Raw genomic sequence first — 56960 nt, forward strand, 5'->3', positions numbered from 1 at the left:
GATCGTGAGCTCGAACACGCGGTCGGTGCCGAGGTCGCTGACCAGCAGCGTGCCCCACGGGGTGAACGTGATCTGGTGCGCGTGCGGGTGATCCTGCCGGTCGAGGACCGGGCCGTGGCCGACCGGCAGAGCGAGCACGCGCGTGACGCGAGCCGGGTCGGACGGATCGTCCGAGAGCACCCCGATGGTGCCGGCGCCGTAGTTCGCCACGACGAGAGCGCCGCTCGCGGGGTCGCGGAGCACGTGGCACGGCGCCATGCCGCCCGAGGCCGCCGCCGACGCCGCAGTCAGGACACCCGCCCCGATCGTGTACGACAGGACGCGCCCCGCGGTCGTCTCGGACGCGGCGTGAAGCGCGCCCTCGGTCAGGGCCAGGAAGGTCGGGTCGTCGGCCTCGACGGTCTGCACCAGGCGCCAGGGCTCGTCGGCCGGGCCCCGGTCGAACACCGAGATCCCGGTGCCGTGACCGCCGCTCGAGGCTGTGTACCCGCCGACGTACAGGCGGGTCGCCGCGGCACCCGAGGGCGCCGCGCCCGGAGTCACTCGACGACCTCGTCGCCCGCCGCGATGCGCTCGTGGTGGTGGATGACTTCGGAGACGATGAAGTTCAAGAACTTCTCGGTGAAGTCGGGGTCGAGCCGCGACTCGACGGCCAGAGCCCTGAGGCGCCGGATCTGCACCTTCTCACGCTCGGGGTCGCTCGGCGGCATCCCCGCCTCGGCCTTGAGGACCCCGACGGACTGCGTGAACTTGAAGCGCTCGGCGAGCAGGTGCACCAGGGCCGCGTCGATGTTGTCGATGCTCTGGCGGATCGAGTTCAGCCGGTCGACGGCGGCCTGCGGGGGTGCGTCAGTCATGCATCGACTGTATCGGGTCGTCCGACGCGTGACGCCGTTGTCCACAGGCCCCGACCCACACCCGTCAGCGCGTGTGAAACCCCATAAGAGGGGAATGGTCCCCGCCCCCCACCGCCCCTACTGTCGGAGGAGCACGATGCTCACCACCCCGCCACGGAAGGCGATCGCTCCATGACCCAGCTCCTCCCCGGTCACCCGGTTCCACCCCCGGAGGCTCCCTCGATGCCGAGTGCCGACGCGGCGCTCCCGCTCCGCTTCCACAGCCCTGCGGGCTGGCCCGAGCCGTCGGCGTGGTGGGTGGCGACGCACCAGGGGGAGGTGCCCGAGCGCGGGTGGGTGCCCGACGGGGTGTCGACGGGAGGCGTGCGGCCCGATCCTGCGCCCGAAGACTGGGTGTGGTGGTCGCGTCACCCCGACGCCTGGCGCACTCTGACCCGCCGTGTCGTCTCGCAGTACCGCCGCGGCATGATCGCCGGCGCGCTGCTCTTCGTGGTCGCCCTCGGCCTGCTCTTCGCGCCGTTCGCCGCGCACTCGGGCCTGCGGGTCCTTCTCTGGGGCGCTCTTCTCTACGGCCCGGCCGAGGTGGCGCGCGACCTCATGGGTCTCACGACGCTCGGCGACCGCTACGACGCCTACGCCCGCAGGGTCTCGGCCCGGCTGGCGGCCGACCCTCACGGCGTGGCACCGACGACGGCGCAGGAGCTCGAGAACCTCTTCGTGCCGAAGTCCGGGCCGGGCAACGACGCACCCCTGCACACGCGGGGGCGGCTGCTGACGATGGTCGTGGCCGGGGCGCTCGCCGCCGTGCTCATCGTGCTCCTCGCTGACGCCTTCGTGCACAGCACGATGGGCTCCGGCGCGCACTGACGCCGATGGGCCCCGGCGCGCGTGGAGCACGGCGCCGAAGCCCATCGAAGCCCGCTGCCCGCGGGCAGCTGTGGTCATCAGTCGACGATCGTGATCGTCACCTCGACGTTGCCGCGGGTGGCGTTCGAGTACGGGCACACCGAGTGCGCGCCCTGGGCGAGCTCGTCGCGCTTCTCGGGCGCGACGTTCGGCGTGTAGACGTCGAGCTCGACGGCGAGGCCGTAGCCGCCCTCGCCGTTCGGGCCGATGCCGACGCTCGCCGAGACCGACGCGTCGGTCGTGTCGAGGCCCATCGACTTGCCGACGCCGTGGAGAGCGCTGAGGAAGCACGCGGAGTAGCCGGCCGCGAACAGCTGCTCGGGGTTCGTGCCCTCGCCTGATCCGCCCATCTCCTTCGGCGGACGCGTGTCGAAGTCGAGCCGGTCGTCTTCGCTGCGGACGTGGCCGTCGCGACCCCCGCCGGTGGCGTGGGCGATGGCGGTGTAGGCGATCTCAAGTGTCATGGGACCAGCCTGCCCGCCGGGTCTGAACGGTTCCTGGAGCGCAGGAGCCCGGCTCCCGCCGCCCGCCTGAACGCGTTCCGCCCGACGGACTCAGCCGAGCAGGTCGTGCCGCACGACGACCTCGTCGCGGCCCGGGCCGACGCCGATCACCGAGATGCGCGAACCCGACATCGCCTCGACGGCGAGGACGTAGTCCTGGGCGTTCTTCGGGAGGTCGTCGAAGGTGCGGGCGCCCGAGATGTCCTCCGACCAGCCGGGGAACTCCTCGTAGATCGGCACCGCGTGGTGGAAGTCGCTCTGCGACACCGGCATCTCGTCGAAGCGGACGCCGTCGACGTCGTAGGCGACGCAGACGGGGATCGTCTCGAGGCCGGTGAGTACGTCGAGCTTCGTGAGCACGAAGTCGGTCACGCCGTTGATGCGCGCCGAGTAGCGCGCGATCGGCGCGTCGTACCAGCCGCAGCGGCGCGGGCGGCCCGTGGTCGTGCCGAACTCGAAGCCGTTGGCGCGGAGGAACTCGCCCGAGGCGTCGAACAGCTCGGTCGGGAACGGGCCCGCGCCCACGCGGGTCGTGTACGCCTTGACGATCCCGATCACGCGCTCGATGCGCCCCGGGCCGATGCCGGAGCCGGTGGCCGCGCCGCCGGCCGTGGCCGACGACGACGTGACGAACGGGTAGGTGCCGTGGTCGACGTCGAGCATGGTCGCCTGACCTGCCTCGAATAGCACGTTCTTGCCGTCTTCGAGGGCCTCGTAGAGCTCCAGTGCGGTGTCCGCCATCATCGGGCGGAGCCGGTCGGCGTACGACAGCAGCGACTCGACGACCTCGTCGGCGCTGATGGCGCGGCGGTTGTAGATCTTCACCAGCAGGTGGTTCTTCTGGTCGAGGGCCGCCTCGACCTTCTGGCGCAGGATGTTCTCGTCGAAGATGTCCTGCACGCGGATTCCCACGCGGTTGATCTTGTCGGCGTAGGTCGGCCCGATGCCCCGGCCCGTCGTCCCGATCGAACGCGACCCGAGAAAGCGCTCCGTCACCTTGTCGAGAGTGCGGTGGTAGTGCGTGATGAGGTGCGCGTTGGCGCTGACCTTGAGCTTCGAGACGTCGACGCCGCGGGCGATGAGCGCGTCGAGCTCGTCGAACAGCACCTCGAGGTCGACGACGACGCCGTTGCCGATCACGGGCGTGACGCCCTCGGTGAGGATGCCCGACGGCAGCAGGTGCAGCGCGTACTTCTGGTTGCCGATCACCACGGTGTGGCCGGCGTTGTTGCCGCCGTTGAACTTCACGACGTAGTCGATGCGGCTGCCGAGCAGGTCGGTCGCCTTGCCTTTGCCCTCGTCGCCCCACTGGGCGCCGATGATGACGATTGCGGGCACGGAATCTCCTCGCGGTCGGGGACGCACCCGATGCCAGGTGCACCTAAGTCTACAGACGGCGACCGGGTGTGCTCGAAGAGGCCCGAGGGCGCAGGAGCAGCGTCAGCCCCGCACCGCCCGCCGCCGCCGCGCGACCAGCACCAGCACGACCCCCGTCAGCACCAGCGCGCCGCCGCCGAGGCCTGCGGGCCATGCCGCCTCCGACCCCGTGAAGGCGAGCTCGGGCGCCGCGCCGTTCTGCGCCGGAGCCACCGTCGCCGGCGGAGGCGTCGACCCCGGCGGCGTCGACCCGGGCGGCGTGGTCGTCGTCGGAGGAGCGGGCTGCACGAGCGGATCGATCGCGCCGGACGTCGTGCCGGTCGTGAACGTGATCGGCTGGTCGGTCGCCCCGTCGAGGATCGCGGTGTAGGTCTGCGACGGCAGGAGGTCGGCGGTCAGCTCGCCGGAATCGCCCGTCGTGGTCGTCACGGCGGGCGCATCGTCGCCGTCGCGAGTGATGACGATCGGCTCGTCGGCGGCGGGCTGCCCGTCCGCGCCGGCGACCGTGGTCGTCACGGTGATCGGCGGGATGTCGTAGTTCACGTTCAGCCCGGGCGTGTCGGCGTCGAGCGTGTCGAAGGCGAGGGGAGGTTGATCCTGCGCCCCCGGTGGTGTCTCGACCGAGACGTGGTAGCCGTCGGTGGAGACGAGTGCCGGGACGCTCCACGTGCCGTCGCCCGCCGACGTCGTGGTGGCGACGACCGCCCCGCTCGCGTCGGTGATCGTCACTGTCGCGCCGCCGTAGGGATCGCCGTTCACGGTGACCGTGCCGGAGGCCGCCTGGGTCTTTGTGACGAACCAGGTCTGGTAGACGGGGAAGCCCGAGCGCTGCGTGTACGTGATCGTCAACGACTTCAGCGCCACGTTCGGGCTGAACCAGCCCGAGGCGCCCTCGGTGTCGGTCGCGCCCGTGTTGCCGACGAGCGTGCCCGACGTCGTGCCCGGCTGCCAGGCTGGCACGTCGTGGAGATTCGCCGAGTCGCAGGATGGGCCGCCCGTCTGGTGGCAGTAGTTGAAGACGCTCTGGAATCCGAGACCACCCACCGGCACGGGCTGGCCGTTCACGTCGGTTGCGCTGATCGTGGCGGAGTCGGCGTCGATGTCGCCGAGCACGAACGACCAGCCGCTCGCCGGCGTGGGCGTCGCGAAGGTGTACGTGGTGACCGCCGGCGACGTGGGATTGTCGGCCTTCGGGCGCTGATTGAGGTACGGGCGGTTGCGGCTCGACCCGTAGACCGCGCCGACGGGAGTGCTGGGCGCGAGCCAGGTCGACGCGCCGCTCACGACGGTCGCCTGGCGCGACGTGCTCGTGAAGCTCGTGGCCGGGAAGCCGCCGGCGAGCGTAACAGTGCCGGAGTACGCGGTCGTCGTGCCGGACAGCGAGAACGTGCCGTACACGTTCTGCTGAGCGGCCTCGGCCGCGCCGCCCTGGGCGACGACGAGTGCTGCTGCGGCGACGACCCCGAGCGCGGCCGCGAGGCCCACCCGGGTGCGTCGTGTCGTGGTCGTGCGCATGTCGGCTCCTGATCCCCTGATTTCTCGAATCTAGTTCACAGGAGTCACATGCGTCACGGACTATTCGGCGACGACCTCGCCGAAGCGCGCGGGGAGCGTGCCGCGGTGGACAGCCCGGAGCTCGTCGATCGAGACGGTGAAGCGGTCCTGCACCTCGAGCGTGCCCGAGGCCCCGTCGGTGACGCCGATGCGCGCGACGGGGTAGCCGCGACCCTCGCAGAGCCCGCGGAACTTCACGTCGTCCTCGCGCGGCACCGACACGATCACGCGGCCGGTCGATTCGGAGAACAGGGCCGTGGCGGCGTCGACGCCGTCGCGCTCCATGACCTCGTCGAGCCAGACGCGGGCGCCGACGCCGAAGCGGAGAACCGCCTCGGCGAGGGCCTGGCCGAGGCCGCCGTCGCTGAGGTCGTGCGCTGCGCCGATGAGCGACTGCTCGCCTCCTGCGCTGATGAGGGCCGCGAGCTGGCGCTCGGCGTCGAGCGAGACCGCAGGAGGCAGACCGCCCAGGTGTCCGTGCACGGTGCCCGCCCAGGCGGAGCCGTCGAGCTCGACCGAGGTGGTGCCGAGCAGGTAGATGTTGTCGCCTTCGTCCTGCCAGCCGGAGGGGATCCGCTTGGCGACGTCGTCGATCACGCCGAGCACGCCGACGACGGGGGTCGGGTGGATCGGCTGGGTGCCGGTCTGGTTGTAGAACGACACGTTGCCGCCGGTGACCGGGATCTCCATCTCGAGACAGGCGTCCGACAGGGCCTCGACGGTCTGCGAGAACTGCCACATGACCTCGGGGTTCTCCGGCGAGCCGAAGTTGAGGCAGTCGGTGACGGCGACCGGGGTCGCGCCGGTGACGGCCACGTTGCGGTACGCCTCGGCGAGGGCCAGGCGTGCCCCCTGCGCCGGGTCGAGCTGGCAGTAGCGGCCGTTCGCGTCGGTCGCGATGGCGAAGCCGAGCCCCGACTCTTCGTCGACGCGGACCATGCCGCCGTCGTCGGGGAACGAGAGCGCCGTGTTGCCGAGCACGTAGGTGTCGTACTGGTTCGTGATCCACGACTTGTCGGCGAGGTTGGGGGAGCCCAGGATCGCCAGGAAGTCCGCGCGCAGAGCGTCACCGGTCTCCGGGCGCTCCAGCTGCGCGGCGCTGTCGGCCTGCAGCTCGTCGATCCAGGTCGGGTACGCCACCGGGCGCTCGTAGACCGGGCCGTCGACGGCCACGGTGCGCGGCTCGACGTTGACGATCTCCTCGCCGTGCCAGTGGATGATGAGCCGGCCGGTGTCGGTGACCTCGCCGAGCACGCTGGTCTCGACCTCCCACTTGCCGACGACGGCCATGAACGCGTCGAGCTTCTCGGGGCGCACGACGGCCATCATGCGCTCCTGCGACTCGCTCATGAGGATCTCCTCGGCGGTGAGCGAGGGATCGCGCAGCAGCACCTTGTCGAGCTCGATGAACATGCCGCCGTCGCCGTTCGAGGCCAGTTCGCTCGTCGCACACGAGATGCCGGCCGCACCGAGGTCTTGGATGCCCTCGACGAGCTCGTCGCGGAACAGCTCGAGGCAGCACTCGATGAGCACCTTCTCGGCGAACGGGTCGCCGACCTGCACGGCGGGCCGCTTGGTCGGGCCGCCCGACGAGAAGGTGTCGGAGGCCAGGATCGACGCGCCGCCGATGCCGTCGCCGCCGGTGCGCGCACCGAACAGCACCACCTTGTTGCCGGCGCCCTTCGCGTTGGCGAGGTGGAGGTCTTCGTGCCGCAGGACCCCGACGCTGGTGACGTTGACCAGCGGGTTGCCCTGGTACACCGGGTCGAAGATCGTCTCGCCGCCGATGTTCGGCAGGCCGAGGCAGTTGGCGTAGAAGCTGATGCCCGAGACGACGCCGTTGACGACGCGCTGGGTGTCGGGGGCGTCGATCGCGCCGAAGCGCAGCTGGTCCATGACCGCGACCGGGCGGGCGCCCATCGAGATGATGTCGCGGACGATGCCGCCGACGCCGGTCGCCGCGCCCTGGAACGGCTCGATGTAGCTGGGGTGGTTGTGGCTCTCGCCCTTGAAGGTCACGGCCCAGCCGTTGCCGATGTCGACGACGCCGGCGTTCTCGCCCATGCCGACCATGAGGTTCTTCTTCATCGACTCGGAGACCTTCTGGCCGAACTGGCGCAGGTAGATCTTCGAGGACTTGTACGAGCAGTGCTCGCTCCACATGACCGAGTACATCGCGAGCTCGCCCGAGGTGGGGCGGCGGCCCAGGATCTCGCGGATCTTCGCGTACTCGTCGTCCTTCAAGCCGAGCGCGCCATAGGGCTGCTCGCGGTCGGGCGTGGCTTCCGCGTTCGCGACGGTGTCGGGGACGTGGCCACCGGGGGCCTCGGTGAGCTGTGCGTCGGTCACTTGACCAGAGCCCTTTCGATGACGGAGGTGAAGAAGGTGAGGCCGTCGACGCCCGACGACATGGCCGCCGGGGTGTCGGGGCCGAAGCCGGGCTCGGTCGCGTGCTCGGGGTGCGGCATGAGGCCCACCACGTTGCCGCGCTCGTTCGAGACGCCGGCGATGTCGTCGAACGAGCCGTTCGGGTTGACGCCGATGTAGCGGAAGGCGACCTGCCCCTGGCCCTCGATGCGCTTGATCGTCTCGTCGTCGGCGATGAAGCGGCCGTCGGCGTTCTTGAGGGGGATCGTGATCTCCTGGCCCTCGGTGAAGCCGTTCGTCCAGTCGGTCGACGCGTTCTCGACGCGGAGGCGCTGGTCGCGGCGGATGAACTGCTGGTGCGCATTGCGCGTGTGAGCGCCCGGGATCAGGCGGGCCTCGGCGAGCATCTGGAAGCCGTTGCAGATGCCGAGGACGGGCATGCCCTTGTTCGCCGCGTCGACGACCTCGGTCATGATCGGGCTGAGGCTCGCGATCGCGCCGGCGCGCAGGTAGTCGCCGTAGCTGAAGCCACCGGGGAGGATGATCGCCTCGACGCCCTCGAGATCGTGGGCGCCGTGCCACAGGGCGACCGGCTCCCCTCCTGCCAGCCTCACAGCCCTCTGGGCGTCGCGGTCGTCGAGCGAGCCCGGGAAGGTGATGACGCCGATGCGCATCAGGCGCCGACCGAGTCGAGCACGCTGATGCTGACGACGTCTTCGATCACCGAGTTCGAGAACATGTCGTCGGCGAGCGTCTTGACCTCGGCGAGCACCTCGTCGGTGACCTCGTCGACGGTGACCTCGAAGCGCTTGCCGATGCGCACCTCCGAGGCGAAGGACTTGCCCATGCGGGCGAGAGCGAAGGTGACGGCCTTGCCCTGGGGGTCGAGCAGTTCTGCCTTCGGCATGACTTCGACGACGATCGTGGGCATGGGCTTCTCCGTAAGGGGCAGGGGAGCAAAGACCCGGCAAGTCTACAAGTCCGCGGGCGGCGCCGAGTTCGAGCATTGGCGGCTGGCGCCAAGAGTCCTACCAGCCCGCTCTTATGCCCGACCCGCAGAGTTATGTGTGTCGAAGCGGATGGGCCTTGTGATCGGGCCCGCTGAACGCCGAGACACCGCCCCGGGGCAATCTGATCCGCCCTGGTGGCCCGTAGAGGCCCGGCCGTTTCCCCCGACGACCGGGCCTCTCCTCTGTGCGCTGTGCCTGTGGCTCGGCCTTCGGCCGACGCGTCGGTTCTCGGCGAATGTCGGGACGTCGCGTCCCGAGCGTGACGGCTACCGGCCGAAGCTGCGCAGGTGCTCCTGCGTGAGGCGCTCCATCTCCTCGTCGCTCATCTCGTCGAGCACCTTGGCCTCCTTCTTGTCGGTCCGGCTCCAGCGGACGAACAGGAAGATCAGCACCGGGATGTCCGCCAGCTCGGCGATGAACCAGAGCAGGTCGCCCGACAGCTGCTGGTCGCGCAGCTGCGTCGGGTACCACGGCTGCACGACGGCGGCGATCGAGTGCCCGTGGTCGAGCACGTGGCCGGTGATGCGCAGGACGATGCCGGGGATCGCGTCGAGGATCAGCTCGACGAACGCGAGCATGAACTCGACCGTGATGTAGAAGCTCGTGTGGTGCAGCGAGCTGTCGAACACCGGCAGGATCATCAGCAGGCCGATGAGCGGCACCAGCAGCGTCACCAGGATCTGGCCCGTCTCGCTCGCCCGCCAGGGGAACGCCAGCGGCGTGATGAAGACGGTGAACAGCGCCAGGCCGAACAGCGGCGAGAAGATCGCGCTGCCGACGACCTTCATGAAGACAGAGCGGAAGAACCCCTCGAGCAGCTCGAGCCGCCGCCCCGTCAGGGCCTGCCGCGCGAGGTCGACGGGTCTGCCGAGCGCCATGAGCGCCGGCACCGCGAAGAGCAGCAGCGCGATCCTGGTGGTGAAAGCGAAGCGCAGGTCGTGGCTGTACGTGCCCAGGAACCCGAACTGGATCGCCGCGAACGATCCGAGGCCCAGGAGCACGAACGCGAGCGTCGGCAGGACCCTCCAGCGCCCGCCTCGCCGCACGACCGTGACGATGCCGACGATGTACAGGGCGAGCGCCACCGCGATCGCGGCGGCCGACACGGGGTCGAACCGGAACGTGAAGAGGATGACGGAGACGGGAGGCGTGATGGGTCCAATCGTTCGATGCCTGAACAAGTATGCGCTTCCCGCGAGGCTCTCTCAGTAATTGTGAATCATTCAGAAGAACGTGCTTGACTGGGGCGATGACGACCACCGAGGCGAGCGAGCGCGAGCAGGACGCCGCGCAGAGCCTGCGCGACGCCGGCCTGCGCGTCACCGCGCCGCGACTGGCCGCGATCGCTGCCCTCGGCGAGCACTCGCACGCCACGGCCGACGAGGTGTTCGAGCGCGTCGTCCGTGCGCTGCCCGGCACCTCGCTTCAGGCCACGTACGTCGTGCTGGCGGCGCTGACCGGCGCCGGCATCGTGCGTCGCATCGAGCCCGCCGGCAGCTCCGCCCGGTACGAGCTCCGCATCGGCGACAACCACCACCACGTCGTGTGCACTCTCTGCGGCGCCGTCGACGACGTCGACTGCGTGGTCGGCGAGGCGCCCTGCCTGACGCCGTCCGACGCCGCCGGATTCCTCGTGCAGACCGCCGAGGTGACCTTCTGGGGCCTGTGCCCCGCCTGCCGCGCCCTCGAGGCCGCGACCCAGTGACCACAACCCGTCCGATCCACCCACAAGGAGAGACAGTGACCGAAGAGAACATCACGACCACCGGAGCCGGTGCTCCCGTCGCCAGCGATCAGCACTCGCAGTCCGTGGGCGCCGACGGCGTCATCCCCCTGCACGACGCGTACCTCGTCGAGAAGCTCGCCCAGTTCAACCGCGAGAAGGTGCCCGAGCGCATCGTCCACGCGAAGGGCGGCGGCGCGTTCGGCACGCTGACCGTGACCGGCGACGTCTCGAAGTACACCCGCGCCTCGCTGTTCCAGCCCGGCGCCGTGACCGACATGCTCGCCCGCTTCTCGACGGTGGCCGGCGAGCAGGGCTCGCCCGACACCTGGCGCGACCCCCGCGGCTTCGCGCTGAAGTTCTACACCGACGAGGGCAACTACGACCTCGTGGGCAACAACACGCCCGTGTTCTTCATCCGCGACGGCATCAAGTTCCCCGACTTCATCCACTCGCAGAAGCGCCTCCCCGGCACGCACCTGCGCGACCACGACATGCAGTGGGACTTCTGGACCCTGCAGCCCGAGACCGCCCACCAGGTCACCTGGCTCATGGGCGACCGCGGCCTCCCGGCCTCCTGGCGGATGATGGACGGCTTCGGCTCGCACACGTACCAGTGGATCGCGGCCGACGGCTCGAAGTACTGGGTGAAGTACCACTTCAAGACCCAGCAGGGCAACGAGATCCTCACCCAGGCCGACGCCGACCGCATCGCCGGCGAGGACGCCGACTTCCACATCCGCGACCTCTCCGAGGCGATCGAGCGCGGCGACTTCCCGACGTGGAAGCTGTCGGTGCAGGTCATGCCGTACGACGACGCCGCGACCTACCGCTTCAACCCGTTCGACCTCACCAAGGTGTGGCCGCACAGCGACTACCCGCTGATCGAGGTCGGCACCATGGAGCTCAACCGCAACCCGGAGAACTACTTCGCGCAGATCGAGCAGGCGACGTTCGCCCCCTCGAACTTCGTGCCGGGCATCGCGGCCAGCCCCGACAAGATGCTGCTCGCCCGCATCTTCAGCTACGCCGACGCCCACCGCTACCGCGTGGGCACGAACCACGCACAGCTGCCGGTCAACATGCCGAAGAACCCGGTGCACTCGTACTCGAAGGACGGCGCTGCGCGCTACCACTTCGACTCGGCCTCGACGCCCGTCTACGCGCCCAACACCGTCGGCGGCCCCGCCGGGTCGGCGGAGGCGCACGGCGACGACTCGGGCTGGCAGTCCGACGGTGTCCTGGTCCGCTCGGCCGCCACGCTCCACCCCGAAGACGACGACTTCGGCCAGGCGGGCACGCTCGTCCGCGAGGTCATGGACGACGAGCAGCGCGACCGCCTGGTCGGCAACATCGTCGGCCACGTCTCGAAGGTGACCCGGCCCGACCTCCTCGAGCGCGTCTTCGAGTACTGGACCAACGTCGACGCCGATCTCGGCGCCCGCGTGCGTGCCGGGGTCACCCCGTCGGCTCCTGGCTCGAACGAGGACCCCGCGTCGGTCGGCATCCTGCAGTAGCAGCCCGCTCGCACGAACGGCCCCGCCCCGGTCTCCGGGCGCGGGGCCGTTCCGCGTCTGCTCGCGTGCGGAGAGCCGAGGCGCTAGACGATCTGCCCGTTGACGTGCAGCGCGCCCTCCGGCCAGGCGGCGATCGTGGTGTGCACGGGCTTCACGAGCCAGCCGCCCTGAGACGTCACCAGGGTCGCGCCGCCGTCGGCCGAGAAGTCGTTGTACGTGCCGGTCAGCTCCGGCAGCAGCTGCCAGCCGTGCCGCGCGTAGAACGGCACGGTCTGCTCGCCCGTCTCGAGCAGCCCGAAGGGCACCTGGAGGTCGCTCATCGCCCGGTCGACGAGGGCGAGAAGCTGGGCGCCGAGACCCGTCCCCTGCAGGATCGGCGACACGGCGACCATCCCCACGCTCGCCACGACGACCTCTGTCTCGCCCACCGTGACGAACTGCCGGCGGAGCCCCGCGTGAGCGACCACGACGTCGCCCGAGCGGGCGATGACACGCTTCTCGGGCTGCATTCCGGCCCAGCTCCTGGCGCCCTGATACCAGTGGGAGTACGTCGGGAACGCCCGCGAGAGCATCGCGGTGACGGCCTCGTGGTCGTCGAGGGCCATCCTGCCCTCGGCGACGGTGGTGAAGATCGGCTCGTGCGGGGCGGGGTCGGTCATGCCCTCACGCTAGCGGCAGCGCCCTGCCGTCGCCGCGGCCACGGGAGAGAACAGGCGAAGCGGCGGTCAGGCCGTGAGGGTCTTGCCGTAGCAGATGCTGTCGGCGTTGCCCTGGTAGTAGCCGAACCGCTCGATCGGCGTGTAGCCCTCGCGCTCGTAGAAGCGGCGGGCGTCGGGCTGGGCGGTGCCGGTCTCGAGCACGAGGCGGGTCCAGCCGCGCTCGAGGGCGTGCTTCTCGAGGCCGCGGAGGATCGCGACCGAGGCGCCCGAGCCGCGGTTGGGGGAGCGGACGAACATGCGCTTGATCTCGGCGTCGCCCACGAGGGCGTCGTCGCCGTGGAGCTCGCGGAGACCGCCGCACGCGATCGGCTTGCCGTCGAGCGTCGCGACGAGGAACACGGCGATGTCGGCCGCCGTCGGCTTCACGCCCGGCTCGGAGTCGTCGGTGCCGTAGCGGATGGCGATCTCGGCTCGCTGCTCGCAGCGGAGATGGGCGCCCTCGGGGTCCGTCCACGGGCGATCCTCGACGAGGATCTCCGTCGAAATAGCGGTAGTCACCGCTTCATTGTGCATCTTTCGTGGCCGGATCGTTAATCGATGCCCAGCCGCGTGTCAGGCTCGCGTCAGGCGATCGAGAAGCTCGGCGTATCGGGCCGACGTCTGCGCGACGATCTCGGGCGGCAGGACGGGCGGGGTGCCCTGCTTGTCCCAGTTCGCACTGAGCCAGTTGCGGACGATCTGCTTGTCGAAGCTGTCGGTGCGGTTGCCCGACGCGTAGACCGAGGCGTCCCAGTAGCGGCTGGAGTCGCTGGTGAGCACCTCGTCGCCCAGCGTGATCTCGCCCGTCTCGCGGTCGGCGCCGAACTCGAACTTCGTGTCGGCCAGGATCACGCCGCGCTCCTCGGCGATCGCCGAGGCCGTGCGGAAGATCTCCAGCGACAGATCGCGGATGCGCGCTGCCGTCTCGGCGCCGACGAGTTCGACGGTGCGCTCGAACGTGATGTTCTCGTCGTGGTCGCCGAAGTCCGCCTTGAACGCCGGCGTGTAGATGGGCTCGGGCAGGCGGTCGCCGGAGGTCAGGCCGGCGGGGAGCTCGATGCCGCAGACGGTGCCGTGCTCCTGGTACTCGAGCCAGCCCGAGCCGACGAGGTAGCCGCGCACGACCGCCTCGACGGGTAACATGTCGAGGGGCTTGACGAGCATCGAGCGGTCGGCGACCGACGGCGGGACGGGAGGCACTGCGCCTGCTCCTGGAGCCTGGGTCTCGATCTGCGAGGTCGAGAGCAGGTGGTTGGGCATCGAGGCGAGGCGGTCGAACCACCACAGGCTCAGGCGGGTGAGCAGCGCGCCCTTGTCGGTGATGCCGGGCTCGAGCACGAAGTCGAAGGCGCTGACGCGGTCGGTCGCCACGACCAGCACCGCCGGGGTGTCGTCGAGTCCGGAGGCCTCGGCCGGCACGTAGAGGTCGCGGACCTTGCCCGAGTAGACCGGCTTCCAGCCCTCGAGCGCAGGAGCCGCGGGCAGCGTCTGCGCGCTCATCGTGCGACCCGCTCGGCGATGTCGTGGCGGTACTGCGCGCCCTCGAGGTCGATCTTCGCGAGGGCCTCGTAGGCCCGGGAGCGCGCCTCGGCGAATCCGGCGCCCGTGGCGACGACGCTCAGGACCCGGCCGCCCGTGGCGACGAGGCCGTGCTCGCCGCGCGCGGTGGCGGCGTGCGCGATCGTGACGCCGGGCACCTGGACGGCCTCGTCGAGGCCGGTGAGGGGCCGGCCGGTGATCGGCGCCTCGGGGTAGCCCTCGCTGGCGAGGACCACCGTGACGGCGGCCTCGTCGGAGAACGTCGGCGCCGAGTGGGAGGCGAGCGAGCCGTTGGCCGCGGCCAGCAGGAGCCCCGAGAGGGGCGTCTCGAGACGCGGCAGGACCACCTGGGTCTCGGGGTCGCCGAAGCGGGCATTGAACTCGATCACGCGGATGCCCTGCTCGGTGAGGATGAGGCCGGCGTAGAGGAGGCCGATGAACGGCGTGCCCTCCTTCGCGAGCTGGCGCACGGTGGGCAGGGCGATGGTCTCGATGACCTCTTCGACGAAGTCCGACTCGCTGCCGAAGCGGTCGGCCAGCCAGGGCAGCGGCGAATAGGCGCCCATGCCGCCCGTGTTCGGGCCGGCGTCGCCGTCGAGGAGGCGCTTGAAGTCCTGGGCCGGGCTGAGCGGCACGACGGTGTGACCGTCGGAGACGAGGAAGAGCGAGACCTCCTGCCCGTCGAGGTACTCCTCGATGAGCACGGAGCCGTGCTGCAGCCAGTACGTGGCGTGCTCGATCGCGGCGGTGCGGTCGTCGGTCACGAGGACGCCCTTGCCGGCGGCCAGACCGTCGGCCTTCACCACGTAGGGAGCGCCGAACTGGTCGAGGGAGGCGGTCGCCTCGGCCAGCGTGCCGGTGCGCACGGCGCGGCCGGTGGGGACCCGCGCCTCGTCCATGATCCGCTTGGCGAACGTCTTCGAGCCCTCGAGTGCCGCGGCCTTCTTGCCCGGGCCGAACACGGGGATGCTGTGGGCGCGCAGGACGTCGGCGACGCCCGCGACGAGCGGGGCCTCCGGGCCGACCACGACCAGCTCGATGTCGTTCTCGAGCGCGTACTCGGTGACGACCCTCCCGTTGGTCGCGTCCAGCGACACCACCTCGACGTCGGCGGCCAGCCCCGCGTTGCCCGGGGCCGCGATGATGTGGTGGCCCACCGGCTCTCCCGCCGCGTCGCGTTCGCGCAGCAGGGCGGTGACGATGGCGTGCTCGCGAGCACCGGAACCGAGGACGAGGATTCGCACGGGGGATACCCTATCGAGAATGGCCAGGGCGAGAATCGACGCGCACGCGGGGGCCGCCGCCGTGCGGACGGTGCTCGACGCGGCGGATTCGGCCGGCGGCGAGGCCGCGCCGCGACCGACGATCGCCACGGCCGTGAGGTATCTGCTGCAGCTCCTGGGCGACCGGGAGCCCGGTGCCACGGTCGAGGTGCGCGTGCCCCCCTTCGGTGCCGTGCAGTTCATGGAGGGGCTCAGCCACACCCGCGGCACCCCGCCGAACGTGATCGAGACCGACGCCTCCACCTTCGTCGCCCTCGCGGCCGGCCGCCTGAGCTGGGCCGAGGCCCGCGATCAGGCCCTGGTGGCCGCCTCGGGCTCCCGTGCCGACATCAGCGCCTACCTTCCGATCGCCTGGGAGGCGTGACCGTCGAGGCGCTGGCACGCCCGATGCGGCAGGAGCCGGCACCACGGCCTGCGACAATGGTCCGGTGAGCAACGCACCCCAGTCGCCTGCCGAGAACGACACCGCCGCCCCCACCGGGCAGGCCGAGCCGCAGGTCGAGCGCGCCGTCGACCAGGTGCGGGTGCGCCGTGCTCCGAAGTACCCCGTCTTCATCTTCGGCGGCATCATCCTCGGCATCGTGGTGACGTTCGTCGCCGTCTCGGTGGCTCCGGGCCGCAACGACGACTCGACGCCGTTCCTCCAGGCCTTCGGCTACTTCGTGCTCTACGGCATCGCGATCGGCGCCGTCGTGGGCTCGCTCGTCGCGATCGTCATCGACGCGATCTCGAACCGGCGCGCTCGCCGCGTGGAGACCGAGCGGGTGACCGTCGACCCCGCGCCCGAGAGCGACGACCGCCCCGAGCTCGATCGGTAGCAGCGGCTCGACCGGCAGCGACGAGCTCGACCGGCAGCAGCGCTACTGCTGCACGCGCAGCCGGGCCAGCAGCTCGGGCCCGCGCGCCTCGAGCTCGCGCCCGCCGATCCTCACGCCGGCCGCGAGCAGGGACGCACCGAGGCCGAGACCGACGACGAGCGTGACCCAGCCGAGCGGCAGACTCTGCAGCGCGCCCGAGACGCTCGCCAGCACGATCTCGGGCAGCGAGAGGAGGGCCAGCAGCCCCCAGGTCGCGAACGTCGTGACGGCCGTGGTGAACCCCGCCCCGGTCTTCGCGGCGAACGGGCTGTCGCCGGGCGACGGGACCGGCAGGACGATCCGGGCCGACGAGACGCTCGACAGCCCGAACCCCGAGAGCAGGATCCCGAGCGACAGCCCGAGCACCCCCGGCAGCGCCTCCCAGGTGCCCATCAGGGCGACCGACCCGATCGTGATGCCGATGACGATCGGCACCGCGAACGAGGCGACGGCGATGACGCGCCCGGCCCGATCGGCCGTGCCGCGCACGCCCGCCGACACGTGCGCGGCGAAGGCCGTCGAGTCGTACGAGAGGTCGGCGAAGATCGTCAGCGACACGAGCACGGCGACGATCGGGCCGGACGCCGCGATCAGGCCCTCGAGGTGCGTGGTCCGGCTGTTGACGTAGAGCAGGATCGGGAAGATCGGGATGAGGATCAGCTGCCGGCTGTACCGCGGATCGCGCATCCAGTAGGTCAGCGAGCGCGCCGCGATCGCCCCGGTCGGTGTCGCCGGGAAGCGGCGGAAGAGCCCGATCGCCCCCGCCTGAACGGTCTTCGACGCCGGCTGCTGGGTCGTCACGAGCGCGATGGCCAGGCTCCTGCGCCAGATGAGGACCACTGCGGCGAGGGTGGCGAGCGCGATCGCGAGCTTGGCCAGGGCCGTCAGCGGGTGCCCGGTGGACACTTCGGCGGGCACCGACCACGCGGCGCCGAGCGGCGACCACGAGAGGCCCTTGGCGACGGCGGGCAGGGTGCGGCTGGCATTCGTCAGGCCGCGGCTCAGCACCGTGATGATCGGCCCGAGCAGAAGCAGCGGGATCAGGATCAGCACGCCGCCGATCTCCCGGTACCTCCGATGCGCGGCCAGCCCGGTGTTGAGCGACTCGACCATGCGCGACGCGCAGACGCAGGTGATCACGCCGAGCGTCGACGTGAACAGTGCGACGATCGCGGCGCCGGGGTGGTGCGCCCAGGAGATCGCGGTGGTGAGCCCGGCCAGCAGGGTCACGGCGCCCGGCACGCCGAGCATGCCGCACACCGCGAGGGCGACCAGCAGCCGGTCGGGTGCCAGCGGGAACACCTTGAGCCGCGCGACGCTCAGCGTCGAGTCGATGCCGCTCGTGAGGAGCGGAACGACCACCCAGCCGGCGATAGTCGCTGATCCTGCGAGCACCTCGATCGTGCGGATGAAGTGCGCCGAGGCCGAGTTGAGGATCACCATTCCGGCGGCGATGGCGAGCAGGATCCCGAAACCGTACACGGCGCCGACGATCACCGCGACGAGCTGCCAGGGGCTCCGCGCGATGGTGTTGCGCATCACCAGCAGGCGAAGCGTCAGAAGGTGCGCAACCACGACGGCCCCCGGCTGTGGTGTCGGCCGCCGACGAGGTCGACGAAGACGTCTTCCAGGTCTTGCCCTCGCCGGACGTCGTCGACCGTGCCCGCGGCCAGCACGCGACCGGCGGCGATGATCGCCACGTGGTCGCACATGCGCTGCACGAGGTCCATCGCGTGGCTCGACACGATCACCGTGCCGCCGTTCTCGACGTAGCCCTGGAGGATGTCGCGGATGTTCGCGGCCGAGACCGGGTCGACCGACTCGAACGGCTCGTCGAGCACCAGCAGCCGCGGGGCGTGCACGAGGGCGGTCGCGAGGGCGATCTTCTTCGTCATGCCGGCGGAGTAGTCGACGACGAGCTTGCCGGCCGCCTCCGTCATGTCCAGCAGCTCGAGCAGATCGCGGGTGCGCTGGGCCACCGTCTCGCGGTCCATGCCGTTGAGGAGTCCGTGGTACGTCACGAGCTGCTCGCCGCTCAGCCGGTCGAACAGCGCGATGCCGTCGCTCAGCACTCCCACGAGGGCCTTCGCGGCCGTCGGGTCCGACCACACGTCGACGCCGAGGATGCTCAGCCGGCCGGCATCGGGCCGCAGTAATCCCGTCGCCATCGAGAGAGTGGTCGTCTTGCCCGCGCCGTTGGGGCCCACGAGGCCGAAGAACGAGCCCGCGGGCACGTCGAGGTCGATTCCGTCGACGGCGATCTTGTCGCCGAAGCGCTTGTAGAGGCCGCGGATCGACAGCGCCGAGGGGCGGCCGAGGGGCGCAGGAGCCGGCAACCGCGTCGCGGGGTCGGGTGGCGGCGCATCGAGCATGGTCCGCTCAGCCTACGGAAAGGATCCCGGCGAGTCTTCCCCCGGAACGGGGTGCGCGTCAGCTGAGCTGCGTCGCCTCGACCCAGGAGAGGTACTCGGGGCTCACGTCGCCGGTCACGTAGTCGCCGGTGAAGCAGCTCATCTCGAGGTCGGTGACGCTCGACCCCTCGGTGATGGCCGAGCGCATGTCCTCGACCTCCTGGTAGATGAGGTGGTCGGCGCCGAGCACCTGCGCGATCTCGGGGATCTTGCGGTCGTGGGCGATGAGCTCCTGCCGCGTCGGCATGTTGATGCCGTAGACGTGGGGGAACCGGACGGGCGGGGCGGCGCTCGTGAAGGTGACCTTATTGGCTCCTGCTGCCCGAGCCATCTCGACGATCTCGCGCGAGGTCGTGCCGCGGACGATGGAGTCGTCGACGATGAGGATGTTCTTGCCCTTGAACTCGGTGCCCATCGCGTTGAGCTTCTGCCGCACCGAGCGCTTGCGCTCGGCCTGGCCGGGCATGATGAAGGTCCGGCCGACGTAGCGGTTCTTGTAGAAGCCCTCGCGGTACTCGATGCCGAGCTTCTGGGCGACCTGCGACGCGGCCGGGCGCGACGAGTCGGGGATCGGCATGACCACGTCGATGTCGCCGGTCGGGGCGTACTTCGCGATGGTGTCGGCGAGGCGGTTGCCCAGGCGCAGGCGGGCGTCGTAGACCGAGATGCCGTTCATCACCGAGTCGGGCCGGGCGAGGTAGACGTACTCGAACGAGCAGGGCACGAGGCGCGGAGCAGCGTGGCACTGCTTCGAGACCATCTCGCCGTCGAGGGCGATGAAGACGGCCTCGCCGGGCGCGATGTCGCGGACGATCTCGTAGCCGGCGGACTCGAGCACGAGGCTCTCGCTGGCGACGATCCACTCCATGCGACCCGAGCCGTTCTCGGCCGGGCGGCGGCCCATGATCAGCGGGCGGATGCCGAACGGGTCGCGGAAGGCGAGGAGCCCGTGCCCGGCGATCATCGCGATCGCGGCGTACGAGCCCTGCACGCGGTCGTGCACGCGGGTCACCGCGGCGAAGACCTGCTCGGGGTCGAGCTCGTGGCCGTTCACCTGCTCTTGCAGCTCGTGCGCGAGCACGTTGACGAGCAGCTCGGTGTCGCTGTTCGTGTTGAGGTGGCGGCGGTCGATGTGGAACAGCTCGCTGGTGAGCTCGCGGGTGTTCGTGAGGTTGCCGTTGTGGATGAGCGTGATGCCGTAGGGCGCGTTCACGTAGAACGGCTGGGCCTCCTGCTCGTTCGAAGCCGCGCCCTTGGTCGCGTAGCGCACATGGCCGAGGCCCATGTTGCCCAGGAGCGCCCTCATGTCGCGCGTGCGGAACGCCTCGCGGACCTGCCCGCGCGTCTTGTGCGAGTGGAAGATGCTGCCCTCGGCGGTGGCGATGCCGGTCGAGTCCTGACCCCGGTGCTGAAGAAGGAGAAGTGCGTCGTAGACGAGTTGATTGGCTGGCTCGTGCGCGACGAGACCGACGATGCCGCACATGCGCGGGGGGCTCCAGACCGTAGAGTTGGGCTTACCCACACAGTCTGCCATGCCTGCGATCGGATCAAGAATTGAGCTCCACCCCCTCGAACTCCTCCAGTTCCTACGCCGCGGCCGGCGTCGACACGGCGGCCGGCGACCTGGCCGTCGAGCTGATGAAGTCGGCCGTGTCGGCCACCCACACCTCGAACGTCCTCGGCGGGGTCGGTGGGTTCGCGGGGCTCTACGACGTCTCCTTCCTCACGAAGTACGAGCGGCCGCTGCTGGCCACCTCCACCGACGGCGTGGGCACGAAGGTCGCGATCGCGCAGGCCCTCGACAAGCACGACACCATCGGCCAAGACCTCGTCGGCATGGTCGTCGACGACATCGTCGTGGTCGGCGCGCGCCCCCTCTTCATGACCGACTACATCGCCTGCGGCAAGGTCGTCCCGACCCGCATCGCCGACATCGTCAAGGGCATCGCGCTCGCCTGCGCCAAGACCGGCACCGCCCTCGTCGGCGGCGAGACCGCCGAGCACCCGGGCCTTCTCGGGCCCGACGACTACGACGTCGCGGGTGCCGCGACCGGCGTCGTCGAGGCGTCCGCGCAGCTCGGTCCGCAGCTCGTCGGCGACGGCGACGTCGTGCTCGCCCTCGAGTCGTCGGGGCTGCACTCCAACGGCTTCTCGCTCGTCCGCCACATCCTGCGCTCGGCCGACCTCGACTACACCGACGTGAACGCCGACCTCGGCCCCCGCTCGCTCGGCGAGGCGCTCCTCGAGCCCACGCGCCTCTACACGTCGCCCCTGCTCCGCGTCCTCGAGAACCCCGAGGTCGCAGGAGCCGTCCACTCGCTCAGCCACGTCACCGGCGGCGGCATCGCGGCGAACCTCGCCCGGGTGCTCCCCGTCGGCTCGTGGGTCGAGGTCGACCGGTCGACGTGGTCGCCTCTGCCGGTCTTCCGCGTGCTGAGCGACATCGCGGGGTCGACGCTCGAATCGAGCGAGGGCACCTGGAACCTCGGCATCGGGATGATCGCTGTCGTGGCGGCGGCCTCGGCTCCTGCGATCTCGGCGCAGCTGTCGGGCGAGGGGATCCGCACCTGGCAGGTCGGCACGGTGTCGACGTCCACGCGCGACCTCACCGGCTTCGAGCAGGGTGCGAAGGGCGTCGACGGCGGCGCCGTGCGCCTCGTCGGCTCCTACGCCGGCTGACCTCCTCCGCCGGCTGACCTCCTCCGCCGGCTGAGCCTCCTCCGCCGAGTGGCAGAAATCTGTTGGTGCTAGTGGCCTCGCATCAGCAGTTCGTTGACACTCGATGCGTGGGGTGAGGCAGGAGCCACCCGTGTACCCCGGGGAACAGATCTGTCCACGTTAGGCGGGACAAAACGGGCACGTGCGGCTTATGATTCGAGGGCCCCTCAACGAGGAGGAGCCCCGGCCCCGAAGCCGGCCCACCCGGAAGCCCGCCCATGTCGATCACGCGCACGATCACCGTCCGCGACCACGAGGTCACCGTCCGCACCGTCGAGGTGCCCGACGAGGCTCCTGCTCGCGAGCCCTTCACCGCCATCACCGGCGGCCGACGCACCGCCGCCTGGACCGCCGCCGTCGCGCTCTTCGTCGCGGCCGTGGCGCTCATGCCGACGGTCGTCGCGGCGTTCCGCTAGTCGGGCGCCGGCCGGAACGACGAAGGCCGCCCGTAGGCGGCCTGCGGCGTGACGATGCGACTGCGCGCTAAGCAGTTTTGTGCGTCGGCTGGTCTTCGTCGGAGTACTGGTCGGCGTACGTGTCTACGTACTCGTCCTCGTCGTCGTCCGCCCACTTGTCGACGTACTGGTCGCCGTCGGTGTGAGGAGTCGACAGCTCTCGTTCGAGCGCACCGTAATTCGTCTCGGGGCTGAAGTACTTCAGCTCGCGAGCGACCTTCGTGTGCTTGGCTTTTTGACGGCCGCGCCCCATGCGAGACCCCCTCGTGATTCTGGCCCGGGTTGCTGTTGAGGGGCACGTGCTTGCAACGTGCGCGCCGACCCGGGAACGACCGACAGGTAAATGGTGCAAAACTAACGGCAACCTTAGCATGTGCCACCGCGCGCGGCTTCAGTCGACGCCCGTCGGCGACGTCCAGAATGGGGGCCATGGTTCACGACGAGACGGCCCCTCCCGTCAGCGAGAGAACGCGCGTCGTGATCATCGGCGCGGGGCAGGCCGGGCTCTCGGTGGCCTATTTCCTCCAGCGCCTGGGCCTTAAGCAGGGCGACGACTTCGTGCTGCTCGACCGGGGGCCGTCGACGGGCGGCGCCTGGCAGTTCCGGTGGCGCTCGCTCCGCCTCGGGACGGCCCACCGTGTCAACGATCTGCCAGGAATGTCAGAGTTGGGTCTCAGCTTCGACACGGCCGACAAGACGGCTCCGGCCAAGGATGTCGTCGGCGACTACTACGACCGCTACGAGCGACACTTCGGGCTCCGGGTGCGGCGCCCCGTCGACGTCAGAGGGCTGCACGACCTCGGGCGCGACCTCGCCGTCCGCTATCTCGACGCCCGCGGCGAGTCGCACGAGATCGTCACCCAGGTCGTCGTCAATGCGACGGGCACGTGGGGCTCGCCGTTCCGCCCCTGGTATCCGGGGCGCGACGACTTCGAGGGCAGGCAGATCACCACCGCCGAGTACACCGACGCCGCGGACTTCGAGGGGCAGGACGTCGTCGTGGTCGGCGGGGGCACGAGCGCGGTGGGGTTCCTGCTCGAACTCGAGAAGGTCGCGAAGCACACCGTCTGGGTCACCCGGCGGCCGGTCGACTGGGTCGACCAGACCGAACTGGGTGTCGAGATGCGGGTCTCGGCGGTCGACGAGCAGGACGCCGCCGCCAGGGAGGGGCGCGCCCTGCCGAGCATCGTCAGCGGCACGGGCATCCCGATCAGCCGACGTCACCGGGCGGGCATCGACCGCGGCGTCCTCGTCGACCGCCCCGTCTTCACCTCGATCGAGAAGACCGGGGTGCGCTTCGCCGACGGATCCTTCGAGCACGCCGACGCGATCATCTGGGCCACCGGATTCCGAGCCGAGCTCCGCCACCTCGCCGGACTCAAACTGCGCACCGCGCAGGGCGGCCTCGTGGTCGAACGCGGCGCGTCGAAGTCCGACGACCGCCTGTTCTTCGCCGGCTACGGACCACAGGCGTCGACGATCGGCGCCAACCGGGCGGGTCGCATCATCGCGCGCCAGGTGCTCCTCACGCTCTCCACCCGCTGACCCTCTCCACCCGCTGACGTCCGGCGCCGCCTGGCAAAGGTTGGCAACGACGTTGCCAGTCTGGAATGACTCACTAATATTCCAGTCGAGCGCCTCCCATCGGGGTGGGGCGCAGGATCGGAGAAAGTCATGCACATCCGCCGTACCTCCGCTGCGATCGTCGTCTCGGCCGCCGCCCTGGCCCTCGTCGTGCCGGGTGCCGCGCAGGCAGCGTCGCCGCAATCGGCCGTCGCCCGGCCGGCCGCCGCGACCACGGCCGCGACGCCCTTCACCGCCAGAATCGCCTCCGTGCAGCACTCCACGGGCCGCATCGTCGTGGTCGGAACCGGTCGGCCGGGCGCCGTCGTCTCCGTATCGGGCGCGACGCTCAACGCGGGCGCAACGGTCGCCGTGAAGGCCGACGGGTCCTGGCGCGCCGTCGTCACGGCGCCGCACGGCGAGCACAGCATCACGGTGTCGCAGGGCGCAGCAGGCCGCTCGATCACGCTGACGGCGATCGTCGACATCCGGCTGCCGATGACGATGCAGGCGATCGCTCTGCCCTGGGATCGTGAGGTCGTCGTCGCGGGTGACGACGCCGAGCCGGGTGCGACCGTGGTCGTCTCCGTCGACGGCGTCGTCGTGGCGCGCACGAAGGCGAAGGCCGACGGTTCGTGGTTCACGGTCGCCGAGGGGCTCGCTTTCGGCACGCACCGGGTGAGCGTCGTGCAGAGGTTCGACGGCACGCAGAACGGCGGTGCCGAGACCACCGTCGACCTCGATGGCTCGCCCACCCTCGACACACCCGTGGTCGACGTCCGTTCACAGACGATCTCGCTCTCCGGCACCGCACCCGAGGGCACCACGATCGAGCTGCGCGACCCGTCGGGCGTTCCCATCGAGACCCTCGCCGGCGAGACCGAGATCCCCGTCGACGACTACGCGTGGCACACGACGATCCGCATCCCCGGCGGCGACTACCGCCAGTACGGCATCACGGCGGTCACGAGGTTCGACGGCGCCGACGCGGGGTCCGCGAGGAACTCCGCCCTCATCCCGATCACGCTTCGCGCCGAGGTGACGAAGTACACCGCCAAGAAGGTCGTCATCACCGGCAGGGGAGAGCCGGGCGCGGTGGTCTCGTTCACCGACGCGAACGGCGCCGTCGTCCGCGACGCCGACGGGGCGGCGGTGATCGCGCAGGTCGAGCGCGGCGACTTCACGCGCACCCTCGACCCGCGGTTGGTCTCCGGGCGCACGCTCGCGCTGACGCAGACGCTGAATGGGAAGTTCGTCGGCGAAGCGACCGTCACCTTCTGACGGGCGGAACGGGGTGACGTGTGCCACGATCGGCGCGCGTCACCCGCGGACCGTCGTCGGCGCACTCGCTCATTCGCGGTGCAGTGCGCTCCAGACGGCGACCGCCGCCGCCGCCGACCACGCCTGCGGCCGGCAGGCCGCCGGGTAGGGCACGGGCCGGGGAAGCTCGCGGGCGTCGTCGCCCGAGTGCAGCTCGGGCATGCGGTAGTCGAAGGCGGGCGCAGCGGCGAGGAGCCCCTCGGCCAGCGCCGCGGCGGCCTCGTGCAAGCCCTCGAGTGCCAGCCCCTGCACGGCGATCGCGGTGTCGTGGGTCCACACACTGCCGCCGTGATAGCTCAGCGGCCAGTAGCCCGCCGACCCGGTCGACATCGTCCGCAACCCGAATCCCGACGCCATGTCCGGCGCCACGAGTCGGGAGGCGATCGACGCCGCCTGCGCGGCGTCGAGAATGCCGGTGCCGAGCACGTGGCCGAGGTTGCTCGTCACCGTGTCGACGGGTCTCTTGCGAGCGTCGAGGGCGATGGCGAGGTAGGGCCCGGCGGCGTCGTGGAGCCAGAAGCTCTCGTGGAACCGCGACCGGAGGCGGGCCGCCCAGGTGAGCCACTCGGCTCCTGCGCCCTGCCCCTCGAAGCGGTCGAGCAGGGCAGCGCCGGCGACCGCCGCCTGGTAGGCGTACGCCTGCACCTCGACGAGGGCGATCGGCCCCTCGGCGAGCGTGCCATCGCGCCACTGCACGCTGTCGCCGGAGTCCTTCCAGCCCTGGTTCGACAGGCCGTGGCCGGTCTCGTCGACGTACTCGAGCAGGCCGTCGCCGTCACTGTCGCCGTAGTCGCGCATCCACGCGAGCGCTGCGCGCAGGTGCGGCAGGAGCCGGCGGACCTCGTCGTCGGCGAGCCCCGCCCGCCACGCCTCGTCGAGCAGGCACACCCAGAGCGCCGTGGCGTCGACGGTGCCGAAGTAGAGCGGCGGCAGGCTGATGCCCTCGCCGGGCAGGGTGAGCGTCTGCGACCGCAGCTCGTGCATGATCTTGCCCGGCTGCTCGGCGGTCTCGGCCACCGACGCCGTTCCCTGCAGACCCGCGAGGACGTTCAGCGTGCCCCGCGCCACGAGGAGGCCGTCGTCGACCGGCAGCAGGAACCGCGCCGCCCAGAGCGAATCACGCCCGAACAGGGTGAAGAACCACGGCGCACCCGCGGCGAGGAAGACGTCGTCGGGCGCGTCGACGGTCGTGAGCCGGAGCGCCTCGAGGTCGTCGAGCGCGCGCGCCAGCCAGCGGGCGAGCCGGTCGTCGGAGGGCGCAGGATCCAGGGCACGCCACCGCGCAGGGGCCTTCACCCCCTCGACCACGGCCGCCTCGGACGTCGCGGTGAGGTCGAATCCGACGGTCGCCGATCCGCGTGCGGGGATCGCGACGTCCCAGGTCAGCGTGATGTCGGCTCCGTCGACGGTCGCCCGCGCGCTGTGCGTGTGAAGGGTGACGGCGGCGTCGCTCGTCCCCCACTCGCAGAGCCCGTCGCGCAGCGACACGTCGACCGGCGCGGAGGTCGCGAGGCCGGCCTTGACCAGCTCCATGGTGGTCGCGTCGGCGCGCAGGCTCATCGACACCTCGCAGCCGATCTCGCGGTCGAGGCGCGAGGTCAGGGTCAGGCGCTCGTGGATCCCGATCGTCGAGGCGACGCGCAGCACGCTCGCCCGGACGTCGGGGTCGGCTCCCGCGTCGTCGAGGCCCCGCAGGAGCGACTCGAACCGCACCGTCGAGGCGCCGATCGGCACGGTCGCGATCGGCTCGGGCTCGGCACCGTCGACGGTGAGGGAGAGGTCGGCGAGAATGCGGAGGTCGCCGAGGTAGACCCCGTGGATCGCCGCCGCGCCCATGCTTCCGTCGGGCGCCGACCATGCCTGCGCGGGCGCACGGAGCACCACGGTCTCGGCGTCGAGGAACGGCTGGAGCGCCGTGGGCGTGAGGGTGTCGGTCATGGGGTTCAGCTCCTGATCTGAGCGTCGAAGAAAAAGGTCTGCCGCGGTGGTGGGTCTACGGGCGCAGGATCCGCGGCTCCAGCGCCGTGACGACCGCCCGGCCGCTCTCGGCGTCGACCCGCAGCACCCGCCCGTCCGTCCGCTCGGAGACGACGTCTGCGAGCTGGGCGCCGTCTCCGTCGTCGCGGTACACGACGCCCGTGCCCTCGTCGAGCGCGTAGCCCGGTGCGAGGTCGCCCGCCGCCACCGCCGCCTCGTAGGCGACGGCCCGTGACGGGTCGGAGTCGTAGTGGACGGCGAGCGAGCCGGGCACGAAGCCGAGGCCGTCGGCCACGGCCGACGCGGTCGGCCCGTACGACGTGGTGACTCCGCCGGTGTGCCAGCAGAGTCCGCCGGCCGAGCCGCCGGCGAGCACGACGCCGCGGCGCCACGCGTCGCGGAGCACCCGGTCCAGCCCGTGGGCGCGCCACACGGCGAGGAGGTTGACGACGCTGCCGCCGGAGACCCACACCACGTCGGCGGCGTTCACGGCCGCAGCGAGCGACGGGACGTTGGGGTGCGGGAAGAGCCGGAGGTGGCTCGCCCGGGCTCCTGCGGCCCGTGCCGCCTCGATCTCGGTGCCCTCGACGAAGCGCGGGTCGCCGCCGGCGGTGTTGACGTGCAGGACGTGCGGGGTGCGCCCGGCCGGCACCTCGGCCAGTCGGATCGCCTCGAGCACGAGCGGCCCGTAGACGGCGTCGGTCCACTCGCCGGGGTTCAGCCCGCCGCAGGTCGCCAGGATCGTGGGCGCGCTCGCCGTCACTCCTTCACCGCCCCGTCGGACGAGTTCATGATGTGGCGCTGGAACACGAAGAACATCACGGCGACCGGGATGGTCATGATCGCGCCCGCCGCGAGCTTAAGCGGGTACTGCGTGCCGGCGCTGAGCGAGCCGGACGCCAGGTTCGCGACGCCCTTGGTGAGCGTGGTCAGCGCCGGGTTCTGCGTCGAGATGATGAACTGGCTCAGCTCGTTCCACGAGCCCTGGAACGACAGGATGATGATCGTGATCAGGGCGGGTCGCGCCATCGGCAGCACGATCGACCAGAAGATCCGGAAGGTGCCGGCGCCGTCGATCGACGCCTGCTCCTCCACCGAGGCCGGGATCGACTCGAAGAAGTTCTTCATGATGAAGACCCCGGCCGCGTCGACGAGCAGCGGAACGATCATGCCCGCGTACGAGTCGTACATGCCGAGCTGGTTGAGGACGAGGAACTTCGGGATCATGAGCACCACGCTCGGCACCGCCATCACCGCGATGAGCGCGGCGAACACGACGCTGCGGCCGCGGAACGGGATCCGCGCCAGCGCGTACCCGGCCAGCGAGTCGAAGAACACGCGCCCGGCCGTGACGAAGACCGCGACGATGAACGAGTTCTTCACCCAGAGCGGGAAGTCGCTGTTCGTGAACAGCGTCTGGATCGCCGCGAGCGAGAACGTCTTCGGGATCAGCGACAGCGGGTCGACCGCCGCGTCGGCCTCGGTCTTGAAGGCGGTGGCGATGTTGATGAGGAACGGGAAGATGTAGATCACCGCGATGGCGATCAGCACCAGGTAGAGCACTCCGGTGCTCGCCCAGAAGGCGGCGCCGCGGTGATGACGACGGCCCGCAGGAGCCGGGGTGGTCCCGCCGGCCACGTCGATGCGGTCGCTGAGCGGTGCGGTGGCGGTCATCGGTCGAGCCTCTCGTCGATCACGTTCACGCGGCTCACGCGCGTGAGGTCGGGCTGGTATCGGCGGATCCTGCGCTTCGACACGCCCCTCTCGCGGAGCACCATGCGCTGCACGAAGGTGAAGACGATGATCACGACGAAGAGGATGAAGGCGATCGCGGCGCCCTGGCCCCAGGCCTGGTTGCCGAAGGCCGAGGTGTACGACAGGTAGGCCGGCGTGAGGGTCGTGTTGCTCGGGGCGCCCTTCGTGCCCGTGTAGATCTGGTCGAAGATCTGCCAGGTGCCGATGAGGCCGAGGGTGAGCACCGTGAACAGGGTCGGGCGCAGCTGCGGCAGGGTGATGCGCCAGAAGCGCTGCCAGCCGTTCGCGCCGTCCATCATCGCGGCCTCGTCGATGTCGTGTCCGAGGTTCTGCAGGGCGGCGATGAACAGCAGCATGAACGTGCCGCTCGTGGTGAAGATGGCGAGCAGGATGAACGCGCTCATCGCGACCGAGGGGCCCGCGAACCAGTCCCACCACGAGACGCCGAGCGCCGTGTGCTGCGTCAGCAGGGCCGGGCCGTTCTGCACGCCGAAGCCCTGCAGCAGCAGGTGGATGATGCCGTCGGGGTCGTTGAACCAGTTCGGGCCGTGCAGGCCGAGGTACGACAGGACCTTGTTGACAGCGCCGGTCGTCGAGAAGAGGAACAGCCACAACACGGTGATCGCCACCGAGCTCGTGACGCTCGGGAAGTAGAACGCGGTGCGGAAGAACCCGCGGCCGCGCAGCACCGCCCGGTTGACCAGGACGGCGAGGACGAGCGAGACGGCCGTCTGGATCGGTACGACGAAGATCACGTACCACGCGTTGTTGCGCAGGGAGGTGCCGAAATTCGTCTCGGCGAGCGAGCCGCCCGAGAGCAGGCCCTGGTAGTTCTTCCCACCGATGAAGTGCACGCCCGACGAGAACGGCGAGCCGTTGCCGTTCCAGTCGGAGAAGCTGACCCAGAGCGCCATGAGCACGGGGATCAGCAGGAACAGGCCCAGGATCACGATCGTCGGGCTCACGAAGAGCCACCCGGCCAGCCCCGATCGCCGGGGTGGGCGCCGCCGCTTGAGTGTCTGCGCCGTCGTCATCGTCGTTCGTCCTCTCGCCACGCGGTCACTGGAGCGGGGCCCGCGAGGCGCGGGCCCCGCGAGGGTCACTTCTGCAGGATCGCCTGGAAGTTCTTCTGGAACGTCGACAGGAGATCGCTGGGGTTCTCGGTCTTGAGCGACGCGAGCTTCGAGTCGAAGGCGGTCACCACGTCGGCCGAGCCGTCCTGGTTCGGGACGCCCTTGGCGAAGCTCACGGAGTTCAGGAACGGGACGAGCGCCGGGTTCTGCTGCTTCCACTCGGTCGCCGCCGACTGGATGGACGGCATCACGCCGAACTGCTTGGAGAAGCTCAGCTGGTCGGACTTGCTCGTCAGCTTCTCGACGAGCGCGAGAGCTGCCTTCTGGTTGGGGGAGTCTTTCGCGATGCCCCAGCAGTTGGTGAACTGCATCGTGCTCTTGCCCGACGGGCCGGCCGGCATCTCGACGACCTTGTAGTCGATGTTCGGGTAGTCGGTCTGCATGGCGCCGGTGATCCAGTTGCCCTCGACGGTCATGGCGGCGAGGCCCTTGCCGAACGACTCTCCGCCCCATCCTGTGCCCTGATCGGTCGAGAACTGGGCGCTGCCGGACTTGAGGAGGTCCTGCACGTAGGTGAGGCCCGCCGCGTTCTGCTTCGAGTCGATCGTCGCCTCAGTGCCGGCGCTGTTGGTGATGGTGCCGCCGGCCTCCTGCATGAAGGCGCCGAGGCGCTCGTACTGCGGGCTCATGACGAGACCCGCGTGCTGCTTGGTGGTGAGCTTCGCGGCGACCGTCTTGAGCTGCGCCCAGGTGGTCGGGTAGTCCTTCGACGTGAGGCCTGCCTCCGACCACATCTTCGTGTTGATCACGAGGGCGAGGGTCGAGACGTCCTTCGGCGCGCAGTAGAAGGTGCTGCCGACGGTGAAGCTCTTCACCAGCGTGGGGTAGAAGTCGCTCTTGTTCGGCAGCTGGTCGCCGTAGGCGAGGAGGTCGCCGGCCTTCGCGTAGCCCGCGACGGCGCTCGAGGCGACGTAGAAAACGTCGGCGGGCTTGCCCGACGCGAAGCCCTGCGCGAGCTGCTGGTCGAGGTTGTTGGCCGCGGTGACGCTGGCCTTCGTGCCCGACGACTTCGACCAGTCGGCCACCGCGTTCGTGACGGCCTTCGTCTCGGCGGGGCCGGACGAGCCGATGAGCACGCTCAGGGCGGTGTTCTTGTGCGTGAGGTCTTTCGACAAGGCGCCGCTCGTCGACGAGGAGCTCGAGAAGCCCGAGCCGCAGGCGGTGAGGGCGAGGGCCGTGGCCGTCGCGAGGGCGCCGGCGGCGAAGAGGCGCCGGGCCGTTCGAGGTGTGCGTCGTTGCATGTGGGTCTCCCTGAGGTGGTGCGCGCTGCGCTGCGTGTCGGTTCGTCGCCAGAATTTGAACGATCAAACTTTCTGAGCAAGACTGTAGGGCGCGGCCCGCCGAAGTGTCAACCGGGGTCGGGTAACGTACCGGACACGCTCAGGATCGTGATCCGGGCACGAGGAGGTGGGGCTCATGACGCGTGGAGCACTCTCGCGCCAGCCCACCGTCCACGACGTCGCCAGCGCCGCCGGGGTCTCCCGGCAGACCGTGTCGAACGTCCTCAACGCCCCCGGCATCGTCAAGGCCGCAACCCGCGAGAGGGTCGAGAGGGCGATCCAGGAGCTCGGCTACCGCCCGCACGCCTCCGCCCGGCGCCTCCGCACCCGCAAGTCCTCCACCATCGGCATCCGCCTCGACCCCGTGACGAACGGCATCTCGGGAGCAGTGCTCGACCGCTTCCTGCATGCCCTCACCGAGCGGGCCGACGCGAGGGGCCTGAGGATCCTGCTGTTCACCGCTCGTGACCCCGCCGATGAGATCCGGCAGTTCGAGCGCCTGCTCGACGGCGCGGACGTCGACGGCTTTGTGCTCACCTCGACGACCTACGACGACCCCCGCATCGACTGGCTGATCGACAACGACGCCCCGTTCGTCACGTTCGGTCGGCCGTGGGGCGTCGACGACATCGACGACGCCGCGCATCGCTGGGTCGACGTCGACGGGCGGCACGGTCTCGCCGAGGCCACGCGCGCGCTGATCGAGCTCGACGCCCGGCGGATCGCCTACCTCGGCTGGCCGTCGCCGTCGGGAACGGGCGACGAGCGCTGCCGCGGCTGGCGCGAGACCATGGAGACCGAGGGGCTGGGGCCGGGGCTCTCCGCGGGGGAGCTCGACCAGCTCGAGCTGCGCAGCGAGGACGGCGTCGCCCAGGGCTCGGACGCCATCCGAGGTCTCCTGGCGACCGGAGCCGTCGTCGACGGGGTCGTCTGCGCGAGCGACTCGCTGGCCCTCGGCGCCCTCATGGTGCTCGGCTCGTCGGTGCCGATCGTCGGCTACGACAACACCCCGGTCGCGTCGGCGGTCGGGCTGCCGAGTGTCGAGCAGCCGCTCGAACAGGTCGCGGCGGCGGCCCTCGACCTCCTGCTCGAGTCGACCGACGGCCCCGGGGCGCAGGAGCAGCCGGACCCCGACTCGGCGGCCGTCATCGGCGACCCCGAGGGCCCGGGCGACCCCCGCCATCGTCTCCTCCGGCCGGCGGTCGTCTGGCGCTGAGCGCGCTCGCGGCGAACACGGTCGCGGCGCTCAGCATGATCGCCCCGGCGAGGATCGGCACGCTCCAGAAGTGCAGCGGTGCTGTGGCGATGATGCCGGCGATTCCGGCCGCGATCGCGTAGAGGCGGAGCATGGCGGGTGAGAGGAGCTCCGCCCGCGTCAGTCGGCGACGGAGGTCGACCGAGCCGGTCTGGTGGGGCAGGCGACGCGTCGCGTGAGCGACCAGCAGAGCGATCGAGCCGAAGCAGGCCGCCCAGCCGAGCCACGGGCTCCCGGAGAGGCGCCACACGGTGACGGCGACGACGAGGGCGCCGATCTGGCCGGGTTCGGAGACCAGGAGGCGAACCCGGTGGTCGAGTGCGCGACGCGGCGCGGCGAGTGTCGGGTGCACTGCGGCTCGCCTCAGGCGGGGAGGAGCGGGGCCGAGAGCAGGCGCAGCGCGCGGCGCAGAAGCGACTCGTAGGCGGCCGGATTCGCGTCGGCGGCGGCCGCATCCAGCGCGTCGACCGCGCGACGGAGGCGGCCCTCGTCGAGCAGGATGCGACGCGCGCGAAGGTTGTCGTCGCAGAAGAAGTCGCGGACGGTCTCGAGAGCGACCGGCGACTCGGTGGCCGTCTGAGCGCACAGCGCCTCGATCGCGGCGAGGAGCCGGCATGCGGCGTTGTGGCCGCACGCGTCGATCGGCGCGAGAGCGGCGCCGTCGCGCACCAGGTCGGAGCAGAGCTGCTGCAGTTCGAGCGTGGCGACGGCGACGGTGAACTCGTCGCCGACGACGGCCCGGCGGCGGGCGTTGTGGCCCTGGGGCGCGCGGGCGCTGTCGAAGACCCAGCTGCCGCTGAGGGGGCTGTCGAGAAGAGTGGTCGTGGTCATGCGGGACTCCGGGGTTGTGGGGGTTCGTGTGACTCGCGAAACAGCCGTTCGGCCGTGCATACACAGTATTTCAGATATAGATAAAGAAGACAAGGTCTCTCAGGAAGACTCGATCGACCCGTCGGGCGACGGCAGCAGATCGGAGGCGATCCACGGGAAGACGATGTCGAACAGAGCCCAGACGGCGGCCGCCGCGAGGGCGAGCATCAGGAGCAGGCGGAACCAGACCGGGCCCGGCAGGAGGCGCCAGAGGAGCGAGACGATCATGGGCGTGCGCCTTTCGAGAGTTCTTTCGGGGTGCCGTCTTTCGCGTTCATCCAGGCGGTGAGCTTCGCGTGGACGACGTAGCGCTCGGCGGCGGACCACATCGGGTGGCAGGCCGTGAGGGTCAGCCAGCGATCGTTCCCGCTCGGGGAGACGCCCGGCCTGTTCGGAACGGGAGCGATGGTCTCGACGTGGTCGGGCGTGACGATCTCGGCGTCGGTGACCTCGTAGACGTACCAGACGTCGAATCCTGCGGCCTTGTCGGTCGCCCGGACCACGATCGGGTCGCCGGTCTTCAGCTCTGCGATCTGATTGAGCGGCTTGCCGTAGGTGACCCGGTGGCCGGCGACGGCGAAGTTGCCGACGCCGCCGGGCATCGCCGTGCCCTCGTAATGGCCGAGGCCGATCGTGTTCAGGACCTTCTGGCGGTCGATGCCCTCGCCGATCGGGCGTTCGTAGTCGGCGCCGAATCGGGGGATGCGCATCGTGCCGAACACGTCCGCGAGCCCTTGGGGCTCGGCCAGAACAGGGATGTCGGTGTCGGTCGCGGGGCGCTCGGCACCGCCCGGCTTCGTCTCGGGCAGCCGGAGCTGCTCGACGATCGCGTTCTGGGCGGCGACGCCCGTGACGTCGGTGTACCAGGTGCTCCAGAGGACGTAGAGGCCGATGCCGCTGCCGCCGAGGAGGAGGAGCTCGGCGAGGAGCCCGGCGAGGACCGCGCTCGCCGAGCGGCGGGACCGCCTGGCGCGGCGGCCGCGCTGAGTCAAGACGCCAGGGTGTAGCGGCCGGCGGCGACCCGGCCGCGCGTGGCGGAGACCGCGTCGAGCGGATCGAGCCCCTCGGCGATGTCGGTCGCGATGTCGGCGATCTGTCGGGCCGCGGTGCCGTCGCCGTAGGGCGAGCCCTGCGGCAGATCGCCCGCGAACCCGCGGAGGACGGCGTTGGCGGCCTCGGCGATGTCGAGGTCGGGGGTGATGAGGCGCGCGTGGCCGGAGTCGACCGACTCGGGTCGCTCGGTCGAGCGCCGGACCACCAGGAGGGGGACGCCCAGGACGGTGCACTCCTCTTGCACGCCGCCGGAGTCGGACACGAGGAGCGACGCGTCGGCCGCGAGCCGGAGGAACGCGGCGTGGCCCGGCGACGGGAGCACCGTGAGGCCGGAGAGCAGGTGCTCGAGGCCGAAGCGCTCGATCGCGGCGCGGGTGCGGGGGTGCAGGAGCAGCACGACCTCCGCCTCGATGCCGCGGAGGCCTTCGAGCACGCGCGTCAGCGCCTCGGCGGTGTCTGTGTTCTCGGGCCGGTGGGTGGTGGCGACGACGTAGCGGCCGGCCGGCGCAGGGATCGCCGAGCCGGAGTCGAGCGGGTGGGCGAGCGAGGCCAGGGTCGCCTCGACGATGGTGTTGCCGGTGACGATCACGCGTGCCGGGTCGACGCCCTCGCCCTCGAGGTTGACCGCGTTGTGCGGTGTGGCCGCGCAGTGGACGTCGCTGAGCGCGCCGGTGACGACGCGGTTGAGCTCTTCGGGCATGGCGCGGTCGTACGAGCGGAGGCCGGCCTCGACGTGGATCACCGGGATGCCAAGGTAGTTGGCGGCCTGCGCGCCGGCCGACACGGCGTTGGTGTCGCCCTGGACGATGACGACGGCCGGGCGGTCGCGCTCGAACGAGGCGGTGAGCGCGAGCAGAGCCGTTGCGATCTGCTGACCGCGCGTGGCCCCGCCGACGCCCGAGAGGATCTCGTCGGGCTCGCCGATGCCGAGCTGGGTGAGGAACTGGCCGGAGAGCTCGGCGTCATAGTGCTGACCTGTGTGGATGGTGCGGGCACGGTCGCCGAGCAGGGCGATGACGGGCGCGAGCTTGATGATCTCGGGGCGCGTGCCGAAGACGACGGCGACGTCCTTCGACGGGGAGGTGACGGGGTGCTTCGGATTCATGAGACGTCCTTTCGGGGGTGACGTCTCATATCGTCACATAAATATCACATTCAATCAAGATGTGAAATATAACAGTCTGGCTCTTACCGCAGACTGCCCTCGTCCTGGCCTTTCTTGGAGGGGGCGGACGCGCTGTTGCGGGCCGTGGAGCGTGCGGCCGCGCCGACTTCGCGATCCTGCGCCCCTCGCTTGACCGGCATCTCGGGTCGGCGGGGCTCGCCGCTGCGCGCTTGGCCCGGGAACGCCCACGTGCGCGAGCGTCGTCCGTAGAGCAGCTCGGACGAGTCGAGCAGCCACGGCACGAGCGCGACGGTGACGCCGTGGGCGAGCATCAGCTTCTGCCGGATACGGCGCGAGCGGTGGTTGTGCAGGATCGCCTCCCACCAGTGGCCGACGATGTAGATCGGGGTGTAGACGGTGACGACCTCGGCCCCGAACTCTTCGCGGTGGGCCTTGATGTACTTGATGACCGGCACGGCGACGTCGCGGTACGGCGACGGGATGATGATGAGGGGCACGTCGATGTTCATGGCGTCCCACTGGGCCTGGAGCTTCTCGGTCGCCTCCGGCTCGACGGAGACGTGGATCGCCTCGAGCGTGTCGTGGCGGGCCGCGATCGCGTAGTCGATGGCCTTGAGCACCGGCTTCTGCATCTTGCCGACGAGGACGATCGCGTGGTCGCCCGAGGCGCCGAAGGTCGTCGTGGCGTCGACCTCGACCTCGACCTCGACGTCGCGGTAGTAGCGGTTCACGCCGAGCATGAGCAGCCACAGGATCGGCATGACGACGAAGACGATCCAGGCGCCGTGCGTGAACTTCGTGATCGTCACGACGATGAGCACCGTGAAGGTGAGGATCGCCCCGAACAGGTTGATCACGAGCGACCGCTTGATCTGGCCGCGGCCGGTCGTCTCGGGATCGCGGAGCAGGCGGATCCAGTGCCGGACCATGCCCGACTGCCCGAGCGTGAACGAGACGAAGACGCCGATGATGTACAGCTGGATCAGCTGAGTGACGTTGGCGCGGAAGATGAGCAGGATCACGCTGGCGATCACCGCGAGGGCGATCACGCCGTTCGAGTAGATGAGCCGGTCGCCGCGGCTGTTGAGGGCTTTCGGCGCGTACGTGTCGCGGGCGAGGATCGAGCCGAGGAGGGGGAAGCCGTTGAACGCGGTGTTCGCGGCGAGGAGGAGCACTGCGGCCGTCACGGCCTGGATCAGGAAGAACGGGATGCTGTCGGCGCCGAACACCGCCGTCGCGACCTGCGAGATGAGGCTCGGCTGCACGGCCGTGGCGCAGTTCTTCAGCCCGACGAGGTCGCACGACGACTCGGCGTAGTGCACCTTCGCGATGAGCGACACCGTGGTGAGACCGGCGAACAGCACGATCGCCGTGCCGCCCATGAGCGCCAGGGTCTTCTGCGCGTTCTTGACCTTCGGGAACCGGAAGGCGGGCACGCCGTTCGCGATGGCCTCGACGCCGGTGAGCGCCGAGCAGCCCGAGGCGAAGGCGCGCAGGATCAGCAGGACGAACGCGGCGTGAGCCACGTTGTCGCCCTGCACCGTGTACGACGCGCTCTCGGCGACCGGGGCGTGGCCGGCGGCCGTGCGGAGGAGGCCGACGACGACCATGACGAACACGCTGGCGATGAAGAGATAGGTCGGCACGGCGAACGCCTTGCCGGACTCGCGGACGCCGCGGAGGTTCACTCCGGCCAGCAGGATCACGAAGAAGATCGCCATCTCGACGCGGAACTCGTTGAGCTCGGGCACGGCGGAGATGATGTTGTCGACGCCGGACGCGATCGACACCGCGACCGTCATGACGTAGTCGACCAGGAGCGCCGACGCGACGACGAGGCCGGCCTTCTCGCCGAGGTTCGTGCGCGCGACCTCGTAGTCGCCGCCGCCGGACGGGTAGGCCTTCACGAGCTGCCGGTACGACAGCACGACGACGATGAGCAGCACGACGACCGCCGTGGCCACCCACGGGGCGAGCGTCAGGAAGCCGAGTCCGCCGATGAGCAGGATCATCAGCATCTCCTGCGGCGCGTAGGCCACGGAGCTCAGCGGGTCGCTCGCGAAGATGGGGAGGGCGAGGTGCTTCGGGAGGAGCTGGTGCTCGAGCTTCTCCGACGACAGCGGCTCGCCGATCAGCCACCGTTTCGGCGACCGTACGTCGTTTGTCACGACGGACGAGCCTACGCCCTGACGAGGACGTGTCAACATCGCGGCCCTGCGCGGTATTCCCCCAGTTGTCGGGGTCTTCGCTGTCTTTTCTCCACGGGTGCTTGACCTTGACGCGGCGTCAACGTTTAGCGTCGTGGCCATGGAGTACGGCATTCAGGAGGTCGCGCGGATCGCGGGAGTCTCGAGTCGCACGCTGCGGCACTACGACCAGGTCGGGCTCCTGCCGGCCCTGCGGTCGGAGCGGAACGGCTACCGGGTCTACGACGACGCATCGCTGGGCAGGCTTCAGCGGATCCTGCTGCTCCGCGATCTCGGGGTGGGGCTGGACGAGGTCCGCAGGATCCTGGAGCACCCCGGCGACCGCGTCTCGGCCCTCGAGACGCACCGCTCCCTCCTCGAGGGGGAGCGGGAGCGCCTGGACCGCATGATCGCATCGGTGGACCACACCCTCGGCGCCTGGAGAGAAGGAGAAGAGGCCATGGCCGAGAAGATGTTCGACGGGTTCGACCACACCCGGTTCGAGGGAGAGGTGCGCGAGCGCTGGGGCGCGGACCGCCAGAGGGCCTCGTCGGACTGGTGGGAGGCGCTCGGCGACGACGGACGCGAGGCGCACCGGGCCGAGCAGCGCGCGATCGCCGCGGGGTTCGCGGCGCTCGCCGACGAAGGAGTCGACCCGGCGTCGCCCGAGGCGCGATCTCTCGCCCGGCGGCAGCTGGACTGGGTGTCGGCCGCGTGGGGCGGGCGTCGGCCGACCGCCGCCGAGTTCGAGGGCCTCGCCGAGATGTACGTGAGCGACCCGCGGTTCGCGAGCGCCTATGCTCCTGCGACCGGCTACGTCAGGGACGCCCTGGCCTCGTTCGCCCGCGACGAACTGGAGTAGCTCCGGGCTCCGGCATCAGCCGACTCACGGCGCGGGTGGTGTTCGATTGAGCCAACCCGCGCCCATCACCCCACCACACCGGAGCGCTTGTGCACTTCCTCTCGATCTTCAGCCTCCGCAACCGCGCGCTCATCGCGCTGATCACGATCGTCGTCGCGATCTTCGGCGGCTACGCTCTGACGTCGCTGAAGCAGGAGCTGATCCCCGACATCACCCTGCCGCAGGTCGCGATCGTGACCAGCTACCCGGGCGCGTCGCCCCAGGTGGTGAGCGACTCGGTGTCGTCGCCGATCGAGAAGGCGATCCAGGTGATCCCGGGGCTGCAGACGACCACGGCGACCTCGCAGACCTCGACGTCGACGATCCAGGCGTCGTTCGACTACGGCACCGACATCCCGCAGGCCGAGGAGAAGATCCAGCAGGCGATCGACGCCACGACGCTGCCCGACTCGGTGCAGACGCAGGTCGTGGCGGGCGATCTCAGCGACCTGCCGGTGGTCGAGATCGCGGTGACGGGCGGGCCGAGCGACAAGCAGAAGCTCGTCGACGACCTGAACAACATCACCGTTCCGGCGCTGCAGAAGCTCGACGGCGTGAATCAGGCGACCGTCTACGGCGACGCCGGGCAGCGCGTCACGATCCAGCCCGACGCCTCGAAGCTCGCGGCGGTGGGACTGTCGACGAGTGCCATTAAGGACGCCCTCGACGACAACGGCACCCTCGTGCCCGGCGGGCAGATCACTCAGAACGGCAAGACGCTGTCGATCCAGTCGGGGTCGCGGCTGACCAGCGTCACGCAGGTCGAGAATCTCCCGCTGGTCGGAGCCAAGTCGCCCGTCACCGGCGCGGCCGTGGCGACCGCCATCAAGGACGTCGCGACGGTGAAGCTGACGAGCGCGCCGGTGACCTCGATCTCGCGGGTGAACGGCAAGGACGCCCTCACGATCGCCGTCACCAAGACGCAGGACTCCAACACGGTCGACGTCTCGAAGACGATCCGGAACGACATCCCCTCGCTGCTGTCGAACCTGAACGACGGCGTGAAGATGACCGTCGTCTTCGACCAGGCGCCGTTCATCCAGCAGTCGATCACGTCGCTCGCGACCGAGGGCGGCCTGGGTCTCCTCTTCGCCGTGATCGTGATCTTCCTGTTCCTCTTCTCTTTCCGCTCGACGATCGTCACCGCGATCAGCATCCCGACGAGCGTGCTCATCACGTTCATCGGCCTGCTCGCCACCGGCTACACGATCAACATCCTCACCCTCGGTGCGCTCACGATCGCCGTCGGCCGCGTCGTCGACGACTCCATCGTCGTCACCGAGAACATCAAGAGGCATCTCGTGCCCGGGGTGCCCCGGGTGCAGGCGATCACGGCCGCCGTCCGCGAGGTCGCCTCGGCCGTCACGGCGTCGACGCTCACCACCGTCGTCGTCTTCCTGCCGCTCGCCTTCGTGCAGAGCGAGGTCGGCGAGCTGTTCCGGCCGTTCGCGCTCACCGTCGTCATCGCCCTGCTCGGGTCGCTGTTCGTCTCGCTGACGATCGTGCCGGTGCTGTCGTATTGGTTCATGCGGGCGGGCAAGGAGCATCGCCACGTGGAGGCCTCCCCGGTCTCGGGCGGCGAGGTGGCACGGGGTGGGGAGCGGTTGCGCCGGGGGTACCTGCCGATCCTGAGCTGGACCCTGAAGTTCAAGAAGCTGACTCTGCTGTTCGCGGTGCTCGTGCTCGCGGGGTCGGGTGCCGCCGCCACGCTGCTGACGACCAACTTCCTCGGGTCGTCGGGGCAGAACACGCTGTCGATCTCGCAGAAGCTGCCTGCGGGCACGTCGCTCACCGCGCAGTCCGACGCCGCGAAGAAGGTCGAGACCGCCCTGGAGTCGGTGAAGCAGGTGCAGACCGTGCAGTTGACCATCGGGTCGAGCGGCAACTCGTTCGCGGCGTTCCTCGGTGGCGGCGACGACTCGACCGTCACCTACCAGATCACCACCGACGAGAACGCCGACCAGGACGCCCTGACCGCGACGATCCGGTCGAAGATGGACGCGCTTCGCGGTGCGGGGGACATCACCGTCGAGCCCTCGAGCGGGTTCGGGTCGAGCAACGACATCGAGGTCGACGTCACCGCGAACGACGCCTCGACGCTGACCACGGCGGCGAACCGGGTCGAGAAGGCGATGCAGGGCATCCCGTCGGCGGCGGGCGTGACGAGCAACCTGTCGAAGGCGCAGCCGCTGATCGGCATCTCGGTCGATCGCGTCGCGGCGGCGTCGTACGGGCTCAGCGAGATCGAGGTCGGCGGGCTCGTGTCGCAGGAGGTGCAGCCCACCGACGTCGGGTCGCTCGAGATCAGCGGCGCCACCGTCGACATCTACACGACGCCGACCTCGCCGCCGACGACGCTGTCGGCGCTCAAGGACCTGACGATCCCGACCGCGCGCGGCGTCATCCCGCTCTCCAAGGTCGCCACCGTCACGCAGACGAACGGGCCCGCGTCGATCACGACCGAGAACGCGGTGCGGAGCGCGACGATCACCATCACGCCGGCGTCGAACGACCTGTCGGCCGCGAACTCGCAGGTGTCGAAGGCGCTCGCCGGGGTGTCGCTGCCCCGGGGCGCGTCCGCGGCGATCGGCGGCGTGACGTCGCAGCAGACGACGGCGTTCCAGGATCTCGGGATCGCGCTGATCGTGGCGATCCTGGTCGTCTACATCGTGATGGTGGCGACGTTCAAGAGCCTGCTGCAGCCGCTGCTGCTGCTCGTGTCGATCCCGTTCGCGGCGACCGGCGCGATTCTGCTGCAGGTCGGGGCGAACATCCCGCTCGGGGTCCCGTCGCTGATCGGCGTTCTCATGCTCGTCGGGATCGTGGTCACGAACGCGATCGTGCTCATCGACCTCGTCAACCAGTACCGGCGCAACGGGCTGTCGGTGCACGATGCGCTGGTCGAGGGGGCCTCGCGGAGGCTCCGGCCGATCCTCATGACCGCCCTCGCGACGATCTTCGCGCTGACGCCGCTCGCGCTCGGCCTCACCGGCCACTCGTCGTTCATCTCGCAGCCGCTCGCCATCGTCGTGATCGGCGGCCTGCTGTCGTCGACAGTGCTGACGCTGATCGTGCTGCCGGCCCTGTACGCCTGGGTGTTCGGGGCGCTCGAGCGGCGGGCGGCGAGGCGTGCGTCCGCGGACGGCGCGCTGTCGGCGCAGGCTCTGCCGTCGCGCCAGTAGCGGAGGGGGGTGTCGCCGGGCGAGGCGCTCGTGTAACGTAGGCTGGTCGGCTCGAGACACCGCAGAGTGCTGCGGATGGGTTTTGTACGTCTCAGGGGCCGGAATCACGACGAACGGTCGTGACGAAAACGGCGGCGATCATCGCCGCGTCGGTCCCTGGCCAATGGCGCCCGGGTGCTTTCTTTTCGCACCGCATCTACGAACCCAGAGAGAATCATGTCTCCCTTCAACAAGAGCAATTCGTCGCGCCCCGGGCGCCCCGCCACCGGCCAGGCCGCCCGCGGTCAGGCCGCCGGCCGCAAGCCCGGCTCGAAGAGCCCGAAGCACCGCGGCTACCGCCCCGAGGCCGACCAGCCCAAGAAGAACCGGTGGGAGACCGCCGAGCGCAACGCCTCCAGGGCGCAGGAGCAGGCGGACCGCCCCGGCGGCCGACGCTACGACCGCGACGACCGCACCTCGGGCCGCCCCAACTGGGAGCCCCGCACGCCCGGCGGCTCGAACTCGCGCTTCGGCGGCGGCCGCGACGACCGTGACGCCCGTAACGGCGCGCGCGGCGGCAACGACCGCGGCTCGCGGTACGACCGTGACGACCGCCCGGCCCGAGGTGGCTACGACCGCGACGACCGCGGCTCGCGCTTCGGCGGCGGACGCCGTGACGAGCGTCCGGCTCGCGGCGGCGACGACCGCTTCCGCGACGAGCGCCCCGCCCGCGGTGCCGACCGCGGCGACCGCGGCGGCTACGACCGTCGCGACGACCGTGACCGCGCGCCCCGCACCGAGGGGCGCGCGCCGTTCGTGCGCCGCGACGACTACGGCTCCGGCCGCCCCGCCCGCCACGACCGACCCGCCCGCGACGACCGCGGCTCACGCGGCGGCTTCGACCGCGACGACCGCCGCCCGGCGCGCGACGAGCGCCCGGGGCGCTTCGACCGCGACGACCGCCGGTCGCGCTTCAGCCGCGACGAGCGGCCGGCGCGCGGCGGCTTCGACCGCGACGAGCGGCCTTCCCGCGGAGGGTTCGGGAGCGACGAGCGTCGTCCTTCCCGCGGCGGGTTCACGGGCGACGACCGGCGCGGCTCCGGACGCGAGCAGCGCGGCGGTCAGAGCCGCAGCGACTTCTACCCGGCGCGCGATGAGGCGAGCTCCTGGGCCCCTGAGGCCGACGTCAAGCTCGAGAAGCTCCAGGCCGAGATGGTGACCGCGGCCGAGGTCGAGGGCACCACGTGGGGCGACCTGGGCCTCGGCGACAACATCACGAGGCAGCTTCAGGCCATGGGCGCCGAGACGCCGTTCCCGATCCAGGCCGCGACGATCCCCGACGTGCTCGCCGGGCGCGACGTGCTCGGCCGTGGCCGCACGGGCTCGGGCAAGACCATCGCCTTCGGCGCTCCGCTGGTCGAGAAGCTCATGGAGAACGGCGGTGGCAAGAAGCGCGCCATGGGGCGTGCGCCGCGCGCGCTAATCCTCGCGCCGACCCGCGAGCTGGCGCTGCAGATCGACCGCACGGTGCAGCCGATCGCCCGCTCGGTCGGGCTCTTCACCACCCAGATCTACGGCGGCGTGCCCCAGGGTCGCCAGGTCGGTGCGCTCAGCCGCGGCGTCGACATCGTCATCGGAACCCCGGGCCGCATCGAGGACCTCGTCGAACAGGGGCGCCTCGACCTCTCGGAGGTCGTCGTCACGGTGCTCGATGAGGCCGACCACATGTGCGACCTCGGGTTCCTCGAGCCGGTGCAGCGGATCATCCGCGAGACGGCGCAGCTCACCCCCGCGGGCGACCGCGCGCAGAAGCTCCTCTTCAGCGCCACGCTCGACCGGGGTGTCGCGAAGCTCGTCGACGAATTCCTGGTGAAGCCCGCAGTGCACGAGGTCGCCGGTGAAGACCAGGCGTCGGCCACGATCGACCACCGCGTGCTTCTCATCGAGCAGCGCGACAAGGTGCGCGTGATCGAAGAGCTCGCGTCGGGCGAGGGCAAGACGCTCGTCTTCGCCCGCACCCGCGCGTTCGCCGAGCAGCTCGCCGAGGAGCTCGGCGACGCCGGGATCCCGACCACGAGCCTCCACGGCGACCTGAACCAGGGGCGCCGCACGCGGAATCTGCAGCAGCTGACCTCGGGCCGCGTCAACGTGCTCGTCGCCACCGACGTTGCCGCGCGCGGAATCCACGTCGACGACATCTCGCTCGTGATCCAGGCCGACATGCCCGAGGAGTACAAGACCTACCTGCACCGCGCCGGCCGCACCGGCCGCGCCGGCAAGGAGGGCACCGTCGTCACGCTGATCACGCGTCAGCGCCAGCGCAAGATGGGCGAGCTGCTCGGTCGCGCCGAGATCTCGGCGCCGATGGAGCAGGTGCGTCCGGGTGATCGGTTGATCGCGGAGATCGCCGGCGCCTAGCCTCGGCCTCCGCCGGTTCACCTGCGTGGTGCACACTGTGCCCCATGCAGATCGTGACTTCGACGACACCCAGCGGAATTCTCACGCGCACTGCCAATGTCCCCGGGCGCACCTACGGGGCCGTGGTCTTCGGCGTCGGCACCCGTGACGAGCCCGTCGCCACGGCCGGGATGGCGCACCTCGCGCTCCACCTCATCGAGGCGGCGCTCGAGCCGCGGCTGATTCCGTCGCGCGCCCGTCTCGACGCGAACTCGATCACCTTCGAGGCCTCGGGCACGACGGCGCAGGTGGTCGCGCATTTTCGCGCGATCGCCGACGCCGTGCTGGCCCTCGGCAGCGTCACCGCGTACGAGCTGGGGCGGGCGAAGAGGCTGCTGGAGGTGGAGGAGCCGGGCGAGTACCGCCATCCCGGCGTCGACGTCTTCACCTTCCGCTACGGCCTCGGCGAGCTCGGTCGTACCGGCTTCGGCTTCCCCGGCATCGCCGCGACGAGCAAGAAGGACATCGCTCGTTGGGCCGCCTCACGCCTCGTCGCCGAGAACACGGCCGTCGTGCTGACGAAGCCGCTCACCGCCTCCTTCGACCTCGACCTCCCGACCGGGCCGGTGCCGACCCGGGGTGACGCCGTGCAGATCCTCGAGACGCCCACCCTGGTGGCCTCCGAGAACCTCGACGTCTGCGCCTCGCTCGTCGTTCCGGCCGCAGGAGCCGAGGCACTCGCCGACGCCATCAAGTTCGGCCTCCGCGAACGTCTGGTCGACCAGGCCGGGCTCGCGTACGACGTCAGCGTCGCCACGGCGCGCGTCGATGAGGCCACGGCCGCGCTGTCGTTCGACGTGTCGCCGCGCCGGGACGACCTGCCCGAGACCGTGCGGGCCCTGGTGCTCGGTCTCCAGGACATCGCCGACGACGGGGTGTCGCCCGCCGCGGTGACCCTCGCGGTGGAATTCGCCCGGCTGGAGCTGGCGAGCGACCCCGCGTCGGTGCGCGACTCGCTCGTCGGCGAGGCGACGCTCAGTCTGCGAGGGTTCTCGGCGGACTCCCGAGACGAGACCCTCGGACTCGCGCTCGCACTGACCCCCGAGACGGTCGCCGCGGCGGTCGCGGCGGCGATGCCTTCGCTGCTCGTCGCCTTCGACGACGACGCCGACGAGAAGACGATGGCCAAGGTCGCGAAGGGCCTCTCGCTGCCGATCGACCCCTTCCGGCTCCTCCAGCCCGTGTCCGAGAAGCTCTGGAAGAAGGCGGTGAAGGGTGACGCCGTCGTCTTCACCAAGAAGAAGATCAAGGGCCTGCCGGATGCCGAGGCGGTCATCACCGACTCGGCACTCCTGCACCGATACGAAGACGATAGCTACGCCGCCGTCGAGTTCGACGACCTGATCCTGGTCGGCGAGCGACCGAACGGCACTCTCGTTTTGGTGGACGGCGCGGGTCGATGGTTGCCCTTCACTGTGAAGCGCTGGAAGAACGGTCAGCGCTTCGTCAAAGCCCTGCGGAAGGCGGTGCCGGCCGAGCTGGTGCGGGAGTTCCCTGCGGTCTGAGCCCGCGGCTCCTGCGCCCGGAAGCGCCGGGGAGGCGCACTGGCGCGGCGACTACGCCCGATCGAGCAGCCCGCGCACGTACGAGGCCTGGCCGGCGTGCTGAAGACAGTCGTTGACGATCGAGACGAGGCGGGCGCCGCGGGTGACGGGTGGGTTCCAGGCCGTGTCGACGATGTCGTCGAGGTCGTCGGCCGAGACCACCGAGAGGTAGTCGAGCGTGCGCTGGGTCACCCCGGCGAGGTAGCCGTTGAGCAGAGACGCGGGAGCGACGACCTTCTCGACGTCGGCGGGGCTCATGCCGTAGCCCATCTCGTCCGGCCCGAACGGCAGGTCGAAGCGGCCGTGCCAGTCGTCGAGAGTCCAGGTCTGCTCGCGACCCTCGAGGGCGGCGATCTGGACGTCCTGCCCGCGAGCGGTGTGCCAGGCGAGCCAGGCGATCGTGTTCGCGCCCGGTGCCGGCGGGGTCGCCAGCGCCGTGGCGTCGAGGCCGTCGGTCGCGCGGTCGATGATCGCGGGGATGCGGCTGAACGAGTCGGTGAGCAGGTCGGTCGGCGTCATGGCCTCACGCTATGCCCTGCCTCCGACGGTCGTTCAGGCGGGGGCGCAGGATCGCCGAGACCCCGCTCGCCGACTCACTTCTCGGTCGAGAAGCAGCCCGACCCCTCGGTCAGCGCCAGCGCGATCGACCGGAACAGCGCGGCCATCTCGGTGTAGGCCGACTCGGGGATCGCGGTCGAGAGAGCACAGCGGTAGACGTCGGCCACGTGGCGCACTGCGTCCTGCCCGGCCTCGGTGACGTGCAGCACGACGCTGCGGCGGTCGGTCGGGTGGGCCTGGCGGACGAGGGTGCCGGCGTTGACCAGTCGGTCGACGAGGCTGGTGGTGGCGCCGGTCGAGAGCTCGAGGAACTCCGCGACCTGCTTCGGCGTCGCGCCGTCGGAGTTGCCCGACGCGATGAAGAACAGTGCGCGGATGTCGGTCGCGCCCATCGAGAGCGCTTCGCTCTCGTGCACGATGACGCGGCCGTGCTGCAGCTGCATCTGTCGGAAGGCCTGGAGCAGGTCGGTGAGTCCTGCGTCGGAGGCGAGGGGGGCCGCGGGGAGCGGTGCCGCGCTGGTGGTCATGGTGGGGGCTCCGGGTGGGTCGTGGTTCGGTCGGGACGTGGGGGCAGCTCCCGCCTGATCCGCGGGAGCTGTCGTCGTCGAGCCGGCCGCGAGTGAAGTCTGACCCGACACTCGTTGCATATCTCGACGATCGAGATATTCAACGATAAGCCATTACTTGACCGTCGAGACATCCCCCTTAGTGGGGAGACTTCATGCCTTGCGTGAATCTCGCACCCCAAGTAACTTGATTGCCGTACCAACCAGCGCTTCGAAGCGCCCGACCGAATCGGCCGCTTCGAACCCGTGAACGGCTTCCCCCGAATGTCTGTTCACCGGCGCGGATCGAGCTCACACCTTCCCTCTCCAGAGCCTCGGTCCGCGCCTCCTCTGCTTAAGGCGGACTACGGTCGCTCCCGGTCGGGGCGACGTCTCGCCGCCACCGGGCCCAGCGGTCCGCGCCGGTGCCAGGATGGCTCCATGAAGCTCGCCGAAGCGCTCATCAACCGGGCCGACCTGCAGCGCCGCGTCGAGCAGCTCCGCGCCCGGATCACTGCGAACGCCCGGTACCAGGAGGGCGAGGAGCCCGCCGAGGCCGCCTCCGAGCTCCTCGTCGAGGTCACGCGGATCCTCGACGGTCTCGAGCAGCTCATCGTGGCGATCAACCTCACGAACGCGCAGACTCGGCTCGACGACGGCCGCACGATGACCGAGGCGCTCGCCCAGCGCGACCTCCTGCGCACCCGTCACTCGATCCTCGTCGCCGCGGCGGACGCCTCGGCGGGAGTCGGCGACTTTGGCGGCTACCGCCAGCTGCGGAGCGAGCTCCGTCAGGTCAGCGCTCTGCCCACGGCCCGGATCCGCGCCGAGGCCGACGACGTGGCGCGACGCCTCCGCGAGCTCGACGTGCTGGTCCAGCGGGCGAACTGGGAGGCCGATCTGGCGGACTGACGAGAGCATCCACGCGCGAGGACGAGTCGGTAGGCGCGGCCGGAGCGAGCACGGAGCCGACGGGGCGGCGGTCGATCCGCCCTACTCATGTCCGCGAGGGGCAGCGGTTCGCATCTGCGAGCACACCTCAGCCCAGCACCGTTCACCGGTGATCGCGTACGAGTCACATCTCACCACCGCGTGCTGGCCGACCGTCGTCGAGGGAGGGTTCGGGGCCTCATCCTCGCGCTGGCGCCGCCACCGCAGCGCTGTCCCGTGGGCCTGACGCTAGGCGACCGCGTCGAGGGCCTTCCGCGCAGCCATCACGATCGAGTCGTCGGTGATGAAGTAGCTGTCGCCCGCGGCCTCGGTCGCCTGGGAACCCAGCGAGACCCAGGATCCCCCCGCCCGCTCGGCGGTCCGCTTCGCCGACAGGTGAACTGCGTCGACCCCCAGCCCGCGGAGCGCCGGGACGTCCGAGACGTCGACGCCGCCCCCGGCCATCACCTCGACGGGCCCGGCGACCTCCACGATGCGGGCGAGGGTGGCGAGACCGTCTCCGGCGCGCGACGCTCCGCCGGACGTGAGGACGCGGGTGATGCCCAGGCCGTGCAGCTGTGAGGCGGCGACGATCGGATCCTGCGCCTGGTCGATGGCGCGGTGCAGGGTCACGTCGCGACCGCCTGCTGCCTCGACCAGCCTTTCGAGGGCGATCGGATCGAGGGTGCCGTCGGGGCGGAGGGCGCCGACGACCACGCCGGCGGCACCCGAGGCGACGGCCGCACGGACCTCGCGCTCCATGACGTCGACCTCGCTCGGCGAGAACACGAAGTCGCCGGGCCGCGGCCGGATCAGCGCGTGCACCGGCAGCCCGATCTCGACGGTGGCCTCGAGCAGGCCCTGCGACGGCGTGAGCCCGCCGAGCTCGAGCCCGACGCAGAGCTCGACGCGGTCGGCGCCGCCCTCGAGGGCGGTGAGAGCGCCCGCCGGCGAGCCGACGGCGATCTCGAGCGCGAGACCGGGAGCGTCTCGCGGGGCCTGCGACGGTGCGGGGCGGAGCGACGGAGCCATGCCGCGATCGTACGCGGGGTGGCCCGCAGGGGTGTCGGGGGGTGTGTGCGCCGGCCCGAGGACTCGGGGTCGAGGCCGGACGTCGGCGTCGGTGGCGACCGCTACGTTGGGGGCGAACCCCGAGACGGAAGGCGGCCGCGTGCGGATCCTGCACACCAGCGACTGGCACCTCGGTCGCACCCTGCACGGGGTCGACCTGCTCGAGCATCAGCGGGCGTTCGTCGACTTCCTGGTGGAGCTGGTGCGCTCGCGGGCGGTCGACGTGGTCGTCCTCGCCGGCGACGTCTACGACCGCGCGGTGCCGCCGGTCGCCTGCGTCTCCCTGCTCTCCGACGCCCTCACCCGGCTCAGCGAGCTTGCGACCGTGATCGTCACGCCGGGCAACCACGACTCGGCGACGAGGCTCGGGTTCGCCGCGCCGCTGATGCGCGAGGGCGTGCACATCCTTCCCTCGGTCGACCGACTCCACGAGCCCGTGGTGGTGGCCGACCCCGACGGGCCCGTGGCGTTCTACGGCCTGCCGTACCTCGACCCCGATCTCGTGCGAGGGGCGCTGGGCGGCGAGGCCGTCGCCGATCCTGCGGTCGATGCGGCGCAGGAGCCCGCGCCTCGCCTGGCCCGCTCGCACGAGGCCGTCGTCGGCGCCGCGCTCGACCGCATTCGTGCCGACCTCGCGTCGAGGCCCGGGGCGAGGTCCGTCGTCTCGGCGCACGCCTTCGTGGTCGGCGCCGCACGCAGCGAGAGCGAGCGCGACATCCGGGTCGGCGGCGTCGACTCGGTGCCGTCCGAGGTCTTCGAGGGCATCGACTACGTGGCGCTCGGGCACCTCCACGGCGCGCAGCGCGTGGGCTCGTCAGGCCGGATCCGCTACTCGGGCTCGCCGCTCGCCTTCTCGTTCGGCGAGAAGGATCACACGAAGTCCGTCGCCGTCGTCGACCTCGACGCTGACGGGCAGGCGTCGGTCAAGCTCGTACCCGCGCCCGTCCCGCGCCGGCTGGCGGAGCTCACGGGCACGCTCGACGAGCTCGTCGGCGGAGACCACGACGCGCACGTCGACGACTGGGTGCGGGTCTTCGTGACCGACACCGTGCATCCTGCCGACCTCCACGCCCGGGTTCGCGCGAGGTTCCCGCACGCGCTCTCGATCCAGCACGTGCCCGAGGGCGGCGGGCCGGCCTCGACGCGGCGCGTGGTGGCGGTCGACAGCGACCCGGTCGAGGTCGCGACCGACTTCGTCGAGTTCGCCACTCGCGGTGCGGCGACCGACGAGGAGGTCGCGGTGCTCCGGTCGGCGTACGAGCGGGCCCGCGCCGAGGCGGGGAGCGCCTGATGCAGCTGCACCGTCTCACCCTCTGCGCGATCGGGCCCTACGCCGGCGAGCACACCATCGAGTTCGCCGAGCTCGGGGCGTCGGGAGTCTTCCTCCTCGACGGGCCGACCGGCTCCGGCAAGTCGACGATCATCGACGCCATCGTGTTCGGCCTCTACGGGCAGCTGGCCGGCTCGACCTCGGCCACCAGCAAGGACCGCCTGCACAGCCACCACGCCTCGGCGGCGACCGAGCCGTTCGTCGAGATCGTCTTCTCGACGGGCTCCGGCATCTACCGCGTGAGACGCGCGCCGGCCTGGCAGCGGCCGAAGGCGCGCGGAGTCGGCACGACACTGCAGAACGAGAAGGTCGTGCTCGAGCGACTCACCTCGCCCGACGCGGTGACCGGCGAACCGGTGTCGTCGTCGACGCAGGAGGTCGGGCACGAGATGCCGGGCATCGTCGGGCTGACGCGCGAGCAGTTCACGCAGACGGTCGTGCTGCCGCAGGGCGAGTTCGCCCAGTTCCTCGGTGCGAGCGGCGAGAACCGCAAGGCGGTGCTGCAGTCGCTCTTCGGCACGCGCATCTACGACGACACCACGGCCGTGCTCGTCGAGCTGCGCCGTGCCGCGCACAACGAGATCGGCGCAGCGCAGAAAGCCGTCGACGAGGCGCTCGCCGGCCTCCGGACCGCTGCCGACGACGACGAGCTCGCGGCGGACGGGGCGGAAGACGTCGTCGCCACGTTCACGGCGGAATCGACCGCGGCCGCCGCCCGACGCGACGCCGCGCGAAAGACCCGCGAGGCGGCGGAGACGCGGGCCGCCGCCGAGCGAGCGCTGGCGGCGGCGATCGCGCGACGCACCTCGCTGCTGTCGCGGCGGGCGGAGCTCGAGGCCGCGGGGCAGGAGGTCGAGGGCGTGCGGCTCCGGGTCGAGGAGGCGGGGCGGGCCGCGACGGTTCGTCCGACGCGTGTCGCCCTGGACTCGGCCGAGCGGGCTCTCGCCGTGGCGGAGGGGGCGGTCGCCGAGGGGGAGGGCGCGGCTCCTGCGCTCGCCGCGCTCGAGCCCGCGGCGCTGGAGGCGCGGCGCGACGACCTGCTGCGCGAGATCGGGTCGCTCGCCGGTGTGATCGAGGTGGAGGCGGGGCTCGAGGCGCGGTCTTCGGGGCTCGAGACTGCGACGGCGCGACTGGCCGAGGCACGAGCGGAGGCCGACGCCGACAGCGAGGCGCTCGGGCGACGCGGTGAGGAGCACGAGGCGCTCGCGGCACGCCTGGCATCGGCCGCGGCGCTTGCGGCGGGCGGGGCGCTCGCGGAACAGCGGGTCGTCGACGCCGCAGCGGCGCGCGACGCGGCCGTCGAGCTGGTGAACCTCGATGAATCGCTGCGTCAGACGACGGACGAGGTCACGGGTGCCGCCCGCCTCGCAGCCTCGGCCGTCGAGGCCGAGACAGGGCTGCGACAGCGCAGGATCCTCGGCATGGCCGGCGAGATCGCGACGACGCTGGTCGACGGCGAAGCGTGTGCCGTGTGCGGCTCGACAGAGCATCCGTCTCCGGCCGTGCTCACCGCCGACCACCCGACCGACGACGACATCGCCGAGGCGGAGTCGGCGCGGCAGGAGGCCGAGGCTGTGCTCGCGTCGAAGCGAGACAAACTCACCACGCTGACGGCCCACCGCGACGGCCTGGCGGCGCGGGTCGGCCCGCTGACGCCCGAGGCGGCTCAGGGGGCCCTCGACGCGGCGGTCGTGACCGCGAGGAGCTCCCGCGAGGCCGATGCCGAAGCCGAGTCGTTGCGCGAGCTGGTGGACTCGTTCGATGCGACCACCCGCCAACTTCAGGAGGCCCTGCAGGCCCTGCGGGTTCGCCTCGCCGCCGACGGCGAACGTCTCGACGCCGACGAGCGCGCCCTGCACGCCGATCGGGCGCGCGTCGCGACCGCCCTCGACGGCCGCGCCGAGTCGTGCGGGGCGCTCGCGGCGACACTCGGGGCGGACGAGGGGGCGGTGTCCCGGTTGATCGTCGCTCGACAGCGGCGCGATGCGGCAGCCGACGACGTCGCGTCGCGCCGGGCCGAGTTCGACGAGGCACTCCGGGCCGCAGGATTCGAGACCGCTGAGGCCCTCGACGCCGCCGCCCTGCCTGCCGACGAACTCGAGGCGCTTCGGAGCCGCGTCCAGGACCACGACCGAGAGACGGACCTCGTAGCGTCGCAGCTCGCCGCCGACGACATCGCGGCGCTCACCGGCGACGAGACGGCCGATGTGCCGGCGGCCGAACTCGCGCTGGCCGACGCTCGGGAGGAGTTCGACGCCCTCGCGGGGGAGGCGTCGGTCGCCGCCGACCGTGCGAGTCGGGCCGGGCGGGCTCTCGCGATCCTGCGCTCTGCTCTGGCTGCCGCCGCGGAGGCGTCGTCGCGGGCGCGCGCGGTCGTGCGGATGGCGGACGTCGCGTCGGCGTCGGGGCCGGAGAACGTCACGGGCGTGACCCTCGGGACGTACGTGCTGCTCCGGCGGTTCGAGGAGGTCCTGGCCGCGGCGAACGTGCGGCTCGGGGTCATGTCGAGCGGGCGGTACCGGCTCGAGTCGTCGGACGTGCGTGAGAAGGGGTCGGGGTCCCGCCGCACCGGGTTGGCGTTGACGATTCGCGACAATGCCACCGACACGACGCGCGATCCGAAGAGCTTCTCGGGCGGCGAGACCTTCTACGCGTCGCTGAGCCTCGCGCTCGGCCTCGCCGACGTCGTGCAGGCGGAGGCCGGCGGCATCGACCTCGGCACGCTCTTCGTCGACGAGGGATTCGGCACGCTCGACCCCGAGACTCTCGACGCCGTGATGAGCGAGCTCGGGCGGCTGTCGGCCGGCGGGCGAACCGTCGGCATCGTCAGCCATGTCGACGAGCTGAAGCAGCGCATCGCCGACCGCATCGAGGTGCGGCGGCTGCCCGACGGCTCGTCGACGCTGCGCACGACCGTCGGGTGAGGTTGGCCGGAACGCGGCCGCTGGGGTCACGGCAGGATGGAGCGATGCTCATCCGGCCCTTCCAGCACACCGACGACGAGACCGAGCAGGTCGTGGCCCTGTGGGAGGCGTGCGGCCTCACCCGCCCGTGGAACGACCCCCGCAAGGACATCGCGCGGAAGATGACCGTGCAGCCGGAGCTGTTCCTGGTCGGCGAGCAGGACTCTCGCGTCGTGGCCACCGCCATGGCCGGTTACGACGGTCACCGCGGCTGGGTCTACTACGTCGCCGTCGATCCGCGCCTGCAGGGAGGCGGCCACGGAGCCCGGCTCATGGCCGAGGTCGAGCGGCTGCTCGTCGAGCTCGGCTGCCCGAAGATGATCGTGCAGGTTCGGCCGACGAACGAGCGCGCCGTCGGCTTCTACGAGCGCATCGGCTTCGAGCCCAACGAGGCGCTCGAGTTCGCGAAGCGCTTGATCCCCGACGACTGAAGCGCGGCGCGGCGCGACGGCGGGCGGAGCGGCGGGCGGCGGGCCGCACAGCGGCGGCGGGTACCCTCACGGGGTGACGATCGAGTATCACCGGCTCCTGCGCGCCCTGCCCCGCTACCGCTGGTGGAAGCCGATTCTCGCGGTGCTGATCGGGTACTCGATGTACTTCGCCGCATCGCTCGTGTGGCAGGAGGGCGTGCTCACGGTCGTGCAGGCAGTCGGTGGCGCCTCGGCACGCGCCCAGCTGGTCAAGGCCGTGACGCAGGATCAGCAGAACGCCTCTCAGCCCCTCGTGCTGCTGTTCACCCTCGGCTCCCTCGCCACCATGCTGCCGTCGGTCATCCTGGCGGTGCGTCTGGTCGGCCTGGGGACGGCCGGGCAGCTCACGAGCGTCGTCGGGCGACTGCGCTGGCGCTGGATGGCGTCGTGCGTCGTGCCCGCCCTCGTCTACATGGGCCTCACGCTGGGGCTCGGCTACGTCGTCCCGGTCTCGTGGCAGGGAGGGGCTTCGGCGAACGGAGCCCTCGTGCCCGTGTCGAGCGTGGTCGTCTCGCTCGTGATCATCGTCCTGCTCGTGCCGCTGCAGGCGGCCGGCGAGGAGTTCGCGTTTCGCGGTCTCGGGCTGCAGGCCTTCGGATCCTGGTTCCGCTGGCCGGTCGTGGGCATCGTCGTGCCGACCGTCGGGTTCGCGTTCGCTCACTCCTACAACATCTGGGGCAGGATCGACGTCGCCGCTCTCGGAGTCTCGTTCGCCTACCTCACGTGGCGCACCGGAGGCCTCGAAGCCGGCATCGTCGCGCACGTCGTCAACAACGTGGTGGTGTTCGGTCTCGCGGCGCCGTTCGCCACGTCGCAGCAGTCCGACGGGAGTGTCGGCGGCGCCCTCATCTCGATCGTCGCGTCGGCGGCGTACGTGGGGATGATCGAGTTCCAGCTGCGGCGTCGTCACCCCGCGCGCACGGCCCCTGGGTTGTCCACAGGCACGGCCTCCGCGCCTCCGGTCGTCGGTGGCGCCTCGTAGGATCGTCGCGTGACCACCGCTCTCGACCTCGACCAGCGCCCTCCGGGCCGCGCGCCGCTCGACGTGCTCCACGACGTCTTCGGCTACGAGTCGTTCCGCGGCAGCCAGGCGGCGATCATCGACCAGCTCGTCTCGGGCGGCGACGCCCTCGTCCTCATGCCCACCGGCGGCGGCAAGTCGCTCTGCTACCAGGTGCCCGCGCTCGTCCGCGACGGCGTCGGCATCGTCGTCTCGCCGCTCATCGCCCTCATGCAAGACCAGGTCGACGCGCTCGAGGCCGTCGGCGTGCGCGCGGCCTTCCTCAACTCGACCCAAGACGCGATGGCGCGGCGCGAGGTCGAGCAGGCCTTCCGCGAGGGCGACATCGACCTGCTCTACCTCGCGCCCGAGCGGCTCCGGCTCGAGTCGACCAAGCAGCTGCTCGACTCCGGGCGCATCGCCCTCTTCGCGATCGACGAGGCGCACTGCGTCGCCCAGTGGGGCCACGACTTCCGGCCCGACTACCTCGAGCTCTCGGTGCTGCACGAGCGCTGGCCACAGGTGCCGCGCATCGCGCTCACGGCGACCGCGACCGAGGCGACGCACCGCGAGATCTCGGCGCGCCTCGGCCTCGACGACGCCGCGCACTTCGTCGCCGACTTCGACCGGCCCAACATCCAGTACCGCATCGAGGCGAAAGACTCGCCGCTGCAGCAGCTCCTGCGGCTGATCCAGACCGAGCACCCGGGCGACGCCGGCATCGTCTACTGCCTGTCGCGCAACTCGGTCGAGAAGACCGCGCAGTCGCTGGTCGATCGCGGCATCGACGCCCTGCCCTACCACGCGGGTCTCGACGCGGCGACGCGACAGCGCAACCAGTCGAGGTTCCTCCGCGAAGACGGCATCGTCATGGTCGCGACGGTCGCGTTCGGCATGGGCATCGACAAGCCCGACGTGCGCTTCGTCGCCCACCTCGACCTGCCGAAGTCGGTCGAGGGCTACTACCAAGAGACGGGTCGAGCCGGCCGCGACGGCCTCCCGTCGACCGCCTGGCTCGCCTACGGCCTGCAAGACGTCATGCAGCAGCGGCGGATGATCGACCAGTCCGAGGGCGACGCCCAGCACCGCCGCGCTCTCTCCGCCCACCTCGACGCGATGCTCGCCCTCTGCGAGACCGTCGAGTGCCGCCGGGTGCAGCTGCTCGCGTACTTCGGTCAGCAGTCGACCGCCTGCGGCAACTGCGACACCTGCCTGAACCCGCCATCGTCGATCGACGGCACCATCCCCGCACAGAAGCTCCTGTCGACCATCGTGCGGCTGAAGCGCGAGCGCAATCAGCAGTTCGGCGCCGGCCACCTCATCGACATCCTGCTCGGCAAGCGCACCGACCGCGTCGCGTCGAACGGCCACGACGCCCTGACCACGTTCGGCATCGGCGGCGACCTCAGCGACGTCGAGTGGCGCGGCGTCGTGCGGCAGCTGCTCGCGCAGGGCCTCCTCGCCGTGTCGCCCGACGGCTTCGGCACGCTCCTGCTCACCGAGGCCTCGAGCGAGGTGCTCTCGGGTGCTCGCCCTGTGCGGCTCCGCAAAGAGCCCGAGCGCGTGCGGGCTTCCCGATCGGGGCGGTCCGGTCGCGGTTCCGGGCGGGCCCAGGCCGCAGGAGCAGCGGCAGCCGCCGCCGACCTCCCCACCGACGCGCAGCCGCTGTTCGAGGCGCTCCGCTCCTGGCGCGCTGCCACGGCGAGGGCGGCCGGAGTACCGGCCTACGTCGTCTTCGGCGACGTCACCCTCAAGGGCATCGCCGCCACACGCCCGTCGACCCTCATGCAGCTCTCGGCGATCTCCGGCGTCGGGCAGAAGAAGCTCGACACGTACGGCGCCGAGGTGCTCGAGGTCGTTGCCCGCGAGGGCGGCGGTACCGATGGCTCGACCCGCGCCGCCGCCGAAGGGCCAGTCGCCACCGGCGGCCCCGTCACCTCGTTCGACGAGCCTCCCCGAGACATGGCGCCGCTCGACACTGTGCCGTTCGATGACGGGGGCCCGTTCGACGAGCCTCCGTACGACCCGTACGACGAGTCCGTGCCGCCGGAGGAGTGGCGGTGAGCGTCTCGCGGGCCGAGGAGGCTTTCAGCGCCGAGGGGGCATCGGCCACGGGCGGGTCTGCGGCTGCTCCTGCGCCCGAATCGGTCTGGACGACGGCCGACAGCCCCCTCGCACGGCCCCTGATCGACGACCTCGCCCGCGACTACGACGCCCGGTACGAGCCGAACGACGGCATCCCCTCGTCGGCCGAGCTCTCGCGCTACCCCGCGGAGCTGTTCGACGAGGCGCACGGCGGGGCGTTCCTGATTCTCCGGCAGGGCGGGGAGGCCGTCGCCGGCGGCGCGTTCATGCGCGAGTCGCCCGACGACGGCGAGATCGCCGAGATGAAGCGCGTGTGGACCCACCCCGACCACCGTCGGCGCGGACTGGCGCGAAGGGTCATGGCCGAGATCGAAGACGAGGCGCGGCGCCGCGGGTACACCACGGCGCACCTCACCACGGGCGCCCGGCAGCCCGAGGCCCTCGGGCTCTACCTCGCGCTCGGGTACGAGCCGCTTTTCGACGTCGACGGCGACCTCGAGGCGATCAGCTACCTCCGCTTCACGAAGCCGCTGTAGGCGGTCGGCCCGCCAACCGCGAAACCCCACGACTTTCGAATCGCATGCGACACGAGAACCCAGAAGGAGACGACAGATGAAGGTGGCAGTCCTCGGACTCGGGATCATGGGCAACG

52 protein-coding genes and 1 pseudogene (2 of these 53 running past the window's edge) are annotated in these 56960 nt (G+C 70.8%); 22 read left to right on the forward strand and 31 right to left on the reverse strand.

Features of this window, described 5'->3' with window-relative positions:
- Positions 1-543, reverse strand: the start of a protein-coding gene (locus tag C8E83_RS16445; protein ID WP_121371156.1) for a lactonase family protein. The gene continues 645 nt to the left of window position 1, outside the view; only the first 543 of its 1188 coding nucleotides appear in the window; its start codon is at positions 541-543; its stop codon lies beyond the left edge, outside the window.
- Positions 540-857, reverse strand: a complete 318-nt coding sequence (locus C8E83_RS16450) for a chorismate mutase (RefSeq protein WP_121371158.1) — start codon at positions 855-857, stop codon at positions 540-542. Before C8E83_RS16450 ends, C8E83_RS16445 begins: the two co-directional genes overlap by 4 nt.
- 222 nt (positions 858-1079) lie before the next feature.
- Between C8E83_RS16450 and C8E83_RS16455 the strand changes: the two genes are divergently transcribed.
- Complete coding sequence (locus C8E83_RS16455; protein WP_121371159.1) at positions 1080-1724, forward strand: hypothetical protein; 645 nt, start codon at positions 1080-1082, stop codon at positions 1722-1724.
- 77 nt (positions 1725-1801) lie between these two features.
- Here the strand turns inward: C8E83_RS16455 and C8E83_RS16460 are convergent, their stop codons facing one another.
- From C8E83_RS16460 to C8E83_RS16490, 7 genes are all read right to left on the reverse strand, one after another.
- Positions 1802-2227, reverse strand: coding sequence for an organic hydroperoxide resistance protein (locus C8E83_RS16460; protein ID WP_121371161.1), 426 nt, complete (start codon positions 2225-2227; stop codon positions 1802-1804).
- A 90-nt stretch (positions 2228-2317) separates the two neighbouring features.
- Positions 2318-3604 (reverse strand): adenylosuccinate synthase, encoded by a 1287-nt coding sequence (locus C8E83_RS16465; RefSeq protein WP_121371163.1) that lies wholly within the window; start codon positions 3602-3604, stop codon positions 2318-2320.
- Between the two features lie 102 nt (positions 3605-3706).
- The gene (locus tag C8E83_RS19630) at positions 3707-5158 is read right to left on the reverse strand and encodes a carboxypeptidase-like regulatory domain-containing protein (RefSeq protein WP_170159977.1); all 1452 of its coding nucleotides are present in this window, start codon (positions 5156-5158) and stop codon (positions 3707-3709) included.
- A 60-nt stretch (positions 5159-5218) separates the two neighbouring features.
- Entirely contained in the window at positions 5219-7546 is a 2328-nt protein-coding gene (purL, locus tag C8E83_RS16475) for a phosphoribosylformylglycinamidine synthase subunit PurL (protein ID WP_121371165.1), read from the reverse strand.
- Positions 7543-8238 carry a phosphoribosylformylglycinamidine synthase subunit PurQ gene (purQ, locus tag C8E83_RS16480; protein ID WP_121371167.1) on the reverse strand — a complete coding sequence of 232 codons (696 nt, stop codon included), beginning with the start codon at positions 8236-8238 and terminating at the stop codon, positions 7543-7545. Before purQ ends, purL begins: the two co-directional genes overlap by 4 nt.
- Complete coding sequence (gene purS / locus C8E83_RS16485) at positions 8238-8495, reverse strand: phosphoribosylformylglycinamidine synthase subunit PurS (protein ID WP_121371169.1); 258 nt, start codon at positions 8493-8495, stop codon at positions 8238-8240. Before purS ends, purQ begins: the two co-directional genes overlap by 1 nt.
- Positions 8496-8840: 345 nt before the next feature.
- Complete coding sequence (locus tag C8E83_RS16490) at positions 8841-9755, reverse strand: cytochrome c oxidase assembly protein (protein WP_245981761.1); 915 nt, start codon at positions 9753-9755, stop codon at positions 8841-8843.
- A 68-nt stretch (positions 9756-9823) separates the two neighbouring features.
- Between C8E83_RS16490 and C8E83_RS16495 the strand changes: the two genes are divergently transcribed.
- Positions 9824-10279: a Fur family transcriptional regulator gene (locus tag C8E83_RS16495; RefSeq protein ID WP_121371171.1), complete on the forward strand. Its 456-nt coding sequence runs from the start codon at positions 9824-9826 to the stop codon at positions 10277-10279.
- A 35-nt stretch (positions 10280-10314) separates the two neighbouring features.
- Positions 10315-11814 carry a catalase gene (locus C8E83_RS16500; protein ID WP_121371173.1) on the forward strand — a complete coding sequence of 500 codons (1500 nt, stop codon included), beginning with the start codon at positions 10315-10317 and terminating at the stop codon, positions 11812-11814.
- An 83-nt stretch (positions 11815-11897) separates the two neighbouring features.
- Here C8E83_RS16500 and C8E83_RS16505 read toward each other — a convergent pair whose 3' ends face one another.
- From C8E83_RS16505 to purD, 4 genes are all read right to left on the reverse strand, one after another.
- Positions 11898-12473: a GNAT family N-acetyltransferase gene (locus tag C8E83_RS16505; RefSeq protein WP_121371175.1), complete on the reverse strand. Its 576-nt coding sequence runs from the start codon at positions 12471-12473 to the stop codon at positions 11898-11900.
- A 66-nt stretch (positions 12474-12539) separates the two neighbouring features.
- Positions 12540-13031: a GNAT family N-acetyltransferase gene (locus C8E83_RS16510; protein ID WP_245981762.1), complete on the reverse strand. Its 492-nt coding sequence runs from the start codon at positions 13029-13031 to the stop codon at positions 12540-12542.
- Positions 13032-13085: 54 nt separating this feature from the next.
- Positions 13086-14012: a phosphoribosylaminoimidazolesuccinocarboxamide synthase gene (locus C8E83_RS16515; RefSeq protein ID WP_121371179.1), complete on the reverse strand. Its 927-nt coding sequence runs from the start codon at positions 14010-14012 to the stop codon at positions 13086-13088.
- Complete coding sequence (gene purD, locus C8E83_RS16520; protein ID WP_121371180.1) at positions 14009-15295, reverse strand: phosphoribosylamine--glycine ligase; 1287 nt, start codon at positions 15293-15295, stop codon at positions 14009-14011. Before purD ends, C8E83_RS16515 begins: the two co-directional genes overlap by 4 nt.
- Before the next feature lie 19 nt (positions 15296-15314).
- On the opposite strand from purD, the gene C8E83_RS16525 reads away from it, so the two are divergent.
- Both C8E83_RS16525 and C8E83_RS16530 read left to right on the forward strand, forming a co-directional pair.
- Positions 15315-15698 (forward strand): sterol carrier family protein, encoded by a 384-nt coding sequence (locus C8E83_RS16525; RefSeq protein ID WP_121371182.1) that lies wholly within the window; start codon positions 15315-15317, stop codon positions 15696-15698.
- 64 nt (positions 15699-15762) lie between these two features.
- Positions 15763-16152 carry a hypothetical protein gene (locus C8E83_RS16530; RefSeq protein ID WP_121371184.1) on the forward strand — a complete coding sequence of 130 codons (390 nt, stop codon included), beginning with the start codon at positions 15763-15765 and terminating at the stop codon, positions 16150-16152.
- Between the two features lie 42 nt (positions 16153-16194).
- On the opposite strand, the gene C8E83_RS16535 is transcribed toward C8E83_RS16530, so the two are convergent.
- From C8E83_RS16535 to purF, 3 genes are read right to left on the reverse strand one after another with little or no spacing between them, the layout of a single operon-like run.
- Positions 16195-17730, reverse strand: coding sequence for a transporter (locus C8E83_RS16535; protein WP_245981764.1), 1536 nt, complete (start codon positions 17728-17730; stop codon positions 16195-16197).
- A 17-nt stretch (positions 17731-17747) separates the two neighbouring features.
- Positions 17748-18563: an ABC transporter ATP-binding protein gene (locus C8E83_RS16540; protein ID WP_121371188.1), complete on the reverse strand. Its 816-nt coding sequence runs from the start codon at positions 18561-18563 to the stop codon at positions 17748-17750.
- A 58-nt stretch (positions 18564-18621) separates the two neighbouring features.
- Entirely contained in the window at positions 18622-20085 is a 1464-nt protein-coding gene (gene purF / locus C8E83_RS16545) for an amidophosphoribosyltransferase (protein WP_121371190.1), read from the reverse strand.
- Positions 20086-20156: 71 nt separating this feature from the next.
- Here purF and purM point away from each other — a divergent pair, with 71 nt between their 5' ends.
- Entirely contained in the window at positions 20157-21281 is a 1125-nt protein-coding gene (gene purM / locus C8E83_RS16550) for a phosphoribosylformylglycinamidine cyclo-ligase (protein WP_121371191.1), read from the forward strand.
- A 257-nt stretch (positions 21282-21538) separates the two neighbouring features.
- Positions 21539-21736 carry a hypothetical protein gene (locus C8E83_RS16555; RefSeq protein ID WP_121371193.1) on the forward strand — a complete coding sequence of 66 codons (198 nt, stop codon included), beginning with the start codon at positions 21539-21541 and terminating at the stop codon, positions 21734-21736.
- A 67-nt stretch (positions 21737-21803) separates the two neighbouring features.
- On the opposite strand, the gene C8E83_RS16560 is transcribed toward C8E83_RS16555, so the two are convergent.
- Positions 21804-22028, reverse strand: coding sequence for a DUF3073 domain-containing protein (locus C8E83_RS16560; RefSeq protein ID WP_121371195.1), 225 nt, complete (start codon positions 22026-22028; stop codon positions 21804-21806).
- 176 nt (positions 22029-22204) lie between these two features.
- Here C8E83_RS16560 and C8E83_RS16565 point away from each other — a divergent pair, with 176 nt between their 5' ends.
- Positions 22205-23320, forward strand: coding sequence for an NAD(P)-binding domain-containing protein (locus C8E83_RS16565; RefSeq protein WP_121371197.1), 1116 nt, complete (start codon positions 22205-22207; stop codon positions 23318-23320).
- Positions 23321-23449: 129 nt separating this feature from the next.
- On the forward strand, positions 23450-24619 hold the full coding sequence (locus C8E83_RS16570; protein WP_121371199.1) for an Ig-like domain-containing protein: 1170 nt from the start codon (positions 23450-23452) through the stop codon (positions 24617-24619).
- A gap of 69 nt (positions 24620-24688) precedes the next feature.
- Here C8E83_RS16570 and C8E83_RS16575 read toward each other — a convergent pair whose 3' ends face one another.
- From C8E83_RS16575 to C8E83_RS16595, 5 genes are all read right to left on the reverse strand, one after another.
- Positions 24689-26596, reverse strand: a complete 1908-nt coding sequence (locus C8E83_RS16575) for a glycogen debranching N-terminal domain-containing protein (RefSeq protein ID WP_121371201.1) — start codon at positions 26594-26596, stop codon at positions 24689-24691.
- Positions 26597-26651: 55 nt separating this feature from the next.
- Positions 26652-27398, reverse strand: coding sequence for a Type 1 glutamine amidotransferase-like domain-containing protein (locus tag C8E83_RS16580; protein ID WP_121371202.1), 747 nt, complete (start codon positions 27396-27398; stop codon positions 26652-26654).
- A complete protein-coding gene (locus C8E83_RS16585; RefSeq protein ID WP_121371204.1) occupies positions 27395-28309 on the reverse strand; it encodes a carbohydrate ABC transporter permease in 915 nt (304 codons plus the stop codon). Before C8E83_RS16585 ends, C8E83_RS16580 begins: the two co-directional genes overlap by 4 nt.
- Positions 28306-29424: a carbohydrate ABC transporter permease gene (locus C8E83_RS16590; protein ID WP_121371206.1), complete on the reverse strand. Its 1119-nt coding sequence runs from the start codon at positions 29422-29424 to the stop codon at positions 28306-28308. Before C8E83_RS16590 ends, C8E83_RS16585 begins: the two co-directional genes overlap by 4 nt.
- A 65-nt stretch (positions 29425-29489) precedes the next feature.
- Positions 29490-30764 carry a sugar ABC transporter substrate-binding protein gene (locus tag C8E83_RS16595; protein WP_121371207.1) on the reverse strand — a complete coding sequence of 425 codons (1275 nt, stop codon included), beginning with the start codon at positions 30762-30764 and terminating at the stop codon, positions 29490-29492.
- Between the two features lie 175 nt (positions 30765-30939).
- On the opposite strand from C8E83_RS16595, the gene C8E83_RS16600 reads away from it, so the two are divergent.
- A complete protein-coding gene (locus C8E83_RS16600; RefSeq protein ID WP_121371208.1) occupies positions 30940-32019 on the forward strand; it encodes a LacI family DNA-binding transcriptional regulator in 1080 nt (359 codons plus the stop codon).
- On the opposite strand, the gene C8E83_RS16605 is transcribed toward C8E83_RS16600, so the two are convergent.
- The 6 genes from C8E83_RS16605 to C8E83_RS16625 form a co-directional block, all read right to left on the reverse strand.
- Entirely contained in the window at positions 31949-32410 is a 462-nt protein-coding gene (locus tag C8E83_RS16605) for a hypothetical protein (protein WP_121371209.1), read from the reverse strand. The genes C8E83_RS16600 and C8E83_RS16605 overlap by 71 nt on opposite strands.
- A gap of 11 nt (positions 32411-32421) precedes the next feature.
- A complete protein-coding gene (locus C8E83_RS16610; protein WP_121371210.1) occupies positions 32422-32889 on the reverse strand; it encodes a hypothetical protein in 468 nt (155 codons plus the stop codon).
- A gap of 99 nt (positions 32890-32988) precedes the next feature.
- Entirely contained in the window at positions 32989-33156 is a 168-nt protein-coding gene (locus C8E83_RS19635) for a hypothetical protein (RefSeq protein WP_170159795.1), read from the reverse strand.
- Entirely contained in the window at positions 33153-33920 is a 768-nt protein-coding gene (locus C8E83_RS16615) for a class E sortase (RefSeq protein ID WP_121371211.1), read from the reverse strand. The genes C8E83_RS19635 and C8E83_RS16615 overlap by 4 nt, the downstream gene beginning before the upstream one ends.
- A complete protein-coding gene (gene wecB / locus C8E83_RS16620) occupies positions 33917-35086 on the reverse strand; it encodes a non-hydrolyzing UDP-N-acetylglucosamine 2-epimerase (protein WP_121371212.1) in 1170 nt (389 codons plus the stop codon). The genes C8E83_RS16615 and wecB overlap by 4 nt, the downstream gene beginning before the upstream one ends.
- Positions 35087-35169: 83 nt before the next feature.
- Entirely contained in the window at positions 35170-37314 is a 2145-nt protein-coding gene (locus C8E83_RS16625) for an APC family permease (protein ID WP_121371213.1), read from the reverse strand.
- A gap of 100 nt (positions 37315-37414) precedes the next feature.
- Here C8E83_RS16625 and C8E83_RS16630 point away from each other — a divergent pair, with 100 nt between their 5' ends.
- The 4 genes from C8E83_RS16630 to C8E83_RS16645 all read left to right on the forward strand — a co-directional run bounded on the left by C8E83_RS16630 (position 37415) and on the right by C8E83_RS16645 (position 45317).
- Positions 37415-38155, forward strand: a complete 741-nt coding sequence (locus tag C8E83_RS16630) for a MerR family transcriptional regulator (protein ID WP_121371214.1) — start codon at positions 37415-37417, stop codon at positions 38153-38155.
- 89 nt (positions 38156-38244) lie between these two features.
- On the forward strand, positions 38245-41376 hold the full coding sequence (locus C8E83_RS16635) for an efflux RND transporter permease subunit (RefSeq protein WP_121371215.1): 3132 nt from the start codon (positions 38245-38247) through the stop codon (positions 41374-41376).
- A 216-nt stretch (positions 41377-41592) separates the two neighbouring features.
- The gene (locus C8E83_RS16640) at positions 41593-43773 is read left to right on the forward strand and encodes a DEAD/DEAH box helicase (protein ID WP_121371216.1); all 2181 of its coding nucleotides are present in this window, start codon (positions 41593-41595) and stop codon (positions 43771-43773) included.
- Positions 43774-43817: 44 nt separating this feature from the next.
- The gene (locus C8E83_RS16645; protein ID WP_121371217.1) at positions 43818-45317 is read left to right on the forward strand and encodes a peptidase M16 family protein; all 1500 of its coding nucleotides are present in this window, start codon (positions 43818-43820) and stop codon (positions 45315-45317) included.
- Positions 45318-45368: 51 nt separating this feature from the next.
- On the opposite strand, the gene C8E83_RS16650 is transcribed toward C8E83_RS16645, so the two are convergent.
- A complete protein-coding gene (locus C8E83_RS16650) occupies positions 45369-45875 on the reverse strand; it encodes a mycothiol transferase (protein ID WP_121371218.1) in 507 nt (168 codons plus the stop codon).
- Between the two features lie 74 nt (positions 45876-45949).
- Positions 45950-46441: a MarR family winged helix-turn-helix transcriptional regulator gene (locus C8E83_RS16655; RefSeq protein WP_170159978.1), complete on the reverse strand. Its 492-nt coding sequence runs from the start codon at positions 46439-46441 to the stop codon at positions 45950-45952.
- Between the two features lie 459 nt (positions 46442-46900).
- Here C8E83_RS16655 and C8E83_RS16660 point away from each other — a divergent pair, with 459 nt between their 5' ends.
- Positions 46901-47371 carry a DIP1984 family protein gene (locus tag C8E83_RS16660; RefSeq protein WP_121371220.1) on the forward strand — a complete coding sequence of 157 codons (471 nt, stop codon included), beginning with the start codon at positions 46901-46903 and terminating at the stop codon, positions 47369-47371.
- Between the two features lie 267 nt (positions 47372-47638).
- On the opposite strand, the gene C8E83_RS16665 is transcribed toward C8E83_RS16660, so the two are convergent.
- Entirely contained in the window at positions 47639-48421 is a 783-nt protein-coding gene (locus tag C8E83_RS16665) for a copper homeostasis protein CutC (RefSeq protein WP_121371221.1), read from the reverse strand.
- Positions 48422-48560: 139 nt separating this feature from the next.
- Between C8E83_RS16665 and C8E83_RS16670 the strand changes: the two genes are divergently transcribed.
- From C8E83_RS16670 to C8E83_RS16700, 7 genes and pseudogenes are all read left to right on the forward strand, one after another.
- A complete protein-coding gene (locus C8E83_RS16670; RefSeq protein ID WP_121371222.1) occupies positions 48561-49751 on the forward strand; it encodes an exonuclease SbcCD subunit D in 1191 nt (396 codons plus the stop codon).
- Complete coding sequence (locus C8E83_RS16675; RefSeq protein WP_121371223.1) at positions 49751-52714, forward strand: AAA family ATPase; 2964 nt, start codon at positions 49751-49753, stop codon at positions 52712-52714. The genes C8E83_RS16670 and C8E83_RS16675 overlap by 1 nt, the downstream gene beginning before the upstream one ends.
- A gap of 44 nt (positions 52715-52758) precedes the next feature.
- Positions 52759-53184: a GNAT family acetyltransferase gene (locus tag C8E83_RS16680; protein ID WP_121371224.1), complete on the forward strand. Its 426-nt coding sequence runs from the start codon at positions 52759-52761 to the stop codon at positions 53182-53184.
- A 73-nt stretch (positions 53185-53257) separates the two neighbouring features.
- Positions 53258-54205, forward strand: a complete 948-nt coding sequence (locus C8E83_RS16685) for a CPBP family intramembrane glutamic endopeptidase (protein WP_121371225.1) — start codon at positions 53258-53260, stop codon at positions 54203-54205.
- Between the two features lie 9 nt (positions 54206-54214).
- Positions 54215-56287 carry a DNA helicase RecQ gene (recQ, locus tag C8E83_RS16690; protein ID WP_121371226.1) on the forward strand — a complete coding sequence of 691 codons (2073 nt, stop codon included), beginning with the start codon at positions 54215-54217 and terminating at the stop codon, positions 56285-56287.
- A complete protein-coding gene (locus tag C8E83_RS16695) occupies positions 56284-56844 on the forward strand; it encodes a GNAT family N-acetyltransferase (protein WP_121371970.1) in 561 nt (186 codons plus the stop codon). Before recQ ends, C8E83_RS16695 begins: the two co-directional genes overlap by 4 nt.
- A gap of 43 nt (positions 56845-56887) precedes the next feature.
- Positions 56888-56960: pseudogene (locus C8E83_RS16700) on the forward strand (NAD(P)-dependent oxidoreductase); its annotated part runs 815 nt beyond the window's last position; the annotation flags it as partial.

It is taken from the genome of Frondihabitans australicus, assembly GCF_003634555.1.
Taxonomy (GTDB): Bacteria; Actinomycetota; Actinomycetes; order Actinomycetales; family Microbacteriaceae; genus Frondihabitans; species Frondihabitans australicus.

Bases quoted from the DNA above. Each gene is read 5' to 3' on its own strand.
- purS (WP_121371169.1), bottom strand. From the start codon at position 8,495: ATGCCCACGATCGTCGTCGAAGTCATGCCGAAGGCAGAACTGCTCGAC.
- C8E83_RS16495 (WP_121371171.1), top strand. From the start codon at position 9,824: ATGACGACCACCGAGGCGAGCGAGCGCGAGCAGGACGCCGCGCAGAGC.
- C8E83_RS16515 (WP_121371179.1), bottom strand. From the start codon at position 14,012: ATGAGCGCGCAGACGCTGCCCGCGGCTCCTGCGCTCGAGGGCTGGAAG.
- C8E83_RS16610 (WP_121371210.1), bottom strand. From the start codon at position 32,889: ATGACCACGACCACTCTTCTCGACAGCCCCCTCAGCGGCAGCTGGGTC.
- C8E83_RS16595 (WP_121371207.1), bottom strand. From the start codon at position 30,764: ATGCAACGACGCACACCTCGAACGGCCCGGCGCCTCTTCGCCGCCGGC.
- C8E83_RS16680 (WP_121371224.1), top strand. From the start codon at position 52,759: ATGCTCATCCGGCCCTTCCAGCACACCGACGACGAGACCGAGCAGGTC.
- C8E83_RS16675 (WP_121371223.1), top strand. From the start codon at position 49,751: ATGCAGCTGCACCGTCTCACCCTCTGCGCGATCGGGCCCTACGCCGGC.
- C8E83_RS16450 (WP_121371158.1), bottom strand. From the start codon at position 857: ATGACTGACGCACCCCCGCAGGCCGCCGTCGACCGGCTGAACTCGATC.
- C8E83_RS16625 (WP_121371213.1), bottom strand. From the start codon at position 37,314: ATGTTGACACGTCCTCGTCAGGGCGTAGGCTCGTCCGTCGTGACAAAC.
- C8E83_RS16650 (WP_121371218.1), bottom strand. From the start codon at position 45,875: ATGACGCCGACCGACCTGCTCACCGACTCGTTCAGCCGCATCCCCGCG.
- C8E83_RS16575 (WP_121371201.1), bottom strand. From the start codon at position 26,596: ATGACCGACACCCTCACGCCCACGGCGCTCCAGCCGTTCCTCGACGCC.
- C8E83_RS16640 (WP_121371216.1), top strand. From the start codon at position 41,593: ATGTCTCCCTTCAACAAGAGCAATTCGTCGCGCCCCGGGCGCCCCGCC.
- C8E83_RS16455 (WP_121371159.1), top strand. From the start codon at position 1,080: ATGCCGAGTGCCGACGCGGCGCTCCCGCTCCGCTTCCACAGCCCTGCG.
- C8E83_RS16540 (WP_121371188.1), bottom strand. From the start codon at position 18,563: ATGCTCGATGCGCCGCCACCCGACCCCGCGACGCGGTTGCCGGCTCCT.
- C8E83_RS16655 (WP_170159978.1), bottom strand. From the start codon at position 46,441: ATGACCACCAGCGCGGCACCGCTCCCCGCGGCCCCCCTCGCCTCCGAC.
- C8E83_RS16505 (WP_121371175.1), bottom strand. From the start codon at position 12,473: ATGACCGACCCCGCCCCGCACGAGCCGATCTTCACCACCGTCGCCGAG.
- C8E83_RS16535 (WP_245981764.1), bottom strand. From the start codon at position 17,730: ATGCGCAACACCATCGCGCGGAGCCCCTGGCAGCTCGTCGCGGTGATC.
- purF (WP_121371190.1), bottom strand. From the start codon at position 20,085: ATGTGCGGCATCGTCGGTCTCGTCGCGCACGAGCCAGCCAATCAACTC.
- C8E83_RS19635 (WP_170159795.1), bottom strand. From the start codon at position 33,156: ATGATCGTCTCGCTCCTCTGGCGCCTCCTGCCGGGCCCGGTCTGGTTC.
- C8E83_RS16555 (WP_121371193.1), top strand. From the start codon at position 21,539: ATGTCGATCACGCGCACGATCACCGTCCGCGACCACGAGGTCACCGTC.
- C8E83_RS16660 (WP_121371220.1), top strand. From the start codon at position 46,901: ATGAAGCTCGCCGAAGCGCTCATCAACCGGGCCGACCTGCAGCGCCGC.
- C8E83_RS16560 (WP_121371195.1), bottom strand. From the start codon at position 22,028: ATGGGGCGCGGCCGTCAAAAAGCCAAGCACACGAAGGTCGCTCGCGAG.
- C8E83_RS16600 (WP_121371208.1), top strand. From the start codon at position 30,940: ATGACGCGTGGAGCACTCTCGCGCCAGCCCACCGTCCACGACGTCGCC.
- C8E83_RS16525 (WP_121371182.1), top strand. From the start codon at position 15,315: ATGGCCAGGGCGAGAATCGACGCGCACGCGGGGGCCGCCGCCGTGCGG.
- C8E83_RS16460 (WP_121371161.1), bottom strand. From the start codon at position 2,227: ATGACACTTGAGATCGCCTACACCGCCATCGCCCACGCCACCGGCGGG.
- C8E83_RS16590 (WP_121371206.1), bottom strand. From the start codon at position 29,424: ATGACGACGGCGCAGACACTCAAGCGGCGGCGCCCACCCCGGCGATCG.
- purQ (WP_121371167.1), bottom strand. From the start codon at position 8,238: ATGCGCATCGGCGTCATCACCTTCCCGGGCTCGCTCGACGACCGCGAC.
- C8E83_RS19630 (WP_170159977.1), bottom strand. From the start codon at position 5,158: ATGCGCACGACCACGACACGACGCACCCGGGTGGGCCTCGCGGCCGCG.
- C8E83_RS16570 (WP_121371199.1), top strand. From the start codon at position 23,450: ATGCACATCCGCCGTACCTCCGCTGCGATCGTCGTCTCGGCCGCCGCC.
- C8E83_RS16565 (WP_121371197.1), top strand. From the start codon at position 22,205: ATGGTTCACGACGAGACGGCCCCTCCCGTCAGCGAGAGAACGCGCGTC.
- C8E83_RS16585 (WP_121371204.1), bottom strand. From the start codon at position 28,309: ATGACCGCCACCGCACCGCTCAGCGACCGCATCGACGTGGCCGGCGGG.
- wecB (WP_121371212.1), bottom strand. From the start codon at position 35,086: ATGAATCCGAAGCACCCCGTCACCTCCCCGTCGAAGGACGTCGCCGTC.
- C8E83_RS16630 (WP_121371214.1), top strand. From the start codon at position 37,415: ATGGAGTACGGCATTCAGGAGGTCGCGCGGATCGCGGGAGTCTCGAGT.
- C8E83_RS16645 (WP_121371217.1), top strand. From the start codon at position 43,818: ATGCAGATCGTGACTTCGACGACACCCAGCGGAATTCTCACGCGCACT.
- C8E83_RS16665 (WP_121371221.1), bottom strand. From the start codon at position 48,421: ATGGCTCCGTCGCTCCGCCCCGCACCGTCGCAGGCCCCGCGAGACGCT.